A 57,671-nucleotide genomic window follows, 5' to 3' on the forward strand; every position below is an offset into this window, starting at 1 on the left:
TCAAACCATACACCGAAGCTACGGGTATCACTTAGGTGATGCGGTAGAGGAGCGTTCTGTAAGCCTGTGAAGGTGAGTTGAGAAGCTTGCTGGAGGTATCAGAAGTGCGAATGCTGACATGAGTAACGACAATGGGTGTGAAAAACACCCACGCCGAAAGACCAAGGTTTCCTGCGCAACGTTAATCGACGCAGGGTTAGTCGGTCCCTAAGGCGAGGCTGAAAAGCGTAGTCGATGGAAAACAGGTTAATATTCCTGTACTTCTGGTTATTGCGATGGAGGGACGGAGAAGGCTAGGCCAGCTTGGCGTTGGTTGTCCAAGTTTAAGGTGGTAGGCTGAGATCTTAGGTAAATCCGGGATCTTAAGGCCGAGAGCTGATGACGAGTTACCCTTTGGGTGACGAAGTGGTTGATGCCATGCTTCCAAGAAAAGCTTCTAAGCTTCAGGTAACCAGGAACCGTACCCCAAACCGACACAGGTGGTTGGGTAGAGAATACCAAGGCGCTTGAGAGAACTCGGGTGAAGGAACTAGGCAAAATGGCACCGTAACTTCGGGAGAAGGTGCGCCGGTGAGGGTGAAGCACTTGCTGCGTAAGCCCACGCCGGTCGAAGATACCAGGCCGCTGCGACTGTTTATTAAAAACACAGCACTCTGCAAACACGAAAGTGGACGTATAGGGTGTGACGCCTGCCCGGTGCCGGAAGGTTAATTGATGGGGTTAGCTAACGCGAAGCTCTTGATCGAAGCCCCGGTAAACGGCGGCCGTAACTATAACGGTCCTAAGGTAGCGAAATTCCTTGTCGGGTAAGTTCCGACCTGCACGAATGGCGTAACGATGGCGGCGCTGTCTCCACCCGAGACTCAGTGAAATTGAAATCGCTGTGAAGATGCAGTGTATCCGCGGCTAGACGGAAAGACCCCGTGAACCTTTACTATAGCTTTGCACTGGACTTTGAATTTGCTTGTGTAGGATAGGTGGGAGGCTTTGAAGCGTGGACGCCAGTTCGCGTGGAGCCATCCTTGAAATACCACCCTGGCAACTTTGAGGTTCTAACTCAGGTCCGTTATCCGGATCGAGGACAGTGTATGGTGGGTAGTTTGACTGGGGCGGTCTCCTCCTAAAGAGTAACGGAGGAGTACGAAGGTGCGCTCAGACCGGTCGGAAATCGGTCGTAGAGTATAAAGGCAAAAGCGCGCTTGACTGCGAGACAGACACGTCGAGCAGGTACGAAAGTAGGTCTTAGTGATCCGGTGGTTCTGTATGGAAGGGCCATCGCTCAACGGATAAAAGGTACTCCGGGGATAACAGGCTGATACCGCCCAAGAGTTCATATCGACGGCGGTGTTTGGCACCTCGATGTCGGCTCATCACATCCTGGGGCTGAAGCCGGTCCCAAGGGTATGGCTGTTCGCCATTTAAAGTGGTACGCGAGCTGGGTTTAGAACGTCGTGAGACAGTTCGGTCCCTATCTGCCGTGGACGTTTGAGATTTGAGAGGGGCTGCTCCTAGTACGAGAGGACCGGAGTGGACGAACCTCTGGTGTTCCGGTTGTCACGCCAGTGGCATTGCCGGGTAGCTATGTTCGGAAAAGATAACCGCTGAAAGCATCTAAGCGGGAAACTTGCCTCAAGATGAGATCTCACTGGGACCTTGAGTCCCCTGAAGGGCCGTCGAAGACTACGACGTTGATAGGTGGGGTGTGTAAGCGCTGTGAGGCGTTGAGCTAACCCATACTAATTGCCCGTGAGGCTTGACCATATAACACCCAAGCAATTTGCTGACCCGATACAGGGCACCAGATTGCGGTGTGTGAAGACGCTATGAACCGAAAGTTCGCACAACACACAAACCTATCGCATACCCATTCGCTGGAACGTGACCGCAAGGCACGCGCTGGCTACCGAATTTCTTGACGACCATAGAGCATTGGAACCACCTGATCCCATCCCGAACTCAGTAGTGAAACGATGCATCGCCGATGGTAGTGTGGGGTTTCCCCATGTGAGAGTAGGTCATCGTCAAGATTAAATTCCGAAACCCCTATCTGCTGATGCAGGTAGGGGTTTTGTTTTGCCCGCAGGAAAGTTCTTACGACAAGCACGGACACCTCCCGGCTGTCACAGCCCCCCGACAGTGCTAAGGTTCGGCCCTAGCTTTTGCATTTTCAAGGATGCCTTTATGCCGGACGCGACGTCCTTAAGCCCTGCTTTCATGGTGGTCCACGGGAATCGCCTGGATGAGTTGCGCAGCCTGGTGATCAGCTTGATGCGGCGCTACCCGCTGGGGCCTCTTGAAAATGAAATCGCGCTGGTTCAAAGCAATGGCATCGCCCAATGGTTGAAGCTGGCATTGGCTGAGGATCCGGAAGATGACGATACCGGTGGCTGCGGTATCGCCGCCGCCATTGATGTGCAGTTGCCCGGCAGTTTCATGTGGCAACTCTATCGAACGGTCCTGGGACGTGACGAAATTCCGGCCAAGTCGTTGCTTGATAAGGCTCCACTTACATGGCGGCTGATGCGCCTTCTGCCACAGTTGATCGAGCAGCCCCATTTCGAGCCCCTGCGGCGTTTCCTTACCCACGATACCGACTTGCGCAAGCGTTATCAGTTGTCCGAGCGTCTTGCCGATCTGTTTGACCAATATCAGGTGTACCGGGCGGATTGGCTGGAGGACTGGGCGGAAGGTCGGCACCAGACAAGAAATGTCCGGGGCGAAATCAAGCCGCTCGCGCCAGAAAACTGTTGGCAGGCCGAACTGTGGCGGGCCCTTTTGATGGATGTAGGGGAGCAAGGCATGGCCCAAAGCCGTGCTGGGGTTCATCAACGGTACATCGAGCGTATCAACAGTTTGGAAGTGGCTCCCAGGAACCTGCCCGCGCGGGTGATAGTGTTCGGCATTTCTTCTCTGCCGGCCCAAGTCCTTGAAGCACTTGCCGGTCTGTCACGGTTTAGCCAGGTTCTGCTGTGCGTTCATAACCCATGTCGCCACCATTGGGCGGACATCGTCGCCGACAAGGACCTGCTACGCCACCAATACAAACGCCAGGCCCGCAAGGCCGGAATGCCCGTTGTCCTCGACCCGCAGACCTTGCACCAGCATGCTCATCCATTATTGGCTGCGTGGGGCAAGCAGGGGCGTGACTATATCAACCTGCTCGACAGCTACGACGATCCCAACAGTTATCGCTCGGTATTTCGCGATGGACGGATCGACCTGTTCAGCGAGGGGAATCCCACGACCCTTCTCGGCCAACTGCAGGATGACATTCTCGAGCTGCGCCCCCTGAACGAAACCCGGGAACACTGGCCAGCGGTGGATACGGAGCAGGACGGGTCTATCCGTTTCCATGTAGCCCACAGTGCTCAGCGCGAGGTTGAAATCCTCCACGATCAGCTGCTGGCCCGCTTTAGTGCGGATCCGAGCCTGCGCCCCCGGGATATCATTGTCATGGTCCCGGACATCGACAGCTACGCACCGCATATACGCGCTGTGTTCGGTCAGCTTGAAAGAACTGATCCCCGTTTCATTCCTTTCACCCTCACTGATCAGGGCCAGCGTGGACGTGATCCGTTATTGATCGCTGTCGAACACTTGCTCAAGCTGCCGGATAGCCGCTTTCCGGTCAGCGAAATCCTCGATCTGCTCGATGTTCCGGCGTTGCGTGAGCGGTTCGGTATCGATGAAGCTGACTTGCCTACGCTGCACCGCTGGATCGAGGGTGCCGGTATCCGCTGGGGCATGAGTGCCGAACATCGTGCCGGACTGGGATTACCCGCGGAGCTTGAGCAGAACAGCTGGCGTTTCGGTCTTCGGCGCATGCTGCTGGGGTATGCCGTCGGCAGCGCGGGCGCTTATGACGGCATCGAACCCTATGATGAAATTGGTGGCCTGGATGCGGCGTTGATCGGTCCTCTGGTTGCGTTGCTGGATGCTTTGCAAGTCGCTCATCAGGAACTCACCCGGCCCGCATCACCGCAAGAATGGGGCTCGCGCCTGCATGATCTGATGCAACTGTTTTTCCAGGCGAGCAACGAACATGACGACTATCTGCTGGCCCAACTCGAAGACTTGCGTGAAACCTGGCTGGAGACCTGTGAGTCGGTTGCCCTGCAGGATGAGTTGCCCCTGACTGTTGTCCGTGAGGCCTGGTTGGCAGGGTTGGATCAGGGCCGACTGTCCCAGCGTTTCCTGGCCGGAGCGGTCAACTTCTGCACCCTGATGCCGATGCGCGCGATTCCTTTCAAACTGGTGTGTCTGCTGGGTATGAACGACGGTGATTACCCGCGAGCACAACCGCCCCTGGATTTTGATCTCATGGGCAGCGACTATCGCCCCGGGGATCGTTCCCGACGCGAAGATGATCGATATCTGTTATTGGAGGCGCTGCTTTCAGCCCGGGAAAAGCTCTATATCAGTTGGGTCGGACGCAGCATCCGCGACAACAGCGACCGTCCTGCTTCAGTATTGGTCGGCCAACTGCGGGATCATCTCGCCAGCGGTTGGCGGTTGGCGGATGACCGCGGGGACCTTCTTGAGGCGTTGACCCAGGAACATCCGCTGCAACCGTTCAGTGCTCGTTATTTTCATCAAGGCAGTGCATTGTTCAGTTACGCCAGTGAATGGCGAATGCTCCACGGTGCCCACGAACACGCCGCCCAAAGCCAGGTGCTGGAACCCTATGTTCAGGAAGAGCCCTTGGGCCTTGGGCAACTGCAGGACTTTCTGCGCAATCCCGTCCGGCACTTCTTCAGTCAACGACTCAAAATATTCTTCGAGGCCATCGAGGCCCCTTTGGCAGATGACGAACCCTTCGTTCTCGATGCGCTGCAACGCTACAGCCTGAGCGACAGCTTGCTGGAGGCCGCCCTGGTTCACCTCGATCAACCGGATCTGGCACTGGCCACTCATGCCAAAAGACTGCAGAACAGCGGCCTGTTACCGATGGCCGGCTTCGGTGAATGCATGCAACGTGAATTGATCGAGCCCTTGCCTGATTTGCTCCAGCGTTACCAGCAGCTTCTGGCGTTATGGCCCACACCGTTGACCAGTGCCTTGCCTGTCAGCTTGCAATTGCATGGCGTGAGCGTCGAGGGCTGGCTGAGTGGCCTGCACCAGCGTGCTGATGGAGCGGTTCTCACCATCAGCGCCATACCCAACGGTATTGGCTCCCCCAAGACCCGTAAATGGCATCGTCTGATTCGTCCTTGGGTCAATCATCTTGTTGCGTGCGCTAACGGCTTTTCGATGACGACGGCACTGGTGGCCAGTGATGACAGCTTGCTGCTGGCTCCTTTTGAAGAGCCCGTGGCACGACGGTTGCTCGGCGATCTATTGCAAGCCTGGCAGGCGGGTATGCGTCAGCCGCTTCCCGTCGCCGTGAAGACCGCCTTCGCCTGGCTCGGCCAGAGCGATCCAGCCAAAGCCGATGCGGCTGCTCGAAAAGCCTACGAAGGCGACGGGCAGAACTCTGAAGGTGAGCGACGGGAAAGTCCGGCGTTGGCCCGGCAGTTTGCTGACTTCGATGCCTTGACGGCCGACGAGACATTCTCCGACTGGTGCGATGCTCTTTACCGGCCACTGCTCGAAGCGCCATGGCGTTCATTGGCCGGCGAGGAGGTAAGCTCATGACTCGCCAGCCTCCACTCGCCCTGGCCTTCCCGCTACGTGGCAGTCAATTGATCGAGGCCAGCGCCGGTACCGGCAAGACCTTTACCATTTCGGCGTTGTACCTGCGTCTGGTACTGGGGCATGGCGGCCCGGCTACCGGCTTTGGTCGCGAACTGCTTCCTCCGCAGATCCTGGTGGTGACCTTTACGGACGCTGCCACCAAGGAATTGCGTGAACGTATCCGCATGCGTCTGGCCCAGGCGGCGCGCTTCTTTCGTGATGAAATTGCCGCCCCGGATTCGCTGATCGCCGAGTTGCGGGATGAGTTCGATGCAACGCAGTGGCCTGGCTGTGCGAACCGGTTGGACATCGCTGCGCAATGGATGGATGAAGCAGCAGTGTCGACCATCCATAGCTGGTGTCAGCGCATGCTGCGTGAACATGCTTTTGACAGCGGTAGCCTGTTTACCCAGACCCTGGAAACCGATCACAGCGACTTGCTTGGCGAAGTGCTTCGCGACTATTGGCGGCTGTTCTGCTACTCGATGCAAGGTGAGGCGCTGAATTGGGTGCGGACACATTGGGGCGGGCCCGCTGCGCTGCTGCCGCGAGTCAGAGGCCTGTTTTCTAGCGAACGCGATGCTGCTGAGGGGCTTGAACCGGCCGAACTGATCGTCGCATCGCTTCAGGAGCGCAGTGCCGCCTTGCTCGATCTCAAGGCGCCGTGGCGGCAATGGGCCGTGGAGTTGCTGGAGATCTGCCAGCAAGGCGTCGCCAACAAAAGCGTCGACGGGCGCAAGATGCAGGCCCGGTACTTCGAACCGTGGTTCCAGAAAATCAATGCCTGGGTGGAGGACGAAAGCCTTGAACTGTTGGACATCGGCAGCGGATTCACACGCCTGACCCCCGAGGGCATGGCCGAGGCCTGGAAAGGCGAAGTGCCCAGTCATCCCGGGCTGGACGCCATGTCCGGTCTCAAGGCCAGCCTGGAAGCCTTGCCCACCCCCGATGCCGCGGTGCTGCAACATGCCGCGCAATGGGTGGGGGCACGTTTCGAGGCGGAGAAACGGCGCCGCGCGGAGATGGGCTTCGACGATATGCTGCTGCGTCTGGACGCAGCCCTTCGAGCCGAAGGTGGAGCGCGTCTGGCGAGCTTGATCCGCGAACAGTTTCCGGTGGCGCTGATCGATGAGTTCCAGGACACCGACCCGATTCAATATCGCATCTTCGAAAGCATCTACCACATCGCAGAAAGCAACCCCGACACTGGGCTGTTCCTGATCGGTGACCCGAAGCAGGCCATTTACGCTTTTCGCGGCGCTGACATCTATACCTACCTGCGCGCCCGCGAAGCCACCGCCGGCAGGCTGCATACGCTGGGAACAAACTTCCGTTCCAGCCACGCCATGGTCAGTGCGGTGAACCATATTTTCCAGAATGCCGAATCTCGCCCTGAAGGGCGCGGTGCTTTTCTGTTTCGTGAACCGTCGGGCAAGAACCCGGTGCCGTTCCAGCCCGTTGAGTCCCAAGGGCGCAAGGAGTCCTTGCAAGTCAACGGGCTACCCGTTGCCGCAATGAATATCTGGCACCTGTCTTCTGATCAGCCGCTTTCCGGGGCGGTGTATCGGAAGCACATGGCGGCGGCTTGTGCCAGTGAGATCACGGCGTTGCTCAATGGCGGCCAATCGGGGCGCGATGGCTTTACGGTCGATGAAAAGACGCTCCAGGGATTACGCCCGGCGGATATCGCCATCCTGGTGCGTGACGGCAAAGAAGCTCAGGCCGTGCGCGACGAGCTGTCCGCGCGGGGAGTGCGCAGTGTCTATCTGTCCGACAAAGACTCGGTCTTCGCTTCACAGGAAGCGCGGGACCTGCTGATCTGGCTCAGGGCCTGCGCCGAGCCGGATGTCGAGCGGCCACTGCGGGCAGCACTGGCCAGCATCACGCTGAATCTTGCGCTGACGGAGCTGGAACGTCTCAATCAGGATGAGCTGGCCTGGGAGCGTCGGGTCATGCAGTTCCGAGGCTATCGTACGGTCTGGCGTACCCAGGGCGTATTGCCCATGCTGCGTCGCCTGCTACATGATTTCGAGCTGCCCCAGGCCTTGATGACGCGCAGCGACGGCGAGCGGGTACTGACCAATTTGCTGCATCTTTGCGAGCTGTTGCAACAGGCCGCCGGTGAGCTGGATGGCGAGCAAGCTTTGATTCGGCATCTGTCCGAGCACCTGGCGCTGTCCGGGCAGGCTGGCGAAGAACAGATCCTGCGCCTGGAAAGCGATGAGCAACTGGTCAAGGTGGTCACGATTCACAAGTCCAAGGGACTTGAATATCCACTGGTGTTTTTGCCCTTCATCTGTTCGACGAAACCGGTGGATGGCAGTCGGTTGCCTTTGCATTACCACGATGAAGCCTGCAAGGCACAGATCAGCCTCAAGCCTACCGCCGAGTTGATCGCCAAGGCCGATGACGAGCGTCTGGCCGAGGATCTGCGGCTTCTCTACGTGGCCCTGACCCGCGCACAACACGCTTGCTGGTTGGGTGTGGCTGATCTCAAGCGGGGCAGTAACAACAGCTCGATCCTGCACTTGTCCGCATTGGGCTATCTGTTGGGCGGTGGTGTGCCGTTAGTCGAATCGGTGGAGTTGAGGCGCTGGCTGGAGGACCTGCAACAAGGCAGCGCAGTGGTCAGCTATCAGGAGATGCCCCAGGCCACCGACGAGCATTACCGGCCGCCTCGCAACGAAGCGGTATTGCTTGAGCCTTTGATTCCCCTACGCAAAGCCAGCGAAAACTGGTGGATCGCCTCCTACAGCGCCTTGCGTATCGGGGAAAGCCTGAGTGCGGGCAGCAATGATGCGCCGGAGAACCCGCAGGCTCAGAAGCTGTTCGACGATGAGCGGCTTGACCCCGATGCCCCAAGGGAAATTGTTGCCGTGGGTGGTGATATTCACCGCTTCCCTCGCGGCCCTGGTCCCGGCACATTCCTTCATGGCCTGCTGGAGTGGGCCGCTGGCGAAGGATTTGAAGCTACGCCAACCGCCATCGAGGATGCCATAGCCCGGCGCTGCAATCGTCGAGGTTGGAAAGGCTGGATCGCTACCCTGGGTGACTGGCTGCAACACCTGATCAAACTGCCTATGCACATAGGTGGTGACCAGGCGCCGGTGGTGCTCGAGAACCTGTCCCGGTTTCAGGTCGAGATGGAGTTCTGGTTTGCCAGCCACAAGGTCGATGTGCTCAAGCTCGACCAACTGGTTTGCCAATTCACCCATGGCGGTGTCGCTCGCGTGGCCGCTGAGCCGGTGTTGCTCAACGGGATGTTCAAGGGCTTCATCGATTTGACGTTCGAGCACGAGGGCCGGTATTACGTGGCCGATTACAAGTCCAACTGGCTGGGTGTCGATGACATGGCCTACACCGAGCAGGCCATGGAACAGTCGATCCTCGACAATCGCTACGACCTGCAATACGTGTTGTACCTGTTGGCCCTGCACCGTCAGCTCAAGGCGCGCCTGCCCGGCTATGACTACGACCGGCATGTCGGTGGCGCGTTGTATCTGTTCCTGCGCGGTACCCGCTCAGCCAGTCAGGGCGTTTACTTCACCAAGCCTCCACGGGCGCTGATCGAGCAACTGGACCGCATGTTCCAAGGGGTTTGCGAGCCAAAGGCTGAACCGGCATGGGAACAGGGGGAGCTGCTATGAAACGTTCTTTTGCCGATCTGTTACCCAAATCGTCTGATGACGAGAGCCTGATGGATCTGGCTCCGCTGAGCCGCGCGGATGACTTGCTGCTGTTGCTCACCCGCTGGGTCGAACGAGGATGGTTGCGCGCCCTGGACAAGGCATTCGTCGCCTTCCTCCATGAGCTCGCGCCTGAAGATGATCCGTTGGTGCTGCTTGCTGCGGCGCTCACCAGCCATCAGTTGGGTCACGGGCATGTCTGCCTGGATCTGTTCGAAACGCTCAAGGAGCCGGATTTCGCCCTGTCACTGCCGCCTGAAGGCGACTCGCAAACGGGGGTAGAGTTGTTGCCCTCGCAAATACTACGGACCCTCGATGGGGCTCACTGGTGCAAGGTCCTGGCTTCCAGTGCTCTGGTGGCCTTGGCCGTCGATGAGCATGAAGAAGCGCGGCAGCGCCCTTTGGTGTTATCAGGTAAGCGGCTTTATCTGCGTCGTTATTGGGCTTATGAGCGGCGGATCGATGAGGCGTTGCGACAACGGCTTGCCGAACATGAAGCGGCACCTGATGATCTTCGCGAGCGTTTGAACGGGTTGTTCGGGCCGGCCAACGCCGCTGGCCCGATCGATTGGCAAAAACTGGCCTGTGCGCTGGCGACCCGTGGAGCCTTCAGTATCATCACTGGCGGCCCGGGTACCGGCAAGACCACCACGGTTGTGCGCTTGCTCGCCTTGCTTCAGGCGCCCGCTGTCGAGGCAGGCAAACCGCTGCGGATCCGCCTGGCCGCGCCCACAGGCAAGGCGGCGGCGCGTCTGACCGAGTCCATCAGCCAGCAGGTCCGCACCCTCGATGTGGTTGACGCCGTGCGCGAGCGTATTCCCTGTGATGTCACCACGGTCCATCGTTTGTTGGGCAGTCGGCCTGGTACCCGACATTTTCGCCATCATGGGGGCAATCGCTTGCCACTGGATGTGTTGGTGATCGATGAAGCTTCCATGATCGATCTGGAAATGATGGCCAATCTGCTGGATGCGCTGCCGACTCATGCGCGACTGGTATTACTGGGTGATAAGGACCAACTGGCTTCTGTTGAGGCCGGTGCGGTACTGGGGGACCTGTGTCGGGACGCCGAGGAGGGTTGGTACAGCCCCCGGACCCTGGCCTGGCTGGAGTCGGTCAGCGGTGAAAACCTGGCGGCCAGTGATCTGCGGCAAGACCTCGATGGCACTCATGCCTTGGCCCAGCAAGTGGTCATGCTCAGGCATTCGCGGCGCTTTGGTGAGGGCAGTGGGATCGGTCAACTGGCGCGTCGGGTCAACCAGCAGCAACCGGAACAGGCCCGTCAACTGCTGCTCGAAGGCAAGTTCAGCGACCTGTTTTCCCTGGCGCTGAGGGGCGAACACGATGGGGCGCTGGAGCGCTTGTTACTCGACGGCAAGGCAGAAGGGCCGAAGGGTTATCGGCATTACTTGAGCCTGTTGCGTCAGCGCCGCCCGGCCATTTCCCGACCGCTTGAGGACAGCTGCTGGACCGATTGGGCTCGGGAAGTGCTGTCGGCTTTCGACGAGTTCCAGCTGCTTTGTGCCGTACGCAAAGGCCCGTGGGGCGTCGCGGGGTTGAACCAGCGCATCACCGCCGCATTGCTCAAGGCCCAGCTTATCGACAGCGATCATCAATGGTACGAAGGGCGTCCGGTTCTGATGACCCGCAACGACTACGGGTTGGGCCTGATGAATGGCGATATCGGTATCGCGCTCAAGCTGCCCGAGCGTGATGGGCCGGACGCCGGCAAGCAGGTTCTGCGGGTGGCGTTCCCTCGTAACGATGGCCAGGGCGGTGTGCGTTTTGTACTGCCCAGTCGCCTGAACGATGTAGAAACTGTCTTTGCCATGACGGTGCACAAATCCCAAGGTTCGGAGTTCGCCCATACGGCTTTGATTCTTCCGGATGCGCTGAACCCGGTGCTGACGAAAGAATTGGTGTACACCGCCATTACTCGGGGCAAGCACTGGTTCAGTCTGATAGAGCCGCGAGCGGGCGTCTTTGAAGAGGCGGTTCAGCGCAAGGTCAAGCGCTTGAGCGGGTTGATGCTGGCGCTGGAAGGAGCTGTCTGAGCGATCGACTTTCGCGATTCAGTGTCCAGGGCGGCTGTTCTGCACGCTTGTGTCGTAAGCGCCGTAGGACGCTGCCTCGCTGGCTTTTTGGCACTGTGCTATCTTTCCGGCACTTATTGCATCGACCAAGAGACTTTCCATGAGTGTGGCTGTTCAGGAGACAGTGCGCCGCAAGGGCTGGAGGCAATATTTGCTTGCCGGCCTGCTGTGCTCACTGGCGCCTGTGGTTGTCGCCCAGGATCAGGCCACCACGACCCGGGCTGAACAGCGGGCCGAATCCGTCACCCAGGTTGTGTTGGGAATTCTCAGCTACGCCCGCTGGCCCGTGGAACCAGCGCAATTGCAGCTGTGCATTGTCGGGCCGACTCAATACACAGACGATTTGGTCAAGGGTACGACTCAGGCCACTGGCCGGCCTGTGACTGTGCAGCGGGTGCTGGCCGACCACCCCAGTATTGCCACTGATTGCAACGCGATCTACATCGGCAGATTGACCCATGACGAGCGCACCCGGCTGTTCGCGTCCTTGATCGGTAAACCTGTGTTGAGCATCAGTGAAGGCGGCGATCAGTGCACCGTCGGCAGCCTGTTCTGTCTGCGGGTCGCTGACGAACAGGTCTCGTTCGAGGTCAACCTGGATTCGGTGGCGCGCAGTGGCGTGCGCATTCACCCCAGCGTTTTGCAGCTTTCACGTCGCAGGCCAGCAGCCCCATGAATCTGCCCACGGCACGGATCCGTCCCACACTGGGCTCGGTCATTGGTCGCGGTCACCTGATTGTCGCGTTGGTGGCGATCACCATGGCCAGTGTCTCCCTGACGTTGCTCGGTGTACTTGCGCTGCGAGTCTATGCCGATCACAACCTGCACCTGATCGCCCGCTCGATCAGCTATACCGTTGAAGCGGCCGTGGTGTTCGATGACTCAGTTGCGGCGACCGAGGCGCTGGCTGTGATTGCCTCCACCGAAGAGGTCGCCGATGCCGAGGTGTTCAACGAGCATGGGCGTCTGCTGGCTCGCTGGCAGCGACCGGAAACCGGCTTGTTGTCGGAATTGGAAAGGCACATCGCCAAAACCTTCCTGGAAAAGCCCATCAGCCTGCCAATTATCCATCAGGGACAGAATATAGGCGCAGTTCTACTGTCGGGGCATGGCGGCAGTCTTTTGCGGTTTTTGCTCAGCGGCCTGGCGGGAATTGTCTTGTGCACGGCGGTGAGCGCCTGGGTGGCGTTGTATCTGGCGCGGCGCCAGTTACGCGCAATCACCGGGCCGCTGCGCAGCCTCGCCGAGGTGGCCCATGCCGCGCGCAGCGAACGCGCCCTCGACCGACGCGTACCGCCGGCCGCTATCGCCGAACTGGATAACCTGGGCAATGACTTCAACGCGCTGCTTGATGAGCTGGAGTCCTGGCAAACCCACCTGCAAAGCGAGAACGAAACCCTGGCTCACCAGGCCAGTCATGACAGCCTGACCGGATTGCCGAATCGGGCATTTTTCGAAGGCCGGCTGATCCGTGCACTGCGCAATGCCAACAAACTCGACGAGCAGGTCGCCGTGCTCTATCTGGACAGTGACCGGTTCAAGGGTATCAACGATAACTTCGGCCATGCTGCCGGTGATGCGGTGCTGACGGCGGTGGCGACACGGGTCCGGGCACAGTTGCGTGAAGGTGACCTGGTGGCGCGCCTGGGCGGTGACGAATTTGCCGTGCTGCTTGCACCCTTGCACCGGACCGAGGATGCCGAACGGATTGCCGAGAAAATCATCGCCAGCATGGAAATGCCCATTCAATTGCCCGGCAATGCCTCGGTGCTGACCTCTCTGAGTGTCGGCATCGCCGTTTATCCTGATCATGGCGCGACACCAGGTGCCTTGCTCAACGCCGCCGATGCGGCGATGTATCAGGCCAAGCGCCTCGCCAGAGGCGGTCAACACACGGCTGGGTCGGAGCACCCGGTTGCTGATCTTCAAGCCAGGAGCTGACTCGTGCGCCTATATCCTCAACTCTCCCTGCAGCGCTTCGCCGCGCTTTTGTTCATCACCGTTCTGGCCCTGTCCGGCTGCCAGACGACACCCCAAAAAGGTCTTACCCCGGCGCAAGTCGCCGTGCTCAAACAACAAGGGTTCGAATTGACCGATGAGGGATGGGCTTTCGGCCTGTCCGGCAAAGTACTGTTTGGCAGCGATGTGGAAACCCTCAACCCGGCCAGTACCGAGATTGTCGAGCGAATCGGCAAGGCTCTGCTGGGGGCCGGAATCGAGCGGGTGCGGATCGATGGTCATACCGACGCATCAGGCTCGCAAACCTATAACGAACAACTGTCGATACGTCGGGCCAGCAGCGTGAGCAAGGTATTGATTGGCGTGGGCATGCGCGAAGAAAACGTTCAAACACGGGGGCTGGGCAGTAGCAGGCCAGTCGCCTCCAACGACACGGTCGAGGGGCGCACCGAAAACCGTCGCGTCGCCATCGTGGTCATCGCCGACTAGTCGGCGAATACCATCTCTCGGCTCTCGCCCATCAACAATGGCTGATTCTGCTCAGTCACTTCGCGGATGTAATCCCACAACAGCGTGATGCGTTTGAGCTTCCTCAAATCCTCCCGGCAGTACATCCAGAACTGCCGGGTGACGGTGATTTCCTCCGGCAGCACCGGCAGCAGGCGCGGATCCTGGGCGGCGAGGAAGCACGGCAGGATCGCCAATGATCGTCCTTGCTGCGCTGCCACGAACTGCGCAATCACGCTGGTGCTGCGCAGGTGAGCATGGGCGCCTGGCAATACATTCGCCAAGTAGAGCAGCTCGGAACTGAACGCCAGATCATCCACGTAGCTGATGAACGAATGCTTGCTCAGGTCCGCCGGTCGGTGGATGGGAGGATGGCTGTCCAGGTATGGCTGGGTGGCGTAGAGCTGCAGTCGGTAGTCGCACAGTTTGCAGCACACATACGGGCCATGTTCGGGGCGTTCGAGGGCGATGACGATGTCGGCTTCGCGCTTGGAAAGGCTGATGAAGTGCGGCAGCGGCAGGATGTCCACGGAAATGGCCGGGTAGGCATCGACGAAATGACTCAGTTGCGGCGTGATGAAGAAGCTGCCGAAGCCCTCGGTACAGCCCATGCGCACGTGGCCGGACAACGCCACCCCAGAGCCTGACACCTGTTCGCAGGCCATGTGCAGGGTGCTTTCGATCGATTCGGCGTAACCCAGCAGACGCTGGCCTTCGGCGGTCAGGACAAAACCGTTGGTCCGGGATTTTTCGAACAGCAGCGTCCCCAATGACGTTTCCAGCGAGCTGATGCGTCGCGACACCGTGGTGTAGTCGACGGCCAGGCGCTTGGCCGCCGTGCTGGCCTTGCGGGTGCGGGCCACTTCGAGGAAAAACTTGAGGTCGTCCCAATTCAGCGACCCCAGGGAGGTGATGTTTTTTTGCATGATGGACCGGTTTTTATGTGCGTTCTTATTAGAAGTTTGCACATCTATACTCCAAAAACCGTCTCATCACCAAGGTGTCTGTCTATGCACCTTGATCTGTGCTGAACCAGCGCTCTCTATAAGAACAAGTCCCGGAGGCCAGCATGAACGTTTCCCTTACGCCCAGCGACACTGCCCTGCAAACCGTAAAATTGTTGATCGACGGCGAGTGGGTTGAATCCCAGTCCAGCGAATGGCACGATATCGTCAACCCGGCCACCCAGCAGGTACTGGCGAAAGTCCCGTTCGCCACGGCGTCGGAAGTCGATGCCGCCATTGCCGCCGCCCAGCGTGCTTTCCAGACCTGGAAGCTGACCCCCATCGGTGCGCGGATGCGCATCATGCTCAAGCTCCAGGCGCTGATTCGCGAGCACTCCAAACGCATCGCCGCCGTACTGAGCGCCGAGCAGGGCAAGACTATCGCTGATGCCGAGGGCGATATTTTCCGTGGCCTGGAAGTGGTCGAACACGCCTGTTCCATCGGCACCCTGCAAATGGGCGAGTTTGCCGAGAACGTTGCCGGCGGCGTCGATACCTACACGTTGCGCCAACCGATTGGTGTGTGTGCGGGCATTACCCCGTTCAATTTCCCGGCGATGATTCCGCTGTGGATGTTCCCGATGGCCATCGCCTGCGGTAACACCTTCGTGCTCAAACCGTCGGAGCAGGACCCGCTGTCGACCATGCTGCTGGTGGAGCTGGCCATCGAGGCTGGCGTGCCGGCGGGCGTGCTCAACGTGGTGCATGGCGGCAAGGATGTGGTGGATGCCCTCTGCACCCACAAGGACATCAAGGCGGTTTCCTTTGTCGGCTCAACGGCGGTCGGCACCCACGTGTATGACCTGGCGGGTCGGCATGGCAAGCGCGTGCAGTCGATGATGGGCGCCAAGAACCATGCGGTGGTGTTGCCTGATGCCAATCGCGAACAGACCCTCAATGCTTTGGTCGGCGCCGGTTTCGGGGCGGCGGGCCAGCGTTGCATGGCCACTTCGGTGGTGGTCATGGTGGGCGCGGCCAAGCAATGGCTGCCCGAGCTCAAGGCCCTGGCGCAGAAGCTCAAGGTCAACGCCGGCAGTGAGCCGGGCACGGATGTCGGCCCGGTCATTTCCAAGCGGGCCAAGGCGCGGATTCTTGAATTGATCGAGAGTGGCGTACAGGAAGGGGCCAAGCTGGAACTTGATGGCCGTGACATCAGCGTGCCGGGTTTCGAGCAAGGCAACTTCGTCGGCCCGACCCTGTTTTCCGGCGTGACTACCAGGATGCGTATTTACACCGAAGAAATCTTCGGCCCGGTGTTGGTGGTGCTGGAAGTCGACACCCTTGATCAGGCAATCGCCCTGGTCAATGCCAACCCGTTTGGCAACGGCACCGGCCTGTTCACGCAAAGCGGGGCGGCGGCGCGTAAATTCCAGAGCGAAATCGACGTCGGCCAGGTGGGGATCAACATCCCGATTCCGGTACCTGTGCCGTTTTTCAGCTTCACCGGCTCCCGTGGTTCGAAACTCGGTGACTTGGGCCCCTACGGCAAACAAGTGGTGCAGTTCTACACTCAGACCAAGACCGTTACCGCACGCTGGTTCGATGATGACAGCGTCAATGACGGTGTGAACACCACCATCAATCTGCGTTAAGGAGCCGGACATGAAGATCGCATTTATCGGTCTGGGCAACATGGGCGCCCCCATGGCGCGCAATCTGCTCAAGGCCGGCCACTCGCTGAACCTGTTCGACCTGAACCAGACGGTGCTGGCTGAACTGGCCACATTGGGCGGCACCATCAGCGCCTCACCTCGCGATGCGGCCCAGGGCGTGGCCCTGGTGATCACCATGTTGCCGGCTGCTGCTCATGTACGCAGTGTCTGGCTGGGTGAAGACGGTGTACTGGCCGGCATCGCCGCCGGTACGCCCGCGGTGGATTGCAGCACCATCGACCCGCAGACCGCTCGCGATGTTGCCGCCGCAGCCGCCAAACAAGGCGTAGCAATGGCCGACGCGCCAGTCTCCGGCGGCACCGGTGGCGCAGCGGCCGGCACGTTGACCTTCATGGTGGGTGCCACTGCTGAATTGTTCGCCACCCTGCAACCGGTGCTGGCGCAGATGGGCCGTAATATCGTGCATTGTGGCGACGTCGGCACCGGGCAGATCGCCAAGATCTGCAACAACCTGCTGTTGGGGATTTCCATGGTAGGCGTCAGCGAAGCCATGGCCCTGGGCGATGCCCTGGGGATCGATACGCAGGTACTGGCCGGGATCATCAACAGCTCAACAGGCCGTTGCTGGAGTTCGGACACCTACAACCCGTGGCCTGGCGTGATCGAAACAGCACCGGCGTCCCGTGGCTACACCGGGGGCTTTGGTGCCGAGCTGATGCTTAAGGACCTGGGCCTGGCTACCGAAGCGGCGCGGCAGGTTCATCAGCCGGTGGTGCTAGGCGCGGTTGCGCAGCAGTTGTACCAGGCGATGAGTCAGCGGGGCGAGGGCGGCAAGGATTTTTCGGCGATTGTTAACAGCTATCGCAAGCCGCAATAAGAGCTGGGGCATCGACGCCACAGAGCCTGTGCAATTTGGAAAGCTGTTTTCCGAGAGACCATGTCGGGTGGTCTCTCGGTTTTTTGTTTCAGGCGAAGACGAAGTATTTACGCACGGTCTCGACCACTTCCCACGTGCCTTTCATGCCAGGCTCGATGACGAAGATGTCACCGGCCCGCAGATGGATCGGCTCCATGCCATCGGGGGTGATGATGCAGTAGCCTTCCTGGAAATGGCAGTACTCCCACTTCACATAGTCGACGCGCCACTTGCCCGGTGTACAGATCCAGGTGCCCATGATCTTGCTGCCGTCTTCGCTGGTGTAGGCGTTGAGGTTGACGGTGTGCGGATCGCCTTCGAGTTTTTCCCATTTGCAGGCATCGAGTACGGGCAGCGGATGGGTATCGCGCAGGACGGTGATGGGGGCGGTCATGTGAACTCCGAAAGGGACAGAACAGAGCAGGCACCCTAACGCGCGGCATGATCGGGCAGATGCCTGTGCTCGACACCGGCCTATCCAGAAGCGCGCATCAGCGAGCGGTCAGGTGCGTGGCAAGGGCTTTGGCGTAGGCGGGCAAGTTGTCGAAGCGGCGGGCGCACAGCCGCAGTGAGCGTTGAGCCCAGGCCTCTTGCAGCGAGACCCATTGCCAGGAAGGTTCGGGCGGGCGCCGCGCGATCGCGGCCTTTGGCACGATGGCAATGCCCGCACCATGAGCGACCATGCGAATCACGCCATCAAAACCGTCGGCGCGAATGCGAATGTGCATGCGTCGTCCGGTGTGCAGCGCCTGTTCTTCGAGGTAAATCGCCAGCGCACTGGAAGCGTTCAGGCCTACATAATCATGGCCGAGGGTCTCATTGAAGTTCAGCGGACGACCGTCAGCCAGGGGATGTTCCGAGGGCAGGATCAATACCAGCGGATCATCGCGGAAGGGCCGGGTTTCAAGGCCGGCGATGTCCACCGCGTCGGAGATGATACCCAGGTCCGCCGCACCCTGACGCAGCGCATGGGTGATCCGTGAACTGGGCAATTCCTGCAGATCGATGTCGAGGTTGGAATGGGCCTTGAGAAAGTCGGCCAGCAATTCCGGCAGGTATTCGGTCATGGCGCTGGTGTTGCACAACAACCGCACCCGGCCTTTGACGCCGCGGGCGTATTCGCCGAGGTCCTGTTGCAGGTGTTCGGCATGTTGCAGCAACACCCGGGCATGTTGCGCCAGTGCCTGGCCGGCCGATGTGGGTGTTACACCGCGCCGCCCGCGTTCGAGCAATTCAATCCCCAGGGAGGCCTCCATGGCCCGGACCCGGGCACTGGCCGCTGCCAGGGACAGATGGCTGCGGGCAGCGCCGGCAGTGATGTTGCCGGTGTCGAGGATGTGCAGGTAGAGGCGCAGGTCGGTGAGGTCGAAGTGCATGGGGGATGTGATCCTGTGCCGGGTTCTGGGGTGTCTGGAACATTGTCATCGCGAGCAGGCTCGCTCCCACGAGAACAATGCAGGATCCAAGGTGGGAGCGAGCCTGCTCGCGATGGCGTCTACAGCCTCAGCAAATTCTTCAGCCTCTTGCTCGGCCAGAGGCTATCTCAGTATATGGCAGATTCAAAACCCGACCGCCAGGGCCCACGATAGCCCCATGAACACACTCATGGCTTTCTATCAAAATCTTGGCTCTGCCCTTTCTTTGCTGGTCATAGGCACTTTCCTGCTGGCCGGCACCATCAAGGGTGTGATCGGCCTCGGCCTGCCGACCATTTCCATGGGCCTGCTCGGCCTGGCTATGGCTCCGACACAGGCTGCGGCGTTGCTCGTCATCCCGGCCACGCTGACCAATATCTGGCAACTGACCTTTGGCGGTCATCTGCAAACCCTGATCAGGCGCTTGTGGCCACTGTTGCTGGCGATTTGCATCGGCACCGCTCTGGGCACGTTGTGGTTCGATACGGTGGGGGGACCTTGGGCGGTGCGAGCATTGGGTGGCGCGTTATTGCTGTACGCGCTGAGCGGGCTGTTGCTGCCGACATTGCGGGTCGCTGCCAGTGTTGAGCCGTGGGCAGCGCCGTTGTGCGGTCTGCTCACTGGCCTCATCACTTGTGCGACGGGTGTGTTCGTCATCCCGGCGGTGCCGTACCTGCAAGCGTTGGGCTTGAGCAAGGACGAACTGGTGCAGGCGTTGGGGTTGTCATTCACGGTTTCGACACTGGCCCTGGCGGCCGGCCTGCTGTGGCGCGGCGCCTTGGGCGGTGGCGAATTAAGTGCTTCGGTGCTGGCCCTGGCGCCAGCGCTGTTGGGGATGTGGCTGGGGCAATGGCTGCGTCAGCGCATCAGCGCCGTGCTGTTCAGGCGGGTGTTTTTCATTGGCCTCGCTGTGCTCGGCGGCCATTTGCTGATCAGCGGCTAGCCGAGGACGGGCTGAGCATGTCGACGCGGCGGATCTCGAAATCGCGCTCCAGGTATTCCATGCGCTGCTCAAAAAACTGCTTCATGTGCGGCAGGTTCGAATGCACGTCCAGATGAGCCTGGGATTGCCAGATTTCATAGAAGATAAACAGGGTCGGGTCTTGCCGGTCTCGCAGCATGTGATATTCGATGCAACCGGGTTCGGCACGGCTCGGTTCCACGTAGGCACGAAACAGCGTTTCGAAGGCTTCGGCTTTTTCCGGACGGGTCTTGGCGTGCAGGATGAAACCGTGCAATTCGCTCATCGGAGAGGCTCCTGAATAAAAGTATGCGAATGCTACGGCAAGAATTGGCTACCTATTCGTGCGTATAGGTCAAATCAGTTTTGCCGTTGCAGTGCTTACTCCGCCGCAAGCTCATCGGTACTCTGCCGCCATCATTTTCAATCTTTCCATTGGGTGACCGTTCAACCGTGTCCCCTGGAATCCGATGAGGCTCTCCATGAAAAAAGTCCTGCTGCTCAACGGTGGTAAACAATTCGCTCACTCCGACGGTCGCTATAACGCCACCCTCCATGATGCGGCGGTCAGCGTGTTGGACCGTGGCGGGTTCGATGTGAAAACCACGTTCATCGACGGTGGTTACGACATCAAGGAAGAAGTTGCCAAATTCCTCTGGGCCGACGTGATCATTTACCAGATGCCAGGCTGGTGGATGGGCGCGCCGTGGACCGTCAAGAAATACGTCGATGAGGTCTTCACCGAAGGCCATGGCAGCCTCTATGCCAGCGACGGCCGCACCCGCTCCGATGCTTCGCAGAAATACGGCAGCGGTGGTTTGTTGCAGGGCAAGCAATACATGTTGTCGCTGACCTGGAACGCCCCGCAGCAAGCCTTCGATGACCCGACCGACTTCTTTGAAGCCAAGGGTGTGGACGCTGTGTACTTTCCGTTCCACAAGGCCAACCAGTTCCTGGGCATGAGCGGATTGCCAACCTTCCTGTCTGTGGACGTGATGAAACGCCCGAATATCGAGGCCGATGTGGCGCGTTATGAGCAGCACTTGATTGAGGTGTTCGGCCTGAAGGCGTGACCTTTCTTTTGTCACGTATCCCGATACTATCCTGGGGCTCGGGTCCGCTTTGCGGCCCGGCGGGGATAGATTCCCTCGCCACAAGAGAGCGCAGTCGACAGGGGGATACGTGAAAGCCAGATCCGACGAATTGCAGATTTTCGTCTGCGTGATCGAGTGCGGGTCGATATCCGCCGCCGCCGAGCAGGTCGGGCAGACGCCGTCTGCGGTCAGTCGTACCTTGTCGCGCCTGGAAGCCAAGCTCGATACCACGCTGATCAACCGCACCACGCGGCGCATGGACCTGACCGAAGAGGGCAAGTATTTCTTCGAGCAGGCCAAGGGCATTCTCGACCAGATGGATGAGCTGGAGGAGCGCCTGTCGTCTCGCCAGAAAAACCCGGCGGGGCGGTTGCGGATCAATGCGGCTTCGCCTTTCATGTTGCACGCTATCGTGCCGCATATCGAAGAGTTCCGCGGGCTCTACCCGGATATCCAGCTCGAACTCAACAGCAACGACCTGATCATCGATTTGCTCGAGCAAAGTACCGACATAGCGATCCGCATCGGCACCCTCAGCGATTCGACGCTACATGCCCGATCCCTGGGGTGCAGTCCGCTGCATATCCTGGCCAGCCCGGCCTATCTGAAGCAGCACGGTACACCTGCCACTGTCGCCGAACTGGCCCGGCATGCACTGTTGGGGTTTGCCCAGAATGAGGGCCTCAATCAGTGGCCGCTGCGCCACGAGCACGGTGATCGTTGGCCGATCCAGCCTGCCATCAGCGCGTCCAGTGGCGAAACCGTGCGTCACTTGGCGCTGCAAGGGCAGGGCATAGCGTGCCTGTCGGACTTCATGACCCGTGAAGACATCCGTGCTGGCCAGCTCAAGGTGCTGCTGGCCGATGCCAACAGCGGATATCGCCAACCGATCAACGCGGTGTATTACCGCAACTCCCAACTGGCCCTGAGGATCCAGTGCTTTCTGGACTTCATCCAGGGCAAGCTCGCCGAATACGCCTTGCGGGAATTCAAAGGCTGATTCGTGGCTTCAAGGCGAGTGTGGTTTGGGTTCGGGGGCTGGCCGATGCGCGCGTACGTCGGTGAGCGGCTGTGAAGCGGCGCTCGTTTGTCGTCAGCCGCGCAGATGAGTCAGCGGCAGTTCGGTGCTGTTGAGCACCTGGTTCAACACGAAGCTGGACCGCACACTGGTGACCCCGTCAATCCGGGTCAGGTGCCCCAGCAGCAGTTTCTGATAATGGTCCATGTCCGGCACCACGACCTTGAGCTGGTAATCCGCATCCATGCCGGTCACCAGGCTGCATTCCAACACCTGGGGCAAATTGCGGATGGCGGCTTCGAAGTTCTCGAAACGTTCAGGGGTGTGGCGGTCCATGCCGATGAGCACGTAGGCCGTCAGGCTCAGGCCGAGCATTTTGCGGTCGAGCAGGGCGACCTGACGGGTAATGTAGCCGTCGTCTTCCAATTGCTTGACCCGCCGCGAGCAGGGGGACGGCGACAGGCCGATGCGTTCGGCCAGCTCCTGATTGGAGATGCGCGCGTCGCGCTGCAATTCCGCCAGAATGCTCAGGTCGTAACGGTCGAGTTTGCTCATTGGTCGGGCCTTTGTCTTGATAATTGCTGGATATTATCTATCGCGGGTAAAAAATTGCGCAAGTGATGTTTATTTACGCAATCTTCGCAATCATTCGTCAGTGCTCCGAGCCTATTCTTATCACCAAGATCACTGCTCGGACAAACAGTCCAGTGCGGCCCGCCTAATCCGGCCGGCCGCGGTCGCAGCACCCACCGGTGTCTGGCAGACCCCCGAGCTGCACACTGTCCAGAAGACGGCGTGAGGTGAGCCGACGTCAAAAGCGTCGCGCACGGACGAAGTTCTCAAGGGGAGGCCGACGGGCCTCCCTTTTTTATGCCTGCGAAATAATGGCGGCGACTGATAACCTGTCGCAGAACCGGCCTAGGCTTTTCCAGTCTCATTCATCAGGCCCTGAACCGTTGTGAGGAATTTCATGAAGTCGCGCATCTGGCGTTTGGCAGGTGTTGGTCTGTTGTGGGCAAGTGTCAGTGCGCAGGGAGTGGCCGACGATCAGCAAAATCGTGGCGGCCCGGACGGGCGAGGTGGCAATGGCCAGGGTTATTCAGGCCAACCCCGGCCACAGAGCAACGAGATCATTCGCGGCGACAACAGCCGCCAGTTTGAGGTCCAGCCTCACGCTCAAGGCGGCCAGCCCTACAACCGCCCGCCGCAAGACCCCAATGGTCGTCCGCCGCAGCCACCGGGTAACAGCCTGCCGATCCAGGGCCGCCCCGACAGCGTGACCCAGACTCAGGAGCCGAGGCCGGGTTACTACCGCGATATTCCGCGCCGCAGTGATGGTTATCCGAGCGGTGGGCCACGCCCCAGCCATGACCCTCGCCCTGATCAGCACTGGTCCGGTCGGCCGGACGGTCATGGCAACGGCTGGGGGCCGGGGCCGCAATATCGTCCTGGGTATGTAATCGATCGTTTTCCGGATCGTCACTACCGCGTGCCTTACCGTGGCCATGACTATTTTTATTCGGGCGGTTACTGGTATCGCCCCCAAGGGCCGCGCTATATCGTGGTTGAGCCGCCGCGCGGAATCCGTACCCGTTATCTGCCCGATTATGCCCGGGAAGTCTGGATTGGCGGCTCGCTGTTTTTCCTCGCCGCCGGTGCCTATTACATCTACGAAGCCAACACCCGGGACTACGTCGTCGTTGACGCGCCGGTGAGCAACCCGCAGCCCCAGCCCCAAGGCAACAGCTACGATGTGGTGGCTTATCCAGCCAACGGCCAGTCTCCCGAGCAGGTCAATCAGGATGGCTACGAATGCTATCGCTGGGCGGTGCAGCAGAGCGGTTTCGATCCGCGCAACTACACCTACCCGCCCGCGCCGCAAGTGGTACAGACCTATCGTCAGGCCCAAGGGAGTTGCTTGAGCAGTCGTGGGTATCAGGTGACGTACTGATCACTCGAAAGAAAAACACTCCCCTGTGGCGAGGGAGCTTGCTCCCGCTCGGTTGCGCAGCGACCGTAAAATCTTGGGCCTGCTGCGCAGGCCAGCGGGAGCAAGCTCCCTCGCCACGGGGTTCTGTGTTCGGCGTCAGGCGCTGGTGCGCTTCACCACTTCCGACGGATCGGCATGCACCAACACTTCCGCCTTCGGATAGGCGCGGTGTATGGCATCGGCGGCCTGGTCGCTGATGCCGTGGGCTACTGACAGGGTCAGTTCTCCCGGCAGTTCCAGATGCAGTTGCACGAACCAATGGTTACCTGAGATCCGCGTGCGCAGATCGTGGGCACCCAGTACCCCGGGCACCGCGCAGGCCAGTTCCAGCATGCGCTGGCTGACGTCGGGCGGCAGTTCCTCATCCATCAATACCGCGAAGCTTTCCCGGGCGATCTGGATCGCGCTCCACAGGATGTAGACGGCGATGCCCAGGCCGAACCAGGCATCCAGTTGATGCCAGCCCAACCCGGCCAGCACCAGGGCGACCAAGATGCTGCCGTTGAGCAACAGATCCGAGCGATAGTGCAGCGAGTCAGCGCGCACGGCGTTGGAGCCGGTGGCGCGGACGACCCGATGTTGCAGCGCCAACAAGGCCAGGGTCAGCCCCAGGGAGAATACGATCACGCCGACACTGAGCCAGGCCGCTTCCACCGGGACCGGGTTTTTCAGACGCTCAAACGCCTGTAGCGCAATCAACACGGCACTGCCGCCGATGAACAATGCCTGGGCCATGCCGGCCAGGGACTCGGCTTTGCCGTGGCCGTAACGATGGTCCTCGTCGGCGGGGCGCAATGCGTAATGCACCGCCAGCAGGTTGAGCAGCGACGTGACGCCGTCCAGCGCCGAGTCGGTCAGGCCGGCGAGCATGCTCACCGAGCCGCTCAGCCACCAGGCCAGTGCCTTGGCAATGACCAGAATAAGCGCCACGGCCACCGAAGCACGGGTGGCCAGACGCAGCAGACGGGCATGTTCGGTGCTGGTGGTCATGGCGCGGTCGTTCCTTCAATAGCGCCCATCACGCGGCCGGTTTAAGCCCGAGGGCGGCCAGTTGCTGGGCGTTGCCCTTGCTTTGGATCAAACGTGGGTCGTCCAGGGGGAAACTGCGGCCCAGTTCGCTCTCCAAAATCGCTTGCAGCTTTTGGTTGTTGACGCTGCCGTCGGCGTTGATCGCCGGCTTGAGTTTTTCTGGCTCGATCTGGACGCTTCTGCCGGGCTCGAAATAAATCGCCCCGGTGGCGAAGTCCACGGCGAACGCGATCAGGCCGGGGATGATGTAGAACAGCAGGCCGACGGCGTCCAGCGCGGCAATCGCCGGGTCGATCTTGCCGTCGATCTGGCCGCGACGGTCGGGGTAGAAGATCGAGCCGCAGGCGCTGATCTGGGTCAGCAGGGAGGCGACCAGAACGCCGCCGATCACGCGAAAGGGAATACGCATAGCAATCTCCTGAGCAGGTAAAGGCGTTGCTGGTTGGAGTCCAGACCACGCTAAACAGTTCGCCGTTATACTCGGCCCTCTGTTTTGGAGCCAGCATGATTTCTTTGCCGATTGATGAAGTTTTACCTGCCCTGCGTCAAGCCTTGGCGTCGCGTCACGAAGCCGTGCTCGAAGCGCCGCCCGGCGCTGGTAAAACCACCCGCGTCCCCTTGGCCCTGTTGAATGAGTCCTGGCTGGCCGGGCAGACGATTCTGATGCTTGAGCCCCGGCGCCTGGCGGCACGGGCGGCGGCCGAGCGACTGGCCAGCGAGCTGGGGGAAAAGGTCGGTGAAACCGTCGGCTACCGAATTCGTCTCGACAGCAAGGTGGGCCCCAAGACCCGCATTGAAGTGGTCACCGAAGGCATCCTCACCCGCCGCTTGCAGGACGACCCGGCGCTGGAGGGCGTTGGGCTGCTGATTTTTGATGAGTTCCACGAACGCAGTCTCGACGCCGACCTGGCCCTGGCCTTGAGTCTCAATGGCCGCGAGCTGTTTCGCGACGACCAGCCGCTGAAAATCCTGCTGATGTCCGCGACGCTGGAAGGCGAGCGCCTGGCCGGGTTGTTGGACGACGCGCCGATCCTGCGCAGTGAAGGGCGCATGTTCCCGGTGACGGTGCGCTGGGGCCGGCCGTTCCAGCCCGGCGAGTTCATCGAGCCGCGCCTGGTGCAGACCGTGCTCGAAGCGCTGCACGATGAAACCGGCAGCGTGCTGGTGTTCTTGCCTGGGCAAGCGGAGATCCGCCGGGTTCATCAGCAACTGGCCGATGCCTTGGGTGAAGGCGGTAATGTGCTGCTCTGTCCATTGCATGGCGAGCTGGACCTCGCCGCCCAACGCGCGGCCATCGACCCGGCGCCGCCCGGCCAGCGCAAAGTGGTGCTGGCCACCAACATCGCCGAAACCAGCCTGACCATCAATGGCGTACGGGTGGTGATTGATGCCGGATTGGCGCGAGTGCCGCGCTTCGATCCGGGCAGCGGCATGACTCGCCTCGACACCCAGCGGATTTCCCGGGCCAGCGCCACTCAGCGGGCCGGGCGGGCCGGGCGTCTGGAACCGGGGGTGTGCTATCGGTTGTGGTCCGAGGACCAGCACGAACAACTGGCCGCTTATGGCAGCGCGGAGATTCTTTCGGCGGACCTGGCCGGGCTGGCTTTGCAATTGGGGCGTTGGGGCGTGACGCCGCAGCAATTGGTCTGGCTCGACATCCCGCCCACCGCCGCTTATGCCCAGGCGCAGGAGCTGCTGCAACGCCTGGGCGCGCTGGACGGCGAGCAACTGACCCGTCATGGCCAAGCCATGGCCGAACTGCCGGCTCACCCGCGCATCGCGCATTTGTTGCTGCGGGGGCAGTCGCTGGGGCTGGCGGACATGGCGTGCAACGTCGCGGCGCTGTTGGGGGAGCGAGACATTCTGCGTGGCGCCGGGGCGGACCTGCACACGCGCCTGGCGTTGCTGTCCGGTGAAGAGCGGGCGGCCCGTGGCGCCCAGGGCGGGGTACAGCGGGCGCGGCAACTGGCCCGGCAATATCGCGGTTACCTGCGGGGCAAGGCCGAAGACGCCGTCGCCGACCCCGAACATCCGCGCTGGCTGGGCGCTTTACTGGCGTTGGCCTACCCGGATCGCGTCGCTCAACAGCGGCGGCCCGGCGGGGCGGAGTATCGCCTGGCCAACGGCCGTGCAGCGTTGTTTGCCGAAGCGGACAGCCTGATGAAACAGCCGTGGCTGGTGATCGCCGACCTGGGCAGCCGACAGGGGCAGCGGGAAGAGCGAATCTACCTGGCGACGGATTTCGATCCGGCGCTGTTTGATTCGGTGCTGGCCGAACAGGTGCGCACGGTGGATCAACTGGATTGGGACGAGCGTGAAGGCGTGCTGCGGGCCGAGCGCCAGCGCAAGGTCGGCGAACTGGTGCTCAGCCGTGAGCCACTGACCGGGCTGGATGAGTCGGCGCGCAGCCAGGCGCTGGTGAACCTGGTACGGCGCAAGGGACTGGAGTTGCTGCCCTGGACGCCGGAGCTGCGGCAATGGCAGGCGCGGGTGGCACTGTTGCGCCGGCTCGATCTGGAGGCCAAGAGCGAGAGTGATTGGCCAGATGTCAGCGACGGGGCGCTACTGAACACGCTTGAGCAATGGTTGATGCCGTACCTGGGACGCGTGTCACGCCTCAGCCATTTCGCCAACCTGGACCTGTCGAGTATCGTCCACAACCTGCTGCCCTGGCCCTTGCCGCAACGGCTGGATGAATGGGCACCCCATCATCTGAGCGTGCCCTCGGGCTCGTCGATTCGCCTGGACTACAGCGAACACCCGCCGATTCTCGCGGTACGCTTGCAGGAACTGTTCGGCCTGGCCGACACCCCACGCATTGCCGGCGGCCGACAGGTCGTCAAACTGCACCTGTTGTCACCGGCGCGGCGACCGGTGCAGGTGACCCAGGATCTGGCGAATTTCTGGCGCAGCACCTATGCCGAAGTGAAGAAAGACCTCAAGGGACGTTATCCCAAGCATTACTGGCCGGACGATCCGCTGGTGGCCGAAGCCACGGCCCGGATCAAACCCCGCAAGTGATAAACCGCCGGTTTGGCCCGCCAGCACGGGGGCGCAAATGGTAGATTCACCGACCCATCAACTGCTTTATACGCAGTCCCGGTTACTTGGCTTCAGATTCGGAACAGTTCATGGCAAAGAAACCAGCAGCGCCCACCTCCCAGGCACCGATGACCTTGGCCACCAGGGGTTCGAGCCTGACGTTGATCGATGTGGCAAAGATTGCAGGCGTCTCGCCAATGACCGTTTCCAGGGCTTTGCATCGCCCGGAACTGGTGAGCGAGAACACGCGGGAGAAGGTCCGCGAAGCGGTGCGCCAATCGGGCTATGTGCCGAACATGCTGGCGGGTAGCCTGGCGAGCAACAAAAGTCGTCTGGTGGCGATTTTCCTTCCAACCATCGCTAACTCCATTTTTGCAGACACCGTGCAATCGCTGATGGACCGCCTGACCCAAGCGGGCTATCAAACCCTGCTCGGTCTGACCGGCTACAGCGCGGAGCAGGAAGAGAAACTGCTTGAAGCCGTACTCGGTCGTCGTCCGGACGGCATCGTATTGACCGGTACGCTCCATACCGAATCAAGCCGCTTGCGACTCGCCCAGGCGGGAATTCCCGTGGTCGAGGCCTGGGATCTGAGTGAAGACCCTTTGGACATGCTGGTTGGCTTCTCCCATGAAAAAGTCGGGCAAGAGACCGCGCGACATTTGCTTGAAAAGGGTTACCAGCGCTTTTCCGTGGTGACCATCAGCGACCCGCGTGGCCTGCGTCGCTGCAACAGTCTTATCGCCGAGCTGCAGCGCCAGGGCATTGAAGAGGTGCCCATGGAAGTCCTGGCGCCCCCCGCCACGCTGGAGGTGGGGCGCGAGGGGCTGCGGCGGCTGCTGGATCTGCCGGTGCGCCCCGACATCGTGGTGTGCAGCTCCGATACCGTGGCTCAAGGTGTGTTGGCGCAAGCCGCCAGCCTTGGCTTGAAGGTGCCCGCTGACTTGGCCGTCATGGGCTTCGGGGATCTCAGCAGCGCGGCGCAGGTTTACCCGGCGCTGTCGACCGTCAGCGTCGACGGCGGCAGGATTGGCCTGCAAGTGGCTGAAGCACTGCTTGAACGATTCGAAAATCCCGGCGCCCATCTCAAACCCGTGCGGATTGACACCGGCTTCACGTTCATCGACCGCGCCAGTACCTGAGCCTGGCAGTGGATTCCGGGGATTTGCGGGATTGAATGATTGCGCAATCAGTGTAGTATCGAGGCAAGAGACCTTCTGAAGCATCGACGAAGGTCTTTTTTATGTCTCTTGATGATTGCGCAATCATCGTCACCTTCAGAGCCTGTCCAAGGAGAGCCCTATGCACGTACAAGAACAATCGCTCAAGTCCTCCGATGACGACCGAATCGCCTGGGTTCGTGTCGCTTCGGTCATCCTGCCGCTGGCCAATCCCATCAGTGATGCCAAGGTCCTTACCGGACGGCAAAAACCGATGACTGAAATCGCCATCCTGTTTGCCGAAATCGAGACCGTCGATGGGCATCAAGGCCTGGGTTTCAGTTACTCCAAGCGGGCCGGGGGGCCGGGACAATTCGCTCATGCCAAGGAAATCGCCCCGGCGCTGATCGGGGAAAACCCCAGTGACATTGCCAAACTCTGGACCAAGCTGTGCTGGGCTGGCGCGTCGGTGGGCCGCAGCGGTATGTCGACCCAGGCCATCGGGGCGTTCGACGTGGCATTGTGGGATCTGAAGGCCAAGCGCGCCAACCTGTCGCTGGCGCGCTTGCTCGGTGCTCAACGTGACTCGGTGCGTTGCTACAACACTTCCGGTGGCTTCCTTCACACCCCGCTTGATCAGTTGATGAAGAACACTGACCTCTCGCGAGAAAAGGGAATTGGCGGCATCAAGTTGAAGGTCGGGCAACCGGATTGCGCCATCGACATTGAACGGGTCAGTGCGGTGCGCAAGCACTTGGGTGACAACTTCCCGTTGATGGTGGATGCCAACCAGCAATGGGATCGCCCGACGGCCCAGCGCATGTGTCGGCAGTTTGAAGCGTACAACCTGATCTGGATTGAAGAACCGCTGGACTGCTATGACGCTGAAGGCCATGCCGCGTTGGCGCAGCAGTTCGATACACCGATCGCCACGGGTGAAATGCTCACCAGCGTTGCTGAACACGCCGAGTTCATCAAGCAGCGCGGCGCTGATTTCCTGATGCCCGACGCACCACGAGTAGGCGGCATCACCCCTTACCTGAAGGTCGCATCAATGGCCGAGCAGGCGGGCCTGATGCTGGCCCCTCACTTTGCCATGGAGCTGCACGTTCACCTGGCAGCCGCTTATCCGACCGAGCCCTGGGTCGAGCATTTCGAATGGCTTGAGCCGCTGTTCAACGAGCGTCTGGAAACCCGCGACGGTCGGATGCTGGTGCCCACTCGCCCCGGTTTGGGACTGACGCTGAGCGAACAAGTCAAACCCTGGACGGTTCAGGAAGCCGAGACAGGTACTCGACCCTGATCAAGCGTGGGTGATTCGGACCAGCGCCACACTCGTCTGACGGCGAATGTGGCTTGGCATCACGGCGTGGCCGGCAACAGGAATCGGGCAATCACCGGCAAATGATCGGAGATACGCAAGGTATCGTCCTGCCGCACCCGAGCCTCGACCCGCTTGATCCGAGGGCTGTAGAACAGGTAGTCGACAGTGCGGTCAGGGCCGTTGAGGCCGGGGTCGTTCGGGTAGTGGGTCAGCCAGTGGCTGCGATCGATGCCGCTGGCTTCGTTGTTGGTGGGGATCATCGGGTATTTGTCCCACAGCAGGTGCAGAGGGCTGTCGGCGGAGTAGGGCGTGCGCTGCGCGGCTGGCAGGCGCCGGTATTGGCCCAGGGGTAGCAGATTGAAGTCGCCACCGATCAGCCAGGGTTTGCCTCGCGATTCAAGTTTGTCCAGTACCTTGCTCACGGCCTTGACCTGGTTCGGCAGGGTTTCATCCGGCTGCGTGGCCCGTTCCAGGTGGGTGTTGAGCACGACCAGGTGGCCACCACTGCTCAGCGGCAGGTGACTGACCAACAAAGCGTTTTTCGGCTGGAACTGACGGCTGATGAAATTGGCCCCGGCCACCGGCAACTGCACCCGTTCCGCTTGATCGATGCGGTAACGGCTCAACGTCGCCAACTGCCGGCCGACGCTGCCGAAGATATGCGGGTCGGGGATGAAATCGGCTTTCCAGTCAAAGGCGCTGGTGCTGCACGGATACAGGTCGGTCAATCGTTCCTGCAACAACTTGAGCTGGTTCTGGTAGTCGCTGGCCTTGGCGCCGTCGTCCAGTTCCTGGAGCAACACGACGTCCGGTTGCTCGTCGCGAATGACCCTTGCCACTTCGTCGAGGCTGAAGGCCATGTCTTCGAGGGTCGGGCTTTCATCGTCACCCTGGGCCAGGTCGTGCCAGAACACGTAGCGCTTGCCGGCCAGGAACTGGACGTTCCAGGTCATCACCTTCAAGGCCTGGCCAGGCACGAGCGTTGCGGTGTTGGCGGGGCAACTGACCGGCAGTGCTTCCCGGGATTGTGGGCGCCAGGTCAGGCTATAGATCGACAGGGCGGCCAGGCCGAGAATCAACAACAGGCCCAGCAAGGTGTAGCGCAATAGACGGGTCATGGCTCGACTTAAATGGGCAATACGCAAAAGTGATCCTGAGCATAACCGAGAGCAGTTGCCGAGCCCAAGCCCGTAACCTGCGCAGCAGTCGTCAACGGCTGTCAGGTTTTTCCGCGACCAGCATGAACATCCGGAACAGCACCACGGTGGTGAACAGCTGCAGGAAACTGTGAACGCTGTCGATCAGCAAGGTGATCAACGGGTTCTGGGGCGGCGGGTACACCGACAGGCTGGCGCCCTTGAGCAGCCAGAGCGGGACCATCACGCAAAGAATGCACAACAGGATGCGCCAGAAACTGCCGCGGCTCAGGCGCAGGCTTTCCTTCATTGCTGCCAGCGGAGTCAGGCCGCGCAGCACCAGCAGGTATTCGCCAAAGGCCAGGACCACCATCAGCCAAAGGCCCGGCAGGAAGTACAACGAAATGCCCACCAGAATCAGCAACGTATTGAGTGCGGTCAGCAGGGCAAAGCGTGGCCACAGGGTCAGGGCCGTCGCGAGAAGGTCACGGGGACGGGGCGATTCACCGCGACTGCGAGCGTCGAGAAACAGAATCAGCGCGGCGGTGTAGAGCGGGTATATCAGCAGCCCGACGATCAGGCTGTAGCCGGAAAAACCTTCGGGGCCCACGACGCTGTCCACGCCTTGTTGCAGCACGGCCTCGAGGATCACCAGCGGCAGGCACAGCTGGGCGATCCGGCCAAGATGGCGTTTGAAGAAATACAAAGAGTCGCGCAGCACGTCAAACGGATTCATGAGTCGGTATCGCAGGTCAAAAAGCGGTCCGACACTTTAACCGATCAGGCGCCTGCACAAGCAAACGTAAACATCAGGTAAAGACCATTGAAACCTCTGTGCCCAGCCCCATTACTGGCTGGCACCGGTCCTGTAGGGCCGGCATGGTTTTTCTACCCGGCAATCTGATGAGGTCGCCATGAACAGCGAAGAACAAACCCTGATCGATGGACTGTTTTCACGGCTGCAACAGGCCGAAAAGGATGCAGCCCCGCGCGATGTCCAGGCCGAGGCGCGGATCAAGGAACATATGACCCGCCAGCCCGCGGCGGGCTATTTCATGACCCAGGCGATTCTGGTGCAAGAGACGGCGCTCAAAAGCCTCGACGAGCAGAACAGGCAACTGACCCAGCAGGTCGAGCAGTTGCAAGCGGACCTGCAACAGGTCCGGCAACAGCCTCCAGCGCCCAGCGGTGGTGGTTTTCTCTCGAGTATTTTCGGTGGCAGCTCGCGCGACCCACGGCCAACGTCCGCTCCAGGCGCTTCGCCCGCCAGCGGTGGCGGCTGGCGCGAACCGGCGCGGCCTGGCTTCAATGCGCCACCCCAGCAGAACTACGCCGCGCCGCCCGCTAACTACGGCGCCGCGCAACAGCAGGCTCCAGGGGCCGGCAGCTTCATGAGCGGCGCGCTGAAAACCGCGGCTGGTGTGGCCGGGGGCGTGATGCTCGCCCAGGGCATCAGCAGTCTGTTCCACGGTGCCCAGCAGCCTCAGGAAGTCGTCGAGGTCATCGAGCCAGAGCCGGCCCAACCGGTCAACGACACGGCAAGCAGTGACAGCGGCTGGGGCAATGACTCAAACGTCGCTGGTAACGATGCCTATGGCAACGACCAGGGCGGTTTCGCCGACGCCGACTACAGCGACGATTCATCCTTCTTCGGCGATGACGACTCCTTCGTCTGACCTGCCATTCGTCCGGGGCGCCCAGGTGCCTCGGACCGATTATTCGCGGAACATTCCTCTGGGCTGGCATACTGGGCAACTTTTCGGGCCCGCTCTGCCGGCTTGTGCATTCAAGAGGAAACGCGGTGAAAAAAATCGCAGTGTTCGCCGATGTCCAGAACCTCTACTACACCGTGCGCCAGGCTTATGGTTGCCATTTCAACTACGCGGCCTTGTGGGCCGATGTCAGCAAGCAGGGGCAGATCGTCGAGGCCTACGCGTATGCGATCGATCGCGGCGACAGCAAGCAGCAGCAATTCCAGCGGATCCTGCGCAACCTGGGGTTTGTCGTGAAGCTCAAGCCTTACATCCAGCGCAGCGACGGCTCGGCCAAGGGTGACTGGGACGTGGGCATCACCCTGGACATCATGGACGCCGCTGATCACGTTGACGAAGTGGTGTTGGCCTCCGGTGATGGCGATTTCGACATGCTGCTCGAACGCATCATCAGCAAACACGGGGTCCAGGCGGTGGCTTATGGCGTACCGGGGCTGACGGCCAACTCGCTGATTCGCGCCGCCAGCCGCTACGTGCCGATCGAAGGCGCGTTGCTGCTCAAGAATTGATTTTTACGGAGTTCAGACAGGTTTGGAACGCATCGCAGTCATCGACTTTGAAACCACTGGCATCACGCCGAGCAGCAGTTGCCGGGCCACCGAAATCGCCGTGGTGATTCTCGAACAGGGCCGGATTGTGGATCGCTATCAGAGCCTGATGAACGCCGGTGTGCGCGTGCCCGCGTTCATCGAGCAACTGACCGGCATCAGCAACGCCATGCTGCGCAGCGCCCCGCCGGCGGAAAAGGTGATGAACGAGGTCAACGAGTTCGTCGGCATCACGCCGCTGCTGGCCCACAACGCCGCATTCGACCAGAAGTTCTGGGATTTCGAGCTAGGCCGGATCAAACGCACCCGCTTGCAGAATTTTGCCTGTTCACTGCTGCTGGCCCGGCGCCTGATGCCGATGGCGCCGAACCACAAGCTCGGCACGCTCAACACCTTCGCCGGCCTGCCCCACACCGGCCAGGCTCACCGGGCCATGGCCGACGCCGAAATGGCCGCCAACCTCACCGCGCACCTGGCGACGCAACTGCGGCAACAGCACGGGCTGCGGGAGTTGTCCCACGATTTGCTGTGCAGTTTGCAGAAAGTGCCGGCGGCGAAGATCAACGAGCACCTCAAGCGGCATCGCGGGTTCTAAACACACCACAAAACAAAAACTGTGGGAGCGAGCTTGCTCGCGATTGCGGTGTGTCAGTCAACATGAATGTTGGCTGATCCAAAGCTATCGCGAGCAAGCTCGCTCCCACAGTTTCGATCAGTGTTACTTCCCGTTGCCTTCCAACTGCCCCAACGGCACCCGCTTTTCAATCGCGCTGGACAGCACGATCGAGGTCTTGCTGAAACCGAACTTGGCGATGCGGTTGATCAGCTCTTCCAGTTCCGGCATCGAGCCGACCGCCGCCTGCATGATCACGCACGGGTCGCCCGTCACCCGGTGGCATTCGGTCAGTTGCGGGATCCTGCACAGTTCATCGTAAGTCTTCTGGTTGCCGTGCTGGTTCATGCGCAGTTCGATGACGCACTGCACCGGCAAGCCGATCTTCGCCATGTCGACTTTCGCCTGGTAGCCGGTGATCACGCCGCTGGTTTCCAGCTTGCTGACCCGCTCGGCCACGGCCGGGGCCGACAGGTTCACTTTGCGGGCCAGTTCGGCATAGGACGCACGACCGTTTTCCAACAGGGCGCTGAGCAGCATGCGGTCGTATTTATCCACGGTTCGGGCTCCCAAGGGGCTGACTTTCGAAAGTACGGTTTATAACGCTGATCTCCGTGTTTTTAAAAGTGTACGGTTCGGATAAACAGGTTTTGTAACTTATTTTCCGCCTGTCGCCTTTCTAGAATAGCGTCTTTCATTGTCCTGACTTCGAGCTGACCATGCCTGGCCCACGCCGTTTCCCCTTGCCATTGATCGCTGCATTTTTTGCCTTGTACGTCATCTGGGGGTCGACCTACCTGGTGATTCGCATCGGTGTGGAGCATTGGCCGCCGCTGCTGCTGGCCGGGATTCGCTTCGTGATCGCCGGCTCGCTGATGTACGGTTTCCTGCGCTGGCGCGGGGCGCCGGCACCGACTTGGGCGCAGTGGAAGGCGGGGGCTGTCATCGGCGTGTTGTTGCTCAGTTTCGGCAATGGCGCGGTCAGTGTCGCCGAACACACGGGCGTGGCGTCCGGGGTGGCGGCGCTGGCCGTGGCGACGGTGCCGTTGTTTACCTTGCTCTGCGGATATTTCTGGGGCGCCCGTAATACCCGTCTGGAGTGGGCGGGGATTGTGCTGGGGTTGATCGGCATTGCCATGCTCAACCTCGGCTCCAACCTGCAATCGAGCCCATTAGGCGCGACCTTGCTGCTGTTCGCGGCGGCGTCCTGGGCCTTCGGTTCGGTGCTGAGCAAACACTTGCCGCTGCCGGCGGGGGCGATGGCCAGTGCCGTGGAAATGCTGGTGGGCGGTGTGGTGCTATTGATCGGCAGCGTGGCCAGCGGCGAACACCTGGACAGCATGCCGCCGCTGGAAGGCTGGATCGCACTGGCTTACCTGACCTGCTTCGGTTCGATCATTGCCTTCAACGCCTACATGTACCTGCTCAAGCACGTACGTCCGGCGGCGGCCACCAGCTATGCCTACGTCAACCCGGCGGTGGCGGTGTTGCTGGGCATTGTGTTCGCCGGTGAAACCATCGGGATCGAAGAGGCCCTGGCGATGTTGGTGATCATCAGTGCCGTGGTGTTGATTGGATTGCCCCAGTGGCGCAAACCCAAGCCTGCGCCGGCCGAATCCTGATTTAGGGTAAACTGCCGCGCATTGCACACCTTGCGCTGATTTTCCTACGGTACTTCCATGACTTTCGCCACCCTTGGCCTGATCGAACCCTTGCTGCGCGCCCTCGAGACGCTCGGCTACCAGACCCCAACCCCGGTGCAGGCCCAAGCCATGCCGGCGGTGTTGGCCGGTCGCGACCTGATGGCCGCGGCCCAGACCGGCACCGGCAAGACCGCCGGTTTCGCCGTGCCGCTGTTGCAGTTGCTGACCACCGAGGGGCCGAAGGTCAGCGCCAACTCGGTACGGGCGCTGATTCTGGTGCCGACCCGTGAACTGGCCGAGCAGGTCCACGAAAGCGTGCGCCAATACGCGCAGAACCTGCCATTGAGCACCTATGCGGTGTACGGCGGTGTCAGCATCAACCCGCAGATGATGAAGCTGCGCAAAGGGGTTGATCTGCTGGTCGCCACGCCGGGACGCTTGCTCGACCTGTTCCGCCAGAACGCGCTGAAGTTCAATCAGCTGCAGACCCTGGTGCTGGACGAAGCCGACCGCATGCTCGACCTGGGCTTCTCCGAGGAACTGGCGAATATCTACAAAGCGCTGCCGAAGAAGCGCCAGACGCTGCTGTTCTCGGCAACCTTCTCCGACGCGATCCGCTTGCTGGCCGGGCAAATGCTCAACGACCCGTTGAGCATCGAAGTGAGCCCGCGCAACGTGGCCGCCAACACCGTCAAGCAATGGGTGGTGACGGTGGACAAGAAGCGCAAGCCAGAGTTGTTTGTGCACCTGATGCGCAAGAACAAGTGGAAACAGGTGCTGGTATTTGCCAAGACCCGCAACGGTGTCGATGCGCTGGTGGAAAAACTCCAGGGCATGAGTGTCAATGCCGACGGCATCCACGGCGATAAACCCCAGGCCACCCGCCAGCGGGCGCTGGACCGTTTCAAGGCCAGTGAAATCCAGATCCTGGTGGCCACCGACGTCGCCGCTCGCGGGCTGGATATCGAAGACTTGCCGCTGGTGGTGAATTTCGATTTGCCGATCGTCGCTGAGGATTACATCCACCGTATCGGTCGTACTGGTCGGGCGGGTTCCACCGGGGAAGCGATTTCCCTGGTCTGCGCCGATGAAGTGAATCTGCTGTCAGCCATCGAAACCCTGACCCGTCAGACGTTGCCACGGCAGATGGAACAGGACTTCGAGCCTGAACACCGGGTGCCGGAGACCGATGCCAGCGGCCAGGTTATCAAGAAGCCGAAAAAACCGAAGAAACCGAAAGCCTCGGGCGGTGGCGGCAAGCGCAACCTGGGCAAGTGGGTCGACAGCGGCGACGCCTCGCCCGTGGAGCCTTCGGTCAAGCCAGTGCGTAAAGTGCCGGTGTTCAACACCGGGCCGCGCAAGCGTAAGCCTTGATGACCCGCAGCGTTTGACAGGCCGCCATCGCGAGCAGGCTCGCTCCCACATTGACGGTGTACACAAATCAAATGTGGGAGCGAGCCTGCTCGCGATGGCCGCGCCTGGGTTTTCAAACCTTGCGCTGTAACCACTCCAACATTCCCAGCCCAGCCGCTCGGCCGCTGGCAAAGCAGGCCGTGAGCAGATAGCCGCCGGTCGGCGCTTCCCAGTCGAGCATTTCCCCGGCGCAGAACACGCCAGGCATCTGCTTGAGCATCAGGCGTTCGTCCAGGGCTTCGAAGGTCACGCCACCGGCACTGCTGATGGCTTCGTCCAGCGGGCGGGGTTTCACCAGGGTGATGGGCAAGGCCTTGATTGCCTGGGCCAGCCGCGCCGGGTCGGCGAAACAATCGGCAGGCGTTTGCTCGCGCAGCAACGCAGCCTTGACCCCGTCGATCCCCAATTGACTGTGCAGGTGCTTGGCCATTGAGCGTGAACCGCGTGGCTTGCTCAGGGCTTGCTGGATTTTATCCACAGGCCGGCCCGGCAGCAGGTCCAGATGGATCGTCGCGCTACCGTGCTGGTTGATGGCTTCGCGAATCGGCGCCGACAGGGCATAGATCAGGCTGCCTTCGATGCCGGTGGCGGTGATCACGCATTCACCGAGGCGCGGTACATCGTCATTCAGGCCGATGGCGATATTTTTCAGCGGGGCGCCGGCGAATTTGCTGACCATCAGATCGCTCCAGGCCGGCACTTCGAATCCGCAATTGCTCGGCTGCAAGGGCGCAAGGCCTACACCGCGCTGTTCCAGTGGCAGCATCCAGGCACCATCGGAGCCCAGGCGTGACCAACTGCCACCGCCCAGCGCCAGCAATGTCGCAGTGGGGCGCAGTGTTTTTTCGCCGTCCGCAGCGGCGACTAGCAAGCTGCCGTCGGGGTTCCAGCCCAGCCAGCGATGGCGGGTATGGATCATCACGCCGGCATCGCGCAGGCGTTTGAGCCAGGCGCGCAGCAGCGGGGCGGCTTTCATGTCGGTAGGAAATACCCGCCCGGAACTGCCGACAAAGGTCTCGATGCCCAATCCGTGAATCCATTGGCATAACTCGTTGGCGCCGAATGCCCGCAGCAGCGGGGCGATATTGGGCGCGCGCTCGCCGTAGCGGGACAGGAACGGCGAGAAGTCTTCCGAGTGGGTGATGTTCATGCCGCCGACACCGGCCAGCAGGAATTTCCTGCCCACTGAGGGCATGCCGTCGTACAGGTCGACCTGTATCCCGGCTTGGCTCAACACCTCGGCCGCCATCAGGCCGGCTGGGCCGCCGCCGATGATGGCGACATTTGGGATATGGGGGCAGACGGTTGGGGTCATGGCGTGAGCTGCGGAGGACGGGAATAAGCGGGGCATTCTATCAGCACAGATCCCTGTGGGAGCGAGCTTGCTCGCGATAGCGATCTGTCAGCCAACATCCATGCAGGCTGATCAGCCGCCATCGCGAGCAAGCTCGCTCCCACAGGGGGATGCGGTGATTCTTAGAGCGCTAATGTGTAACTGACGATCAGGCGGGTTTCATCCAGGTCATTGCTGAAGTTCGAACGAACCGTAGCGTTTCTGAGTTTGACCCCGAGGTTTTTCAGCGAACCGCTTTGGACCACGTAACCGATATCCGTATCGCGCTCCCACTCTTTGCCCGTATTACTGCCCCCGACCAACGCGTTGTCACCCTGGACATAACGACTCATGAACGTCAGCCCGGGAATGCCCAGCGCGGCGAAGTTGTAGTCATAACGCAGCTGCCAGGAGCGCTCTTGGGTGTTGGCAAAGTCATTGATCTGGACGAAGTTGACCAGGTATGGGTCGCTATTGGCAATGTACGGGAAGGGATCGTCACCGCTCATGCGTTGATAGGCGGCGGTGAACACGTTGGCGCCCAGAGTGTAGGCAACCAGTCCGTTCGCGGCGCGGTTATCGAGGGGGCGGAAGTTACCGTCATCGGTACTTTTCGAATAACGTAGATCGAACTTCAGCGACTGCTGCGCGGCAAGAGGGATTTCATAGACGACGCCGCCAAAGAACTGTCGATAGACATTTTCCAGATTGCCGTAGAACAGACTTGTGCTAAGGGCTTTGTTGAAACTGTAAGTACCGCCGGCAAAGCGGAAGTCATCACTGATACCGCCGATGCGGTTACCCGTGAAGTCCTGATAGTTCGAGGAACTGTTGAACTTGATTTGCTCCAGCTTGCCGCCTTGCAGGACCAACTGATCAATGTCTTTGGAGGTCAGTAGCGCGCCTTCGAAGGTGGAGGGCAACAGGCGTGTGTCATTGCTCGATACCACGGGCGTACGGAAGGCGAGTGAGCCAACCTTTAGAGCGGTTTCCGACACCTTCGCCTTGGCCGTCAACTCAAGTTTGGAATATTCGTCCTGTGAGCCGCGGCCGTTTTTCGAACTAAGGTCAGCCGGCAACAGGCCCGTGCCACCGGAACCATCACCGCCGTCAAGCTTGAGGCCGAGCATGCCAACCGCGTCGATGCCCAGGCCCACGGTGCCGGCGGTATAACCTGACTCGAATCGCAACATGGCGCCCTGGGCCCATTCTTTTGCCGAGTCCCGCTGGGTCGTGGGAGGACCGTTGCGAAAGTCACGATTGAAGTAGAAGTTACGCAGTTCCACACTGGCCTTACTGTCGGCAATAAAATCTGCAGATGCCGTAAAAGGGAAAATCAACGCGCAAGTACCCGCAATAGCCAAAGTCTTATTGATTGACATGCTCTTTATGCTCCAGATAACAGCAGATTTATGTGTTGGGTTTTATCGTTATTTTGATTGCAAAGTTACATCTACAGTTTTCTGCGGGCAGCACGCGGCAACCGGGTTATTACCCCGTTGCGCGTACTGACTGCGAAAAGAAAAGTTTTAAATCAGAGAGCTGTTTTGATGCGGCCAATGACGGAGCCGGCTTCAAAATAGTCGCCGGCCTGTTTGGCGATCTGCACCTGGCCTTCACAAGGTGCGAGGACCGAGGTTTCCATTTTCATGGCTTCTACAACCGCGATCACTTGCCCGGTGCTCACCGACTCGCCGTCTTCGACGACCCAGGTATGCAGATTACCCGCCACGGGCGTCAGTACCGCCTGCAGATCAGTGACCTCGGAGGGGGCCGTGTTTTCGCTGGCGGTACCCGCTGCGTTCAGGCTGACGCCTCGCAGCAGCGCAGCCGGAAGGCCCAGTTCGTGGCGCTTGCCGTCGATCTCGACAAACGTGCGCAGGATGCTTGGGTCGGCCGATACCGCGGTACGTGGGGCGAGCGTGATCTGTTCGGCGAAATCGGTTTCGATCCAGCGCGTGTGCACGGCGAATTTATCGGCACCGGTGAAGTCGTCATGGTCCATCACGGCCCGGTGGAACGGCAGCACCGAGGCAATGCCTTCAATGTTGAATTCCGCCAAGGCGCGTCGGGCGCGGACAATAGCCTGTTCGCGGGTGGCGCCGGTGACGATCAGTTTGGCCATCATCGAGTCGAAGGTGCTGGGCACTCGCGAGCCGCTTATCACGCCGCTGTCCAGGCGCACACCCGGGCCAGACGGTGGCAGAAAATCGGTGATCTGACCGGGGGTGGGCAGGAAGCCCTTGCCTGGGTCTTCCGCATTGATGCGAAATTCGAAGCTATGGCCACGTGGGGTCGGCGTCTCACTGAAGGACAACGGCAAACCGTCGGCGATCCGCAGTTGTTCGATCACCAGATCCACCCCAGTGGTCTCTTCGGTCACCGGGTGCTCGACCTGCAAGCGGGTATTGACCTCAAGGAACGACAGGGTGCCATCCTGGCTGAGCAGGAACTCCACCGTGCCGGCACCGACGTAGCCGGCTTTGGCGCAGATATCCTGAGCGGATTGATGAATACGCTGGCGCTGTTCGTCGCTGATAAAGGGCGCCGGCGCTTCCTCCACCAGCTTCTGATTGCGCCGCTGCAAGGAGCAGTCACGCGTGCCGATGACGACGACCTTGCCGTGTTTGTCGGCGAGGATCTGCGCTTCGATGTGCCGAGGACGGTCGAGGAACTGTTCGACGTAGCATTCACCACGACCAAAGGCTGCTTGCGCTTCGCGCACGGCGGAGGCGAACAACTCAGCCACTTCATCCATGCGCCAGGCGACTTTCATGCCGCGTCCACCGCCGCCAAAGGCAGCCTTGATGGCAATTGGCAGGCCGTGCTGTTCGGCAAAGGCCAATACTTCGGCGGCGCTTTCGACCGGGCCAGGCGTACCGGCTACCAGAGGCGCCCCGACCAGTTGGGCAATTTTTCGCGCCTCGACCTTGTCGCCGAGCACGTCGATGGTCTGCGGGTTGGGACCGATCCAGATCAACCCTGCGTCGATTACCGCCCGGGCGAAGTCGGCCCGTTCAGACAGAAAACCATAGCCGGGGTGCACGGCATCGGCGCCGCTGCGTTTGGCCACGGCAATCAGTTTGCCGATATCCAGGTAGGTTTCGGCCGGGCGCTGGCCATTCAGTGAGTAGGCTTCGTCGGCCTGGCGCACGTGCAGGGCGTCGATGTCCGCGTCGGCATAGACCGCGACAGACTGCACGCCGTAGTCGCGGCAGGCGCGGGCGATGCGGACGGCAATTTCACCACGGTTGGCAATCAGTAATTTTTTCATGGAATTTTTTTCACATCGGCAGTTGAAGAAGCTTGCGTAACGGGTTGAATCTCTTTGAAGCCGTCCACAGGGTTGAAGCGAATCTGCGCATTGATAGGGATCTGGCCAGCCAGGTCGAGATGGTAGCTGGCGACTGCGGCGATCACTGGATAGCCACCGGTCAACGGGTGATCGGCGAGAAACAGAACCGGTTGGCCGCTGGCCGGGACCTGAATGGCGCCCACGGAGGTGCCTTCGCTGGGCAACTCATGGTGGTTGCTGCGCGCTAGCGGTATTTCACCGGCCAGACGAATACCGACGCGGTTGGACTGTGAGGTGACGCGCCAGAGCTGGCTGCTCAGACGCTGGATGGCGTCTTCGGTAAACCAGTCGGTCCGCGGTCCCATGACCACGTCAAGGGTGACGATGTTGGCAGCAGTAGGCAGCTCAAAGGCTGGGGCTTCGTTCAGCGATACGCTGGTTCCCGTTGTCAGTGTCGTAAAGCCCAATAGGTCGCCGGCGGCGAGCGCCGGAGGGCCGACCTGGGCCAGGGTGTCTGTGGACAGGCTGCCCAGCACCGGAGTGACGTCAAAGCCGCCGCGAATCGCCAGGTAGCTGCGCAGCCCCGCGAGGGGGGAACCCAGGCTGACGCGGTCACCCGCGTCCAGCTCGATGGGCTGGTAGTGACTTGCCTGCCATTGCAGGCCACTGGTGTTGGTGATTGTGACCGGGGTTTGCGCACCGGTGACGGCGATCACGGCACGGCCATGGCAAACGAAGCTCAGGCCGCCGAGTACCGATTCCACACAGGCCATGTCCGAGCGGTTGCCGACCGCGCGGTTGGCTGCCCGCAGCGCGCCCAGGTCCAGCGCGCCGGAACGGGATACGCCTTGGCCGGTCTGGCCGGGACGGCCCATATCCTGCAATACGCTGTGCAAACCGGGGGTGATGATTTCCAGATAGGCGCCGCTGGGCGCGGCGGCACTTGCCGGTACCGTGGGGGCGGGCAGGCCACCCGCCGGGAGCGGGCCAGCATCGGTGAAGCGCACTTTATAGCCTGGACGCAGCAAGGCCGATTCAGCGCGGTTCAGGTCCCACATCTGCAAAGGCGTGACGCCGATGATCTGCCATCCGCCGGGGCTGGCTTGGGGATAAACACCGCTGAACTCCCCCGCCAGGGCAACCGCACCCGCGGGTATGCGGGTGCGTGGAGTTTGTCGGCGAGGCACCTGGAAACCCGCACCGCCGGTGAGGTAGGCGAAGCCCGGCGCGAATCCGCAGAAGGCCACGCTGTAGTCATGGGCGGTGTGGCGTTGGATCACCTCGGCGCGGCTGATCCCCAGCAGCGTGGCGACCTCGTCGAGGTCTTCGCCATTGTAATGGACGGGAATTTCCACCCGGCGATGCTCGATCGCGCGGCGCTGGCTCAGGTCTTGGCTAGCGATACGATTGACGAGCGCCTGCTGCGCAATGGCGCTGGGGCGAAATTGGATCAGCAGCGTTCGTGCGGCAGGAATGATCTCCTCCACGCCAGCAATCGGCTCGGCCATCAGGGCGTCGAACAACGCCAGTGTCTCGTCGAGGTCTTTCAATTCGACGAGCAGGGCGTCCAGGTTGACCGGTAGAAAACGCACGGGAGACTCCTAGACGTGGTAGGTGCTGTCAGGCACATCGGTGATGAACATATGGCCCGGCGAATGGGTGATGGCGAAGGGCACGCCCGAGGCCATGACCGCGGCCTGGGGAGTGACGCCGCAGGCCCAGAACACCGGGATCTCGCCGGGTTCGATGCGTACGGCATCGCCGAAATCGGGGCGCCCCAGGTCTTGGATGCCGAGCAGCGCGGGTTCGCCGATGTGCACCGGGGCGCCATGGACTGAGGGATAGCGTCCGGAAATAGTGCTCGCCTCAGCCACGCGATCGGCGGGGATCGGTCGCATCGATACCACCATTTCACCCTGTAGACGTCCGGCCGGGCGGCAGGCACGGTTGGTCCGGTACATCGGTACGTTGCAACCATCGGTGATATGCCGCACTTCGATGCCGGCCTCTTGCAGGGCGGTTTCAAAGGTGAAGCTGCAGCCGATCAAAAAGGCCACCATGTCGTCGTGTTCAGCCCAGGCCTGAGTGGCATCGCTGACTTCCTCGGCCAGCTTTCCATCACGCCAGATGCGGTACAGCGGGATGTCAGTGCGCAGGTCCGCCCCTTCAGCCAGCAGCGTACTCGGGCTGCCGGCGTCGCTGACGTCAAGGATCGGGCAGGCTTTGGGATTGCGCTGGGCATACAGCAGGAAGTCGTACGCCCAGGCGCGCGGCAGGGCGATCAGGTTGGCCTGGGTCATGCCCGGCGCGATACCCGCCGTGGGGGCGACCCGGCCGTTACGGTAAGTGCTGCGTGCATCCCGGGCAGCGGCAATCGCCGCCTGGCGGGCGAGATCAAGGGCGTTCATGGGCGTGCTCCGGCAAAGGGCTGCAAGGACATGTGCGCCTGTTCCAATACCCGGCGCAGCTCGCGGGCCATTTCCACCGCTGCGGGGCTGTCGCCATGGACACAGATCGAGTCGGCCTGGATTTTGGTCAGGCTGCCATCGATCGCTTCGAGGCAGCCGTCTTCAACGAGGCGCAGCATACGTTGGGCGACGAGCTTGGGATCGTGCAGCACCGCGCCTGGTTCGCGGCGAGAGACGAGGGTGCCCTGTGGCGTATAGGCACGGTCAGCGAACGCTTCGGCGACACACTGCAAACCCTCGTTACGGGCCAGTTCAATCAGGCTTGAGCCGGCCAGGGCAACCAATATGAGGTTGGAGTCGATCGCGCGGATGGCTTCGATCACGGCCAGCGCCTGACGGCGATCGTGAGCAATGGTGTTGTACAAGGCGCCGTGGGGTTTTACGTAGCGCACCGACGTGCCGGCGGCTTTGGCCAGGCCTTGCAGCGCGCCGATCTGGTAGATCACGTCGGCCGTCAGCTCATCGCTGGCCACGTCCATGTTTCGTCGGCCAAAGCCCACTTTGTCCGGGTAAGCGACATGGGCACCAATGGTGACATTTTTGGCCGCCGCCGCTTTCAGTGTGCGCAAGATGCCGGCCGGGTCGCCGGCGTGGAAACCGCAGGCGACATTGGCGCTGGTCACGACATCGAGCATCGCGGCATCGTCGCCCATGTGCCAGGCGCCAAAGCTTTCGCCCAGGTCGCTATTGATATCTATGGTTGGCATTCACGTGACTCCTTGTTCGTTATCGGGCTCAGGCAACGTTGAGGAAGGCGAAGATCGGCCCAACGGATTTGATTGCCATGTACCAGGTCAGCAGGCAGGTCAGGGCGCCCAGCACCAACAGCCAGCGTGGGTAATGGTAACCGCCCATGAGGTCGGACCGGCGCCAGCCGACGTAGATAAAGATGCTCAGGCCGATTGGCAGTATCAGGCCATTGAAACCGCCCGCGAAGAGCAGCAGTGCGGCGGGAGCCGTTCCCATCAGGGCAAAGATCAGCAGCGACAGGGCGATGAACACGGTGGTGGCGCGGTTGCGCCCCTGCTCAGTGATGTCCGGCTTGAACACGGTGACAAAGGAAATGGAGGTGTAAGCGGCGCCGATCACGCTGGTGATACTGGCGGCCCAGAGGATGAGACCGAAGACGCGCAGGCCGAACTGCCCGGCTGCTGCCTGGAAGGCTTGTGCGGCCGGATTGGCGCCCTGACCCGAGGTGTCGATGACTACGCCGCTGGCAACAACGCCGAGGATGGCGAGAAACAGGATGTAGCGCATGAGGCCGGTGACCATGATGCCGCCCAAGGCTGCCTTGGTCACTGCCTGGAGGTTTTCTACCCCGGTAGTCCCGCGGTCCAGCAGTTTGTGAGCCCCCGCATAAGTGATGTAACCGCCGACCGTGCCGCCGACAATGGTGGTAATGGTGGCGAAGTTGATCTGGTCCGGAAGGACGGTTTGATAGAGGGCTTCGCCCAGTGGCGGGTTGGAAGCGAAGGCCACGAACAGGGTCAGGGCGATCATCACCAGTCCCAGCACGACGATCAGTCGGTCGACGGCCACTCCGGCGCGGTGGGAAAGGAAGATGCCGATAGCCAGCAAGGCGCTGAGACCGCCGCCCCATTTTGCATCAAGCCCCATCAACGCGTTCAGGCCCAGCCCTGCCCCGGCGATGTTGCCGACGTTGAACACCAGCCCGCCGAAAATCACCAGCACCGCCAGCAGGTAACCACTGCCTGGAATCGCGTTGTTGGCCACGTCTGCGGCACGCATTCGGGTCAGGGTGACGATACGCCAGACGTTAAGTTGAACCACGAAGTCGATCAGAATCGACGCCAGGATACCGAACGCAAATGCCGCACCCATTTTGGCCGTGAACGTGGCGGTCTGGGTGATGAAGCCAGGGCCGATGGCGGACGTCGCCATCATGAAAATTGCTGCGATCAGGGAAGCGCGTCGCGTCTTTGTAAAATCTTGAGCGGTCTGTGTCACGGCTGTCTGTGTCACGGCATCAATTCCTACGGTGGGAGATATTTTTTTATTGAGCAACGAGCGTGCCAGGACTCAAACATCGGTCTAGAAGTGTTGATCTATAGGGTCTGAATTGTTCAACAATCAGTTTAGTGCAAGGCTACAATTCGCACCAAATTGTAACCTTGTCACTCGTGGGTGTTACTTAATGATGCAGGCGACACCCTTGCTTCTTGCCATGGGCGGGGCTCTCATGGAACATCAAAGTGACTTCTCTTATTCTTATTCTGGATTGCACATGAACGACGTTTCACCTTCCCTTCCTCGCTCGCTGGGAGAATCCATTACCCAGGAGGTCCGCAGAATGCTGGTCGAAGGTGAACTGGTTCCGGGCCAACGATTGTCCGAAGCGGCCCTGGCCGAAAGCCTGCAGATTTCCCGCAACACCTTGAGGGAAGCGTTCAGGGTCCTGACCCGCGAGGGGTTGCTCAAACATGAACCCAATCGCGGGGTGAGCGTGGCGGTGCCCGATATGGCGTCGATCATCGACATCTATCGTGTCCGTCGCTTTATCGAATGCAAGGCCATTGCCCAGGGTTACCCGCTGCATCCGGGAACACTGCATATGCGTGAGGCGGTGGAGGCGGGCATGCGAGCGCGTGAAGTCAAGGACTGGAAGGCTGTCGGCACCGCCAACATGATGTTCCACAAGGCTATCGTCGAACTCGCCGACAGCCCGCGATTGGTGGTGTTCTACGGTCAGATATCAGCCGAGCTGCGGCTGGCATTCGGCCTGCTCAAAGATCCGGAGTTCCTGCATATGCCCTATGTCGATATGAACGTTTCAATCCTGCGTTGTATCGAAGAAGGGCGATCAGAGGAGGCAACCCGGCTGCTTGAAGCCTATCTGGTGCAGTCGGAGCGCACCGTTCTGGCCGCTTACGAACGCAGTCTGAACCGGTAGCACCCTACGAGCGCGACGAACTCCTCGCCAGCCAAGCCAAGCCTGTCGATAATTGATACCTGGCGCAGCCGCGTGGCTCACTCGATCAAGCTGGGCACGGCGCCTGCGTCTCCCACCTTGATCCCGGCAGCGGCCGTGGGCCGTTTATTTGGGCGTGGCGATTTCGCTTGAGTAGGCGTTGGGGCATGGAGAGGAAGCAAATGGAGCCGATACTGGAACTGCAAAGCGCGCGGTTGATACTGCGCCAGTGGCGCGACGCGGACTTGCCGGAGTTTGCCGCCATGTCTGCCGATGCGCAGGTGATGCGTTATTTTCCGGCGCCCCTGAGCCGCCTGGAAAGCGCCGCACTGATCGGGCGCGTGCGGGGGCATTTTGCCGAGCATGGCTTTGGTTTGTGGGCCCTGCAGCGCAAGGACACCGGGGCCTTTATCGGCTTTACCGGCTTGGGCGTGGTCGGGTTCGACGCGCACTTCACTCCGGCGATCGAGATCGGCTGGCGTCTGGCCCGTGAGCATTGGGGCCTGGGTTATGCCAGCGAAGCCGCATGGACGGCCTTGCGGTGTGCGTTCGATCGCCTGGGGCTGGATGAGGTGGTGGCGTTCGCCGCCGTCGATAACCTGCCATCGCAGAAAGTCATGCAAGCCATCGGCATGCATCATGACCCGGCCGATGACTTTGAACACCCAAAGCTCGCCGTCGGTCATCCATTGCGTCAACATGTGCTCTATCGTATCAACCGTGAACAGTGGCTACAGACCCTGCACGGTTAGCCGACACGGACGTTTACAATGCCCGCCACAATGGCCCGGGCCAACAATCGATCCACCGTCGCAGCACCGACTGCGCGGTTGAGCTGTGTGAGGAAAGTCTGAATGAGCCACGTGTTGGAAGATCTGGTCGACCTGCTGACCCTGGAACCCATCGAAGAGAACCTGTTTCGCGGTCGCAGCCAGGACCTGGGGTTTCGCCAGTTGTTCGGCGGCCAGGTGCTGGGCCAGTCACTGTCGGCGGCTAGCCAGACCGTGGAAGAGGCCCGTCATGTGCATTCGATGCACGGCTACTTCCTGCGTCCGGGCGATGCGGCCTTGCCGGTGGTCTATCAGGTGGACCGGGTGCGTGACGGCGGCAGTTTCAGCACCCGCCGGGTCACGGCGATCCAGAAGGGCAACCCGATTTTCACGTGCAGCGCTTCGTTTCAATACGACGAGCAGGGTTTTGAGCACCAGAACTCCATGCCCCAGGTGGTCGGGCCGGAGAACCTGCCTTCGGAGCTGGAACTGACCCAGCAGCGGGCGCACCTGCTGCCCGAGCACATGCGGGAAAAACTGCTGTGTCCCAAACCGATCGAGGTGCGCCCGGTCACCGAGAAAGATCCCTACAATCCGCAGCCGGCCGATCCGGTAAAGTACGTGTGGTTCCGGGCCGATGGTGCCCTGGCGGACTCGCCGGCCCTGCATAAGTACCTGCTGGCCTACGCCTCGGATTTCGGTCTGTTGACCACCTCGATGCTGCCCCACGGCAAATCGGTTTGGCAAAAGGACATGCAGGTCGCCAGCCTCGACCACGCCTTGTGGTTCCACGCCGACCTGCGCGCCGACGACTGGTTGCTCTATGCGATGGACAGCCCGTGGGCCGGCAACTCCCGTGGGTTCTCTCGTGGCAGCGTGTTCAATCGCGCCGGACAACTGGTGGCGTCGGTGACCCAGGAAGGCCTGATTCGCCACCGCAAGGACTGGGCATGAGTCTGGCCGATGTGCGGCATTGGGTGTTCGACATGGACGGTACGCTGACCATCGCCGTGCATGATTTTGCGGCGATTCGCGTGGCCCTGGCGATCCCGGCCGAAGACGACATTCTGACCCACCTGGCGGCATTGCCGGCCGACGAAGCCGCAGCCAAGCATGCCTGGTTGCTGGAACACGAGCGGGACCTGGCGCTGGGCTCCCGGCCTGCGCCGGGAGCGGTCGAGCTGGTACGCGAGCTGGCGCAGCGGGGTTACCGCCTGGGGATCCTGACGCGCAACGCCCGCGAACTGGCCCACGTGACCCTGCAAGCTATCGGTCTGGCGGACTGTTTCGCAGTGGAAGATGTGCTGGGCCGCGACGAAGCGCCGCCCAAGCCCCATCCCGGCGGCCTGTTGAAACTGGCCGAGGCCTGGAGTGTGGCGCCCGAGGCGATGGTGATGGTGGGTGACTACCGTTTCGACCTGGACTGCGGCCGTGCGGCGGGTGCGCGGACGGTGCTGGTGAACCTGCCGGACAATCCTTGGCCGGAGCTGGCGGACTGGCATGCGCGTGATTGCGGGGAGTTGCGGCGGATGCTGTCGGCTTGAAAGAGGGGTTGGCTGATAGATAGCTATCGCGAGCAGGCTCGCTCCCACAGTAGATCTGCGGTGGACACACTTTTGATCGACACAGATCCCCTTGTGGGAGCGAGCCTGCTCGCGATGAGGCCCTGTCTACCCCTACAGAACTCACTGACCAAACAGCGCCTTCTGCCCCTCAGCCGAATTGAACATCCCATCCCCGTTATGCCCCACCCCCGGCACTTCGATCAGCCGCTGGTTCAGCCCCTCGGGATGACGCCGGGTCAGGTAGTCGAAAAAGAACTGCCCGCGCAGTAACCGATACGGCCCTTGGGTCTGCGCTTCACAGCCTTTATCCAGCGCAGGGTGCTCAGGGTCGATGTCCTGTTGCCCAAGCAGATAAACGATGTCGCGTTTGATGTACTTGTCTTCCAGTTGAGCGGGCGTTTGCCCGGCGGCATAGGCGGGCAGGTTCTGCAGGCCGTATTTCCAATGGTTGAAGCCGGGACAACCGGCCGGGTCGAAGGCCATGGGGCGCTGCGCATCGAAATAGGCATAGGAGGAGGGGTTGGCGATGACGAATCTGGGTGCGATCCGGGTTTGACCGCGAGCGAGCAGGGCGTAGCGCTGCGCGACCTGCGCGCCGCCGGAATGGCCCGCGATGACGATCTCTTTCACCTCGGGAAACTGCTGCCGGTCACTGACCCGGGCGACGATGTCGTCGATGACTTGAAAGGAACTGACCGCCTTGGGCCCCGTGGATAAGCCGCCGGCCATCCAGTCGTTGCCTTGCCAGCGCAACAGGTCATTGGGCAACTGATGGCGGGCAACGTCATGTTCGTTGAGAAACTGCGGGGCGATGACCAGGGTCGTGGTCAGTTGACCGGCGTGTGCGGCGGCCTTTTCGGCGCTGTGCAGATAGGTCTGGGCGTTGCGCAGCCGGCCATGGAGGATGATCAACACGCGCTGGATAGACGCCGGGGGCGGACTCACACTGACGACCATGGCGCCGCCCTTGAGCTGCAGTCGCCCTTGAGCGACCACGTCCACGCCCTGTTCGTCTGCCTGGGTAAAGGTGCAGCACAGCAGCAGGCTGAGGAGGGCGCCCCACTTCATTACAGATTTTTCGCCGCGAAGGTGTCGCATTGGCTGACCTGACCCTGGGCAAACCCGGTCTTGAACCAGCGAACCCGTTGCGCCGAGGTGCCGTGGGTAAAGGAGTCCGGCACTACCCGGCCCTGGCCCTGCTGCTGAAGGCGGTCATCACCGATGGCGTTGGCGGCGGTCAAGGCCTCTTCAATGTCCCCCGGCTCCAGCCAGTTCAGGCGCTTCTGCGCATGGTTGGCCCAGACGCCCGCCAGGCAGTCGGCCTGTAACTCCTGACGGACCAGCAGACCACCATCGCCTTCCATCTGGCGGCCCTGACGGCGAGCCTCCTGGATTTTTGCCGACACCCCGAGCAGGGTCTGGACGTGATGCCCGACCTCATGGGCGATGACGTAGGCCTGGGCGAAATCCCCAGCGGCGGAGAACCGTTGGGACATTTCCTGGAAGAAACTCATGTCCAGGTAGACCTGTTTATCGGCCGGGCAATAGAACGGGCCGGTGGCTGATGAGGCGAGGCCGCAAGCCGAGTTGACCCGACCGCTGAACAGCACCAGTTTGGGTTGCTGGTACTGGCGCCCGGCCTGCTGGAAGACCTGGCCCCAGGTGTCTTCGGTATCACCCAGGATTGAGCGCACGAACTCGGCCTGTTCATCGTTCGCTGGCGGTGCCTGCCGGGTTTGGGAGGAGGCGGGGGCCGAGGTCTGGTCCATCTGCCCGGCCAGTTGCCCGAGAATCTGCATGGGGTCCTGGCCGGTGATCCAGCCGATACCGACGATCAGGACAATGGCCGTCAGGCTCAGCCCCTTGCCGCCACCGAAACGCATCCCACCACCGCCGCCACCGTCACCGCGGGCGTCCACCACGTTGTCACTGCGGCGACCTTTTTTCCATAACATGTGGGAAATCCTCTGATTGACCGTGTGAAGAGTGTTGCCGCTGAGTCGGGTTGCCGCCAGTTCACGGACAGACATTCGCAGTGAGTCTAGCTTTTGAAGGCGCAGGCTGTACGCCTGAGCTCTCAGGCAATCGCCACGGGTTTTGGTTCATCCGTCAACAATGAATGTCGGGTTCCAGAATTTGCATTACACTTCGCATATTTTGGAATCAGCCTCTCTCCTCTGGATTTTTCATGGCCGGCAGTCAAATCGAACGGGTTTTCAATGTGCTGGAAAGTCTCGCCAGCGATCCCCACGGCTGGGCTCTGCAAGGGTTGGCCGAACAGTTACAGATTCCCAAGAGCGCCACGCACCGCCTGCTTGCTGAACTGACGCGCCTGGGTTACGTGCGCCAGAATCCCGAGAACCTGCGTTATCACTTGTCGACCCGACTGGTCGCCCTGGGCTTTCGCTACCTGTCGCGCAGTGGTGCCGACATCGTGCAGCCGGTGCTCGATCGTCTGGCTCGGGAAAGCGGTGAACTGGTGCGCCTGGGCGTGATCGAGGGTGATCGCCAGACCTGGATTGCCAAGTCCCAGGGCGCTCGGTCCGGGTTGCGCTACGACCCTGACATGGGCCGTGAGGCGCCGCTGGTCTATACCGCGTCGGGCCATGCCTGGCTGGCGTGCATGAGCGACGCCGAGGCGCTGTCGCTGGTGGACCGCCAAGCCCTGAAAATGCCGGCGGACGTGGGCCCCAACGCGCCGCGCAACAGCGTTGAATTGCTTCAATACCTGCGTCAGGCCCGGGAGCAGGGCTATGCCTGTGTCGAGGAGAGTTCGGCGGTCGGCACCTCAGCCATTGCAGCCGTGGTGCGTCATCCGCTGGATGGCCGGGTCTTGGGTGTGCTCAGCATCGCCGGCCCCACCGCCCGGATGACGCGATCGAGGCTGCATGAGCTGGCGCCGACCTTGCTTGCGTTTACCGAGGAATTGTCACACGCCAGCCAGGCATCGGAGTTGTTCAGCTGAATCGCCGTCGCAGACACCGGCTCCCTACATCAAGCAACACAGGATTCCTACATGACCGTCAGCACTCCGCTTTCCGGCGTCAATCAGGCCTTCAAGGGCATCCTGTTGATACTCTGCGCGACGTTCCTGTTCTCCAGCCATGACGCCTTGTCCAAATACCTTTCAGGGTTCTATCCGATCATCATGGTGGTGTGGGCGCGTTATGTCGTGCACACGCTGTTGATGGCAGGGATTTTCCTGCCGCGTTCGGGGCTGCGGGTGCTGCGTACCAAGCGTCCGTTATGGCAGTTGGCGCGTGCGTTGTGTCTGTTGGGCACCAGCCTGTTCTTCACCACGGCGCTGCTATACATCCCTTTGGCGGAGGCGACTGCGGTCAACTTCCTGGCGCCCGTGCTGGTCACTGCATTGTCGGTGCCTTTGCTGGGCGAACACGTGACGCGCGGCCAATGGGTCGCGGTGATCTTCGGCTTTATCGGGGTGTTGATCATTGTCCATCCGGGCGGTGACCTGTTTACGCCAGCGGTGTTATTGCCGTTCTGTTCGGCGCTGTTTTTCTGTTTCTATCAACTGCTCACTCGCAAGCTCAGTGAGATTGACAGCCCGACCACCAGCAACTTCTTCGCCGGCTTGTGCAATACGTTGGTGATGAGCGCCCTGGTGCCGTTCTTCTGGCAGGTGCCAAGCCTGGTGCATGGGGCAATGATGCTTGCGCTGGGAGCGTGCGGGATGACGGCGCACCTGATGCTGACCCAGGCCTTCCGCTTCGCCGCCCCGGCGCTGCTGGCACCGTTCGGGTATTGCCAGATCGTATTTGCCGGCCTGCTGGGCTGGTTGCTGTTCAGCCATACGCCGACGTTGACCACGGTGTTCGGCATCGTGCTGATCTGCCTCAGCGGGCTGGCGGCGGCGTGGCAACAGCGGCGGAGCTAACGCGCACCGTGGTGGGATCGATTGTGGGAGCAAGGCTTGCCCGCGATGAAGACGATACGGTCCTGAGTGAACCGAGGTGCCTGCATCGCGGGTAAGCCGTGCTCCCACATGGGGATGAATCCCGGGCTGACTGGTATCAGCTTTCCAGCGTCGGCACCTTGCGCGGTGCCATGAAGTACAACCAGATCAGGGCAATGAAGTACATCGCCGGGATCAGGGTGAACAGTACGGTGTAGTTGTTGTGGGTCACCGTGAGGATGTGGCCCACCAACTGGGTCATGAACATCCCGCCGACGGCGGCGCACATGCCGCCAAAGCCGAACACCGTGCTCATCATGTGCTTGGGCGTGTAGTCCATCACCAGGCTCCAGATGTTGGCGGTCCAGGCCTGGTGCGCGCCGATGGCCAGGGAGATGGCAAACACCGCCATCCACAGGCTGCTGGAACCGGCGGCCAGGATCACGCCGATGATGCAGCAGGCGAACAGCAACATGGAAATCAGCCGTGCCTTGATCGGGTTCAGGCCGCGGCCGATCAGGAATGAGGACAGAATCCCGCCGCCCACGCTGCCGAAATCGGCGGTGAGGTAAATGATGATCAGCGGGATGCCCATCTGGGTCACGTTGATGCCCAGGTTGTATTGCTGGTTCAGAAACGGCGGCAACCAGTAGAGGTAGAACCAGAACACCGGTGCGGTGATCGAGTAGGCCAGGGCGAACGCCCAGGTGCCGCGCATGCGCAGGATACGGGAGAAGGGCACGCGGACCTGATCGGGTTCGTCCTGGGCCTGGATGTAGTCCAGTTCCGCCTGTTTGACGCTGGGATGATCCTCCGGGTTGAAGTATTTCAGGCCCCAGAACACCAGCCAGATCCCGCCCAGCGCGGCCATGCACAGGAACGCAGCCTGCCAGCCCCACACCTGCAGGACCAGCGGCAGCAGCATTGGCGTGAACATCGCGCCAACGTTGGTTCCGGCGTTGAAAATACCGGTCGCCACGGCCCGTTCACCGGCCGGGAACCATAGCCGTGTGGTCTTCACGCAGGCCGGGTAGTTGGCGGCTTCGGTCAGGCCCAGGATGAATCGGCAGACCATGAAGCCCACCGCCGACGTGGCCAGGCCATGGGCGCCGGTCGCCAGGCTCCAGAGCAGTACGGCGCAAAAGAACACGCGCTTGACGCCGATCCGGTCGATCAGTCGGCCTTGCAGCACGAAACCGATGGCATAACCAACCTGGAACCAGAAGTTGATGTTGGCGTAATCCATCGCCGTCCAGCTCATTTCCTTGGCGAGAATGGGCTGCATCACGCCCAGTGCGGCGCGGTCGATGTAGTTCAGGGTGGTGGCGAAAAACACCAGGGCGAGCATGCCCCAACGGGTTTTGCCCACGGCCAGGGCGCCGCGGATCTTGTCACCGACGCCAGCGGTGGTGGCACCCAGGACGGGGGGCAGGCGGGAGCTTTGGGAAGGAATCATAGCGTGTACCCGTTTTTGAAATTCTTATGGTGTGGTCTGGGTCTGTTCAAAGGTGCCGACGATCAGGGCGGCCTCAATGAGGTGCCGATGGTGCGCAGTGAGCAAAAAACCGTCAATTCGCTGATCGGGCATTGTGTTCGATAATCGCCCAAAAAACTAACCGGTTGGTACATATTAAATTGCCGAAACAAACCTCCAGCTCAATAATCGGCTCACTCTTTCAAAAGCGGCACACCTGTGTGTAGCCGATGCCTGTCCCGGGAGCCGAAGTCATGCAGCGTTCCATTGCCACCGTGTCCTTGAGCGGTACCCTGCCGGAGAAACTTGAAGCCATTGCCGCCGCCGGTTTCGACGGCGTGGAGATCTTCGAGAACGACCTTCTCTATTACGATGGCAGCCCTCGGGAAATCAGGCAGATGTGCGCCGACCTGGGCATCGCCATCACGCTTTTCCAACCGTTTCGGGATTTTGAAGGTTGCCGTCGCGAACGCCTTGCGCGCAATCTGGAGCGGGCCGAGCGCAAGTTCGACCTGATGCAGGAGCTGGGCACCGACCTGGTGCTGGTGTGCAGTAATGCCTCGGCCGACAGCCTGGGTGATGAGCAGATTTTGGTGGATGACCTGCGATTGCTGGCCGAACGAGCCGGGGCGCGAGGCTTGCGCATCGGTTACGAGGCGCTGGCCTGGGGCCGGCACGTCAATACTTATCAACAGGTCTGGAACATCGTGCGTCAGGCCGATCACCCCAATCTGGGGGTGTTGCTCGACAGCTTCCATACTTTGTCCCTCAAGGGCGATCCGAGTGCGATTGCCCAGATCCCCGGTGACAAGATTTTCTTCGTGCAAATGGCCGATGCGCCGATCCTGGCGATGGATGTCCTGGAATGGAGCCGGCATTTCCGTTGCTTCCCAGGCCAGGGCGAGTTCGATCTGCCGGGCTTCCTGGCACCGATCATCAAGAGTGGCTACACCGGGCCATTGTCGCTGGAGATTTTCAACGACGGTTTCCGCGCCGCGCCACCACGGGCCAATGCCGCCGACGGCCTGCGTTCGTTGCTGTACCTGGAGGAGAAGACCCGCCAGCGGCTGGCCGAAGAGGCCGAACCGGCAAGCCATGCTGACATCCTGTTCGCCACACCACCGGCCAGCGAATACAACGGTATCGAATTCCTTGAGTTTGCCGTGGACGACAGTCTTGGCGCGAAGCTGTCCCATTGGCTGGAACGGTTGGGGTTCGTCAAGGCCGGCCAGCATCGCTCCAAGAACGTGAGCCTGCTGCGCCAGGGCGACATCAACCTGATCCTCAATTGCGAACCCTATTCGTTTGCCCACAGCTTTTTCGAAGCTCACGGGCCATCGCTGTGCGCCACCGCCGTGCGGGTCAAAAACAGCGCCAGCGCCCTGGAGCGGGCCGTGGCTTACAAGGGCCAGCCTTATCGCGGCCTGGTGGGGCCCAACGAGTTGGAGTTGGCGGCGGTGCGTGCACCGGACGGCAGCCTGATTTACCTGGTGGATCAGGACGCCGACGTCTACGGCACCGATTTCAACCTGCAGCCGGGCGCTGTCATCGGTGCCGGACTCAAGCGCATCGACCACATGGCGATGGCGCTGCCGGCCGATAGCCTCGACAGCTGGGTGCTGTTCTACAAGAGCCTGCTGGATTTCGAAGCCGACGACGAAGTGGTGTTGCCCGATCCGTATGGCCTGGTAAAGAGTCGCGCCCTGCGTAGCCGTTGCAGTTCGATCCGCTTACCGCTCAATATTTCCGAGAACCGTAACACCGCGATCTCCCATGCGCTGTCCAGTTATCGCGGCTCCGGCGTGCACCACATCGCCTTCGACTGCGATGACATCTTTGCCCAGGTCAGCCGCGCCAAAGAGGCCGGCGTGCCGCTGCTGGACATTCCGCTCAACTATTACGATGACCTCGCGGCGCGTTTCGATTTCGATGATGAGTTTCTCAGCGAGCTGGCTTATTTCAACGTGTTGTACGACCGAGATGCCCAGGGCGGTGAATTGTTTCACGTCTACACCGAGCCGTTCGAAGGGCGCTTCTTCTTTGAAATCATCCAGCGCAAGAACGGCTATGCCGGCTACGGCGCCGCCAATGTCGCGGTAAGGCTGGCAGCCATGGCCAAGTCCCGCAGCGGTGGCTTGCGGCACGCCAAGTTGTAGGCAAATCGTAAACGCGGCGGTAAAGGGCAACCCCGTGGCTTGGCTTGACTGCGCGGTGCGGCCCATAATCGCCAACCTGTGCAGTGATGGCCGTGAGCCCCGCAATGACTACGAATTCAGAGCTTTCCGCAGACCTCGACGAACCTGTCGTCGAGCCGC

General features: G+C 61.0%; 49 protein-coding genes and 2 rRNA genes (2 of these 51 only partly in view). 31 read left to right on the forward strand and 20 right to left on the reverse strand.

Going from position 1 to position 57,671, the window contains the following annotated elements; all coding sequences use genetic code 11:
* The 8 genes from QOM08_RS03305 to QOM08_RS03340 all read left to right on the forward strand — a co-directional run.
* A 23S ribosomal RNA gene (locus QOM08_RS03305) occupies positions 1-1,761 on the forward strand (it extends 1,131 nt beyond the left edge of the window).
* A 150-nt stretch (positions 1,762-1,911) separates the two neighbouring features.
* A 5S ribosomal RNA gene (gene rrf, locus QOM08_RS03310) occupies positions 1,912-2,027 on the forward strand.
* A 154-nt stretch (positions 2,028-2,181) separates the two neighbouring features.
* Complete coding sequence (gene recC, locus QOM08_RS03315; protein ID WP_047229518.1) at positions 2,182-5,634, forward strand: exodeoxyribonuclease V subunit gamma; 3,453 nt, start codon at positions 2,182-2,184, stop codon at positions 5,632-5,634.
* Entirely contained in the window at positions 5,631-9,320 is a 3,690-nt protein-coding gene (recB, locus tag QOM08_RS03320; RefSeq protein WP_316912560.1) for an exodeoxyribonuclease V subunit beta, read from the forward strand. The genes recC and recB overlap by 4 nt, the downstream gene beginning before the upstream one ends.
* On the forward strand, positions 9,317-11,413 hold the full coding sequence (gene recD, locus QOM08_RS03325; RefSeq protein WP_173407417.1) for an exodeoxyribonuclease V subunit alpha: 2,097 nt from the start codon (positions 9,317-9,319) through the stop codon (positions 11,411-11,413). Before recB ends, recD begins: the two co-directional genes overlap by 4 nt.
* A 139-nt stretch (positions 11,414-11,552) precedes the next feature.
* Entirely contained in the window at positions 11,553-12,128 is a 576-nt protein-coding gene (locus QOM08_RS03330) for a YfiR family protein (protein WP_173407416.1), read from the forward strand.
* Positions 12,125-13,393 (forward strand): diguanylate cyclase domain-containing protein, encoded by a 1,269-nt coding sequence (locus QOM08_RS03335; RefSeq protein WP_107322985.1) that lies wholly within the window; start codon positions 12,125-12,127, stop codon positions 13,391-13,393. Before QOM08_RS03330 ends, QOM08_RS03335 begins: the two co-directional genes overlap by 4 nt.
* Positions 13,394-13,396: 3 nt before the next feature.
* A complete protein-coding gene (locus tag QOM08_RS03340; RefSeq protein ID WP_316912561.1) occupies positions 13,397-13,900 on the forward strand; it encodes an OmpA family protein in 504 nt (167 codons plus the stop codon).
* Here the strand turns inward: QOM08_RS03340 and QOM08_RS03345 are convergent.
* The gene (locus QOM08_RS03345; protein WP_107322983.1) at positions 13,897-14,844 is read right to left on the reverse strand and encodes a LysR family transcriptional regulator; all 948 of its coding nucleotides are present in this window, start codon (positions 14,842-14,844) and stop codon (positions 13,897-13,899) included. The two genes, QOM08_RS03340 and QOM08_RS03345, sit on opposite strands and share 4 nt — an antisense overlap.
* 143 nt (positions 14,845-14,987) lie before the next feature.
* On the opposite strand from QOM08_RS03345, the gene QOM08_RS03350 reads away from it, so the two are divergent.
* Both QOM08_RS03350 and mmsB read left to right on the forward strand, forming a co-directional pair.
* Positions 14,988-16,514 carry a CoA-acylating methylmalonate-semialdehyde dehydrogenase gene (locus QOM08_RS03350; protein WP_047229525.1) on the forward strand — a complete coding sequence of 509 codons (1,527 nt, stop codon included), beginning with the start codon at positions 14,988-14,990 and terminating at the stop codon, positions 16,512-16,514.
* Positions 16,515-16,524: 10 nt separating this feature from the next.
* Positions 16,525-17,412: a 3-hydroxyisobutyrate dehydrogenase gene (gene mmsB / locus QOM08_RS03355; protein ID WP_139051222.1), complete on the forward strand. Its 888-nt coding sequence runs from the start codon at positions 16,525-16,527 to the stop codon at positions 17,410-17,412.
* An 88-nt stretch (positions 17,413-17,500) separates the two neighbouring features.
* Here the strand turns inward: mmsB and QOM08_RS03360 are convergent, their stop codons facing one another.
* Positions 17,501-17,845: a cupin domain-containing protein gene (locus QOM08_RS03360; protein WP_047229527.1), complete on the reverse strand. Its 345-nt coding sequence runs from the start codon at positions 17,843-17,845 to the stop codon at positions 17,501-17,503.
* 97 nt (positions 17,846-17,942) lie between these two features.
* Positions 17,943-18,827 (reverse strand): LysR substrate-binding domain-containing protein, encoded by an 885-nt coding sequence (locus QOM08_RS03365; RefSeq protein ID WP_047229528.1) that lies wholly within the window; start codon positions 18,825-18,827, stop codon positions 17,943-17,945.
* A gap of 217 nt (positions 18,828-19,044) precedes the next feature.
* On the opposite strand from QOM08_RS03365, the gene QOM08_RS03370 reads away from it, so the two are divergent.
* Positions 19,045-19,809 carry a sulfite exporter TauE/SafE family protein gene (locus tag QOM08_RS03370; RefSeq protein ID WP_316912562.1) on the forward strand — a complete coding sequence of 255 codons (765 nt, stop codon included), beginning with the start codon at positions 19,045-19,047 and terminating at the stop codon, positions 19,807-19,809.
* Here the strand turns inward: QOM08_RS03370 and QOM08_RS03375 are convergent.
* A complete protein-coding gene (locus QOM08_RS03375) occupies positions 19,799-20,113 on the reverse strand; it encodes a putative quinol monooxygenase (RefSeq protein WP_047229530.1) in 315 nt (104 codons plus the stop codon). The genes QOM08_RS03370 and QOM08_RS03375 overlap by 11 nt on opposite strands.
* A gap of 196 nt (positions 20,114-20,309) precedes the next feature.
* Between QOM08_RS03375 and QOM08_RS03380 the strand changes: the two genes are divergently transcribed.
* Together QOM08_RS03380 and QOM08_RS03385 are read left to right on the forward strand one after the other, a co-directional pair.
* Positions 20,310-20,900 carry an NAD(P)H-dependent oxidoreductase gene (locus QOM08_RS03380; protein WP_047229531.1) on the forward strand — a complete coding sequence of 197 codons (591 nt, stop codon included), beginning with the start codon at positions 20,310-20,312 and terminating at the stop codon, positions 20,898-20,900.
* Positions 20,901-21,009: 109 nt separating this feature from the next.
* Positions 21,010-21,921, forward strand: coding sequence for a LysR family transcriptional regulator (locus QOM08_RS03385; RefSeq protein WP_316912563.1), 912 nt, complete (start codon positions 21,010-21,012; stop codon positions 21,919-21,921).
* Between the two features lie 93 nt (positions 21,922-22,014).
* Here the strand turns inward: QOM08_RS03385 and QOM08_RS03390 are convergent, their stop codons facing one another.
* Complete coding sequence (locus QOM08_RS03390; RefSeq protein WP_047229533.1) at positions 22,015-22,494, reverse strand: Lrp/AsnC family transcriptional regulator; 480 nt, start codon at positions 22,492-22,494, stop codon at positions 22,015-22,017.
* Between the two features lie 415 nt (positions 22,495-22,909).
* On the opposite strand from QOM08_RS03390, the gene QOM08_RS03395 reads away from it, so the two are divergent.
* Positions 22,910-23,890, forward strand: coding sequence for a DUF6515 family protein (locus QOM08_RS03395; protein WP_107322980.1), 981 nt, complete (start codon positions 22,910-22,912; stop codon positions 23,888-23,890).
* Positions 23,891-24,025: 135 nt separating this feature from the next.
* Here the strand turns inward: QOM08_RS03395 and QOM08_RS03400 are convergent, their stop codons facing one another.
* Both QOM08_RS03400 and QOM08_RS03405 read right to left on the reverse strand, forming a co-directional pair.
* Positions 24,026-24,919, reverse strand: a complete 894-nt coding sequence (locus tag QOM08_RS03400) for a cation diffusion facilitator family transporter (protein WP_047229535.1) — start codon at positions 24,917-24,919, stop codon at positions 24,026-24,028.
* A gap of 28 nt (positions 24,920-24,947) precedes the next feature.
* Positions 24,948-25,367 carry a hypothetical protein gene (locus tag QOM08_RS03405; protein WP_047229536.1) on the reverse strand — a complete coding sequence of 140 codons (420 nt, stop codon included), beginning with the start codon at positions 25,365-25,367 and terminating at the stop codon, positions 24,948-24,950.
* A 95-nt stretch (positions 25,368-25,462) separates the two neighbouring features.
* Here QOM08_RS03405 and hrpB point away from each other — a divergent pair, with 95 nt between their 5' ends.
* From hrpB to QOM08_RS03420, 3 genes are all read left to right on the forward strand, one after another.
* On the forward strand, positions 25,463-27,979 hold the full coding sequence (gene hrpB, locus QOM08_RS03410; protein WP_076386450.1) for an ATP-dependent helicase HrpB: 2,517 nt from the start codon (positions 25,463-25,465) through the stop codon (positions 27,977-27,979).
* A 110-nt stretch (positions 27,980-28,089) separates the two neighbouring features.
* A complete protein-coding gene (locus QOM08_RS03415; RefSeq protein ID WP_316912564.1) occupies positions 28,090-29,142 on the forward strand; it encodes a LacI family DNA-binding transcriptional regulator in 1,053 nt (350 codons plus the stop codon).
* Between the two features lie 160 nt (positions 29,143-29,302).
* Positions 29,303-30,463, forward strand: coding sequence for an L-talarate/galactarate dehydratase (locus tag QOM08_RS03420; RefSeq protein ID WP_047229539.1), 1,161 nt, complete (start codon positions 29,303-29,305; stop codon positions 30,461-30,463).
* A 59-nt stretch (positions 30,464-30,522) separates the two neighbouring features.
* Here the strand turns inward: QOM08_RS03420 and QOM08_RS03425 are convergent, their stop codons facing one another.
* Both QOM08_RS03425 and QOM08_RS03430 read right to left on the reverse strand, forming a co-directional pair.
* Positions 30,523-31,602: an endonuclease/exonuclease/phosphatase family protein gene (locus QOM08_RS03425; RefSeq protein ID WP_047229540.1), complete on the reverse strand. Its 1,080-nt coding sequence runs from the start codon at positions 31,600-31,602 to the stop codon at positions 30,523-30,525.
* Between the two features lie 91 nt (positions 31,603-31,693).
* Entirely contained in the window at positions 31,694-32,356 is a 663-nt protein-coding gene (locus QOM08_RS03430) for a membrane protein (protein WP_047229541.1), read from the reverse strand.
* Between the two features lie 178 nt (positions 32,357-32,534).
* Here QOM08_RS03430 and QOM08_RS03435 point away from each other — a divergent pair, with 178 nt between their 5' ends.
* The 3 genes from QOM08_RS03435 to QOM08_RS03445 all read left to right on the forward strand — a co-directional run bounded on the left by QOM08_RS03435 (position 32,535) and on the right by QOM08_RS03445 (position 34,535).
* Positions 32,535-33,296 (forward strand): DUF2076 domain-containing protein, encoded by a 762-nt coding sequence (locus QOM08_RS03435; protein ID WP_047229542.1) that lies wholly within the window; start codon positions 32,535-32,537, stop codon positions 33,294-33,296.
* Between the two features lie 125 nt (positions 33,297-33,421).
* The gene (locus QOM08_RS03440; protein WP_316912565.1) at positions 33,422-33,901 is read left to right on the forward strand and encodes an NYN domain-containing protein; all 480 of its coding nucleotides are present in this window, start codon (positions 33,422-33,424) and stop codon (positions 33,899-33,901) included.
* 22 nt (positions 33,902-33,923) lie between these two features.
* Positions 33,924-34,535, forward strand: coding sequence for a PolC-type DNA polymerase III (locus tag QOM08_RS03445; RefSeq protein ID WP_139051212.1), 612 nt, complete (start codon positions 33,924-33,926; stop codon positions 34,533-34,535).
* 123 nt (positions 34,536-34,658) lie between these two features.
* On the opposite strand, the gene QOM08_RS03450 is transcribed toward QOM08_RS03445, so the two are convergent.
* On the reverse strand, positions 34,659-35,111 hold the full coding sequence (locus tag QOM08_RS03450; protein ID WP_047229544.1) for an Lrp/AsnC family transcriptional regulator: 453 nt from the start codon (positions 35,109-35,111) through the stop codon (positions 34,659-34,661).
* A 161-nt stretch (positions 35,112-35,272) separates the two neighbouring features.
* Between QOM08_RS03450 and yedA the strand changes: the two genes are divergently transcribed.
* Positions 35,273-36,175, forward strand: a complete 903-nt coding sequence (yedA, locus tag QOM08_RS03455; RefSeq protein WP_076386438.1) for a drug/metabolite exporter YedA — start codon at positions 35,273-35,275, stop codon at positions 36,173-36,175.
* A gap of 57 nt (positions 36,176-36,232) precedes the next feature.
* Entirely contained in the window at positions 36,233-37,570 is a 1,338-nt protein-coding gene (locus tag QOM08_RS03460) for a DEAD/DEAH box helicase (RefSeq protein ID WP_047229546.1), read from the forward strand.
* Positions 37,571-37,682: 112 nt separating this feature from the next.
* On the opposite strand, the gene QOM08_RS03465 is transcribed toward QOM08_RS03460, so the two are convergent.
* From QOM08_RS03465 to QOM08_RS03495, 7 genes are all read right to left on the reverse strand, one after another.
* On the reverse strand, positions 37,683-38,924 hold the full coding sequence (locus QOM08_RS03465) for a TIGR03862 family flavoprotein (RefSeq protein WP_316912566.1): 1,242 nt from the start codon (positions 38,922-38,924) through the stop codon (positions 37,683-37,685).
* A 161-nt stretch (positions 38,925-39,085) separates the two neighbouring features.
* Positions 39,086-40,324 (reverse strand): OprD family porin, encoded by a 1,239-nt coding sequence (locus QOM08_RS03470; protein WP_316912567.1) that lies wholly within the window; start codon positions 40,322-40,324, stop codon positions 39,086-39,088.
* A gap of 152 nt (positions 40,325-40,476) precedes the next feature.
* A complete protein-coding gene (locus tag QOM08_RS03475; protein WP_316912568.1) occupies positions 40,477-42,216 on the reverse strand; it encodes an acetyl/propionyl/methylcrotonyl-CoA carboxylase subunit alpha in 1,740 nt (579 codons plus the stop codon).
* Positions 42,213-43,829 carry a 5-oxoprolinase/urea amidolyase family protein gene (locus QOM08_RS03480; protein ID WP_316912569.1) on the reverse strand — a complete coding sequence of 539 codons (1,617 nt, stop codon included), beginning with the start codon at positions 43,827-43,829 and terminating at the stop codon, positions 42,213-42,215. The genes QOM08_RS03475 and QOM08_RS03480 overlap by 4 nt, the downstream gene beginning before the upstream one ends.
* Before the next feature lie 9 nt (positions 43,830-43,838).
* Positions 43,839-44,645 (reverse strand): putative hydro-lyase, encoded by an 807-nt coding sequence (locus QOM08_RS03485; protein WP_076386428.1) that lies wholly within the window; start codon positions 44,643-44,645, stop codon positions 43,839-43,841.
* The gene (locus QOM08_RS03490) at positions 44,642-45,412 is read right to left on the reverse strand and encodes a LamB/YcsF family protein (RefSeq protein ID WP_160892561.1); all 771 of its coding nucleotides are present in this window, start codon (positions 45,410-45,412) and stop codon (positions 44,642-44,644) included. The genes QOM08_RS03485 and QOM08_RS03490 overlap by 4 nt, the downstream gene beginning before the upstream one ends.
* 28 nt (positions 45,413-45,440) lie before the next feature.
* Positions 45,441-46,673 (reverse strand): NRAMP family divalent metal transporter, encoded by a 1,233-nt coding sequence (locus QOM08_RS03495; protein ID WP_047229583.1) that lies wholly within the window; start codon positions 46,671-46,673, stop codon positions 45,441-45,443.
* A gap of 277 nt (positions 46,674-46,950) precedes the next feature.
* Here QOM08_RS03495 and QOM08_RS03500 point away from each other — a divergent pair, with 277 nt between their 5' ends.
* The 4 genes from QOM08_RS03500 to QOM08_RS03515 all read left to right on the forward strand — a co-directional run bounded on the left by QOM08_RS03500 (position 46,951) and on the right by QOM08_RS03515 (position 49,948).
* Complete coding sequence (locus QOM08_RS03500; protein ID WP_076386424.1) at positions 46,951-47,616, forward strand: GntR family transcriptional regulator; 666 nt, start codon at positions 46,951-46,953, stop codon at positions 47,614-47,616.
* Positions 47,617-47,816: 200 nt separating this feature from the next.
* Complete coding sequence (locus QOM08_RS03505) at positions 47,817-48,386, forward strand: GNAT family N-acetyltransferase (protein WP_047229555.1); 570 nt, start codon at positions 47,817-47,819, stop codon at positions 48,384-48,386.
* 102 nt (positions 48,387-48,488) lie between these two features.
* The gene (gene tesB, locus QOM08_RS03510) at positions 48,489-49,358 is read left to right on the forward strand and encodes an acyl-CoA thioesterase II (RefSeq protein WP_047229556.1); all 870 of its coding nucleotides are present in this window, start codon (positions 48,489-48,491) and stop codon (positions 49,356-49,358) included.
* The gene (locus QOM08_RS03515) at positions 49,355-49,948 is read left to right on the forward strand and encodes an HAD family hydrolase (protein WP_047229557.1); all 594 of its coding nucleotides are present in this window, start codon (positions 49,355-49,357) and stop codon (positions 49,946-49,948) included. The genes tesB and QOM08_RS03515 overlap by 4 nt, the downstream gene beginning before the upstream one ends.
* A 141-nt stretch (positions 49,949-50,089) precedes the next feature.
* Here QOM08_RS03515 and QOM08_RS03520 read toward each other — a convergent pair whose 3' ends face one another.
* Together QOM08_RS03520 and QOM08_RS03525 are read right to left on the reverse strand one after the other, a co-directional pair.
* Complete coding sequence (locus QOM08_RS03520; RefSeq protein WP_316912570.1) at positions 50,090-51,037, reverse strand: alpha/beta hydrolase; 948 nt, start codon at positions 51,035-51,037, stop codon at positions 50,090-50,092.
* Positions 51,037-51,924: a neutral zinc metallopeptidase gene (locus QOM08_RS03525; protein WP_047229559.1), complete on the reverse strand. Its 888-nt coding sequence runs from the start codon at positions 51,922-51,924 to the stop codon at positions 51,037-51,039. The genes QOM08_RS03520 and QOM08_RS03525 overlap by 1 nt, the downstream gene beginning before the upstream one ends.
* Before the next feature lie 233 nt (positions 51,925-52,157).
* Between QOM08_RS03525 and QOM08_RS03530 the strand changes: the two genes are divergently transcribed.
* Together QOM08_RS03530 and QOM08_RS03535 are read left to right on the forward strand one after the other, a co-directional pair.
* Positions 52,158-52,934, forward strand: a complete 777-nt coding sequence (locus QOM08_RS03530) for an IclR family transcriptional regulator (RefSeq protein WP_316912571.1) — start codon at positions 52,158-52,160, stop codon at positions 52,932-52,934.
* Positions 52,935-52,985: 51 nt separating this feature from the next.
* Positions 52,986-53,864: a DMT family transporter gene (locus QOM08_RS03535; RefSeq protein ID WP_107322970.1), complete on the forward strand. Its 879-nt coding sequence runs from the start codon at positions 52,986-52,988 to the stop codon at positions 53,862-53,864.
* 136 nt (positions 53,865-54,000) lie between these two features.
* Here the strand turns inward: QOM08_RS03535 and QOM08_RS03540 are convergent, their stop codons facing one another.
* Positions 54,001-55,338 (reverse strand): MFS transporter, encoded by a 1,338-nt coding sequence (locus QOM08_RS03540; protein WP_107322969.1) that lies wholly within the window; start codon positions 55,336-55,338, stop codon positions 54,001-54,003.
* Positions 55,339-55,341: 3 nt separating this feature from the next.
* Between QOM08_RS03540 and QOM08_RS03545 the strand changes: the two genes are divergently transcribed.
* The 3 genes from QOM08_RS03545 to QOM08_RS03555 form a co-directional block, all read left to right on the forward strand.
* Positions 55,342-55,482: a hypothetical protein gene (locus QOM08_RS03545; RefSeq protein WP_316912572.1), complete on the forward strand. Its 141-nt coding sequence runs from the start codon at positions 55,342-55,344 to the stop codon at positions 55,480-55,482.
* Between the two features lie 128 nt (positions 55,483-55,610).
* Entirely contained in the window at positions 55,611-57,512 is a 1,902-nt protein-coding gene (gene quiC / locus QOM08_RS03550; protein ID WP_188252422.1) for a 3-dehydroshikimate dehydratase QuiC, read from the forward strand.
* A 104-nt stretch (positions 57,513-57,616) separates the two neighbouring features.
* Positions 57,617-57,671, forward strand: the 5' end (the start) of a protein-coding gene (locus QOM08_RS03555; RefSeq protein ID WP_047229564.1) for a TetR/AcrR family transcriptional regulator. The gene runs 623 nt beyond the window's last position; only the first 55 of its 678 coding nucleotides appear in the window; the start codon lies at positions 57,617-57,619; its stop codon lies off the right edge, out of view.

It is taken from the genome of Pseudomonas sp. P105, assembly GCF_032614175.1.
Taxonomy (GTDB): Bacteria; Pseudomonadota; Gammaproteobacteria; order Pseudomonadales; family Pseudomonadaceae; genus Aquipseudomonas; species Aquipseudomonas rhizophila.

Coding starts and splice junctions, on each gene's coding strand:
- QOM08_RS03425 (WP_047229540.1), bottom strand. CDS start 31,602: ATGACCCGTCTATTGCGCTACACCTTGCTGGGCCTGTTGTTGATTCTC.
- QOM08_RS03375 (WP_047229530.1), bottom strand. CDS start 20,113: ATGAGCGAATTGCACGGTTTCATCCTGCACGCCAAGACCCGTCCGGAA.
- QOM08_RS03345 (WP_107322983.1), bottom strand. CDS start 14,844: ATGCAAAAAAACATCACCTCCCTGGGGTCGCTGAATTGGGACGACCTC.
- mmsB (WP_139051222.1), top strand. CDS start 16,525: ATGAAGATCGCATTTATCGGTCTGGGCAACATGGGCGCCCCCATGGCG.
- QOM08_RS03415 (WP_316912564.1), top strand. CDS start 28,090: ATGGCAAAGAAACCAGCAGCGCCCACCTCCCAGGCACCGATGACCTTG.
- QOM08_RS03540 (WP_107322969.1), bottom strand. CDS start 55,338: ATGATTCCTTCCCAAAGCTCCCGCCTGCCCCCCGTCCTGGGTGCCACC.
- QOM08_RS03465 (WP_316912566.1), bottom strand. CDS start 38,924: ATGACCCCAACCGTCTGCCCCCATATCCCAAATGTCGCCATCATCGGC.
- QOM08_RS03390 (WP_047229533.1), bottom strand. CDS start 22,494: ATGAGCAAACTCGACCGTTACGACCTGAGCATTCTGGCGGAATTGCAG.
- QOM08_RS03470 (WP_316912567.1), bottom strand. CDS start 40,324: ATGTCAATCAATAAGACTTTGGCTATTGCGGGTACTTGCGCGTTGATT.
- QOM08_RS03405 (WP_047229536.1), bottom strand. CDS start 25,367: ATGCGTATTCCCTTTCGCGTGATCGGCGGCGTTCTGGTCGCCTCCCTG.
- QOM08_RS03430 (WP_047229541.1), bottom strand. CDS start 32,356: ATGAATCCGTTTGACGTGCTGCGCGACTCTTTGTATTTCTTCAAACGC.
- recC (WP_047229518.1), top strand. CDS start 2,182: ATGCCGGACGCGACGTCCTTAAGCCCTGCTTTCATGGTGGTCCACGGG.
- tesB (WP_047229556.1), top strand. CDS start 48,489: ATGAGCCACGTGTTGGAAGATCTGGTCGACCTGCTGACCCTGGAACCC.
- QOM08_RS03365 (WP_047229528.1), bottom strand. CDS start 18,827: ATGCACTTCGACCTCACCGACCTGCGCCTCTACCTGCACATCCTCGAC.
- QOM08_RS03330 (WP_173407416.1), top strand. CDS start 11,553: ATGAGTGTGGCTGTTCAGGAGACAGTGCGCCGCAAGGGCTGGAGGCAA.
- quiC (WP_188252422.1), top strand. CDS start 55,611: ATGCAGCGTTCCATTGCCACCGTGTCCTTGAGCGGTACCCTGCCGGAG.
- recD (WP_173407417.1), top strand. CDS start 9,317: ATGAAACGTTCTTTTGCCGATCTGTTACCCAAATCGTCTGATGACGAG.
- QOM08_RS03395 (WP_107322980.1), top strand. CDS start 22,910: ATGAAGTCGCGCATCTGGCGTTTGGCAGGTGTTGGTCTGTTGTGGGCA.
- QOM08_RS03500 (WP_076386424.1), top strand. CDS start 46,951: ATGAACGACGTTTCACCTTCCCTTCCTCGCTCGCTGGGAGAATCCATT.
- QOM08_RS03460 (WP_047229546.1), top strand. CDS start 36,233: ATGACTTTCGCCACCCTTGGCCTGATCGAACCCTTGCTGCGCGCCCTC.
- QOM08_RS03360 (WP_047229527.1), bottom strand. CDS start 17,845: ATGACCGCCCCCATCACCGTCCTGCGCGATACCCATCCGCTGCCCGTA.
- QOM08_RS03380 (WP_047229531.1), top strand. CDS start 20,310: ATGAAAAAAGTCCTGCTGCTCAACGGTGGTAAACAATTCGCTCACTCC.
- QOM08_RS03485 (WP_076386428.1), bottom strand. CDS start 44,645: ATGAACGCCCTTGATCTCGCCCGCCAGGCGGCGATTGCCGCTGCCCGG.
- QOM08_RS03335 (WP_107322985.1), top strand. CDS start 12,125: ATGAATCTGCCCACGGCACGGATCCGTCCCACACTGGGCTCGGTCATT.
- QOM08_RS03400 (WP_047229535.1), bottom strand. CDS start 24,919: ATGACCACCAGCACCGAACATGCCCGTCTGCTGCGTCTGGCCACCCGT.
- QOM08_RS03530 (WP_316912571.1), top strand. CDS start 52,158: ATGGCCGGCAGTCAAATCGAACGGGTTTTCAATGTGCTGGAAAGTCTC.
- QOM08_RS03435 (WP_047229542.1), top strand. CDS start 32,535: ATGAACAGCGAAGAACAAACCCTGATCGATGGACTGTTTTCACGGCTG.
- QOM08_RS03490 (WP_160892561.1), bottom strand. CDS start 45,412: ATGCCAACCATAGATATCAATAGCGACCTGGGCGAAAGCTTTGGCGCC.
- hrpB (WP_076386450.1), top strand. CDS start 25,463: ATGATTTCTTTGCCGATTGATGAAGTTTTACCTGCCCTGCGTCAAGCC.
- QOM08_RS03525 (WP_047229559.1), bottom strand. CDS start 51,924: ATGTTATGGAAAAAAGGTCGCCGCAGTGACAACGTGGTGGACGCCCGC.
- QOM08_RS03420 (WP_047229539.1), top strand. CDS start 29,303: ATGCACGTACAAGAACAATCGCTCAAGTCCTCCGATGACGACCGAATC.
- QOM08_RS03535 (WP_107322970.1), top strand. CDS start 52,986: ATGACCGTCAGCACTCCGCTTTCCGGCGTCAATCAGGCCTTCAAGGGC.
- recB (WP_316912560.1), top strand. CDS start 5,631: ATGACTCGCCAGCCTCCACTCGCCCTGGCCTTCCCGCTACGTGGCAGT.
- QOM08_RS03520 (WP_316912570.1), bottom strand. CDS start 51,037: ATGAAGTGGGGCGCCCTCCTCAGCCTGCTGCTGTGCTGCACCTTTACC.
- yedA (WP_076386438.1), top strand. CDS start 35,273: ATGCCTGGCCCACGCCGTTTCCCCTTGCCATTGATCGCTGCATTTTTT.
- QOM08_RS03515 (WP_047229557.1), top strand. CDS start 49,355: ATGAGTCTGGCCGATGTGCGGCATTGGGTGTTCGACATGGACGGTACG.
- QOM08_RS03475 (WP_316912568.1), bottom strand. CDS start 42,216: ATGAAAAAATTACTGATTGCCAACCGTGGTGAAATTGCCGTCCGCATC.
- QOM08_RS03350 (WP_047229525.1), top strand. CDS start 14,988: ATGAACGTTTCCCTTACGCCCAGCGACACTGCCCTGCAAACCGTAAAA.
- QOM08_RS03370 (WP_316912562.1), top strand. CDS start 19,045: ATGAACACACTCATGGCTTTCTATCAAAATCTTGGCTCTGCCCTTTCT.
- QOM08_RS03505 (WP_047229555.1), top strand. CDS start 47,817: ATGGAGCCGATACTGGAACTGCAAAGCGCGCGGTTGATACTGCGCCAG.